Source organism: Nocardia sp. NPDC058519 (genome assembly GCF_042719755.1).
Classification (GTDB): Bacteria; Actinomycetota; Actinomycetes; order Mycobacteriales; family Mycobacteriaceae; genus Nocardia.
In genome coordinates this window covers 1-57,671 of record NZ_JBHXNK010000026.1, presented here as the reverse complement: position 1 = coordinate 57,671, position 57,671 = coordinate 1, and the positions used below count along the sequence as shown (strand labels likewise).

Annotated in this window: 42 protein-coding genes and 1 pseudogene (1 of these 43 running past the window's edge); 14 read left to right on the top strand and 29 right to left on the bottom strand. The window is 67.5% G+C overall.

Annotation, left to right across the window (positions count from 1 at the left end; translation table 11 throughout):
• On the top strand, positions 1-2,230 hold the 3' portion of the coding sequence (locus ACFWPK_RS25675; protein WP_378919872.1) for an amino acid adenylation domain-containing protein. The gene continues 11,156 nt to the left of window position 1, outside the view; the window shows 2,230 of its 13,386 coding nt (coding positions 11,157-13,386); its start codon lies off the left edge, out of view; it ends in the stop codon at positions 2,228-2,230.
• Positions 2,231-2,253: 23 nt separating this feature from the next.
• On the opposite strand, the gene ACFWPK_RS25670 is transcribed toward ACFWPK_RS25675, so the two are convergent.
• Positions 2,254-2,538, bottom strand: coding sequence for a GNAT family N-acetyltransferase (locus ACFWPK_RS25670; RefSeq protein WP_378919870.1), 285 nt, complete (start codon positions 2,536-2,538; stop codon positions 2,254-2,256).
• A gap of 37 nt (positions 2,539-2,575) precedes the next feature.
• Positions 2,576-3,949 carry an FAD-binding oxidoreductase gene (locus tag ACFWPK_RS25665; protein WP_378919868.1) on the bottom strand — a complete coding sequence of 458 codons (1,374 nt, stop codon included), beginning with the start codon at positions 3,947-3,949 and terminating at the stop codon, positions 2,576-2,578.
• A gap of 342 nt (positions 3,950-4,291) precedes the next feature.
• Here ACFWPK_RS25665 and ACFWPK_RS25660 point away from each other — a divergent pair, with 342 nt between their 5' ends.
• On the top strand, positions 4,292-4,603 hold the full coding sequence (locus ACFWPK_RS25660; RefSeq protein WP_378919866.1) for a hypothetical protein: 312 nt from the start codon (positions 4,292-4,294) through the stop codon (positions 4,601-4,603).
• A 65-nt stretch (positions 4,604-4,668) separates the two neighbouring features.
• Positions 4,669-5,169, top strand: coding sequence for a GtrA family protein (locus tag ACFWPK_RS25655; protein WP_378919864.1), 501 nt, complete (start codon positions 4,669-4,671; stop codon positions 5,167-5,169).
• Between the two features lie 33 nt (positions 5,170-5,202).
• On the opposite strand, the gene ACFWPK_RS25650 is transcribed toward ACFWPK_RS25655, so the two are convergent.
• The 3 genes and pseudogenes from ACFWPK_RS25650 to ACFWPK_RS25640 all read right to left on the bottom strand — a co-directional run.
• Positions 5,203-5,844 carry a Type 1 glutamine amidotransferase-like domain-containing protein gene (locus tag ACFWPK_RS25650; protein ID WP_378919862.1) on the bottom strand — a complete coding sequence of 214 codons (642 nt, stop codon included), beginning with the start codon at positions 5,842-5,844 and terminating at the stop codon, positions 5,203-5,205.
• Entirely contained in the window at positions 5,844-6,683 is an 840-nt protein-coding gene (locus tag ACFWPK_RS25645; RefSeq protein WP_378919860.1) for a maleylpyruvate isomerase N-terminal domain-containing protein, read from the bottom strand. The genes ACFWPK_RS25650 and ACFWPK_RS25645 overlap by 1 nt, the downstream gene beginning before the upstream one ends.
• A pseudogene (locus ACFWPK_RS25640) lies at positions 6,680-7,141 on the bottom strand (HIT family protein); the annotation flags it as partial. The pseudogene ACFWPK_RS25640 and the gene ACFWPK_RS25645, both read right to left, overlap by 4 nt.
• 394 nt (positions 7,142-7,535) lie before the next feature.
• On the opposite strand from ACFWPK_RS25640, the gene ACFWPK_RS25635 reads away from it, so the two are divergent.
• From ACFWPK_RS25635 to ACFWPK_RS25615, 5 genes are all read left to right on the top strand, one after another.
• Entirely contained in the window at positions 7,536-8,654 is a 1,119-nt protein-coding gene (locus ACFWPK_RS25635; RefSeq protein ID WP_378919858.1) for a Re/Si-specific NAD(P)(+) transhydrogenase subunit alpha, read from the top strand.
• Entirely contained in the window at positions 8,654-8,956 is a 303-nt protein-coding gene (locus ACFWPK_RS25630) for an NAD(P) transhydrogenase subunit alpha (RefSeq protein WP_056818017.1), read from the top strand. The genes ACFWPK_RS25635 and ACFWPK_RS25630 overlap by 1 nt, the downstream gene beginning before the upstream one ends.
• Before the next feature lie 17 nt (positions 8,957-8,973).
• Entirely contained in the window at positions 8,974-10,392 is a 1,419-nt protein-coding gene (locus ACFWPK_RS25625; protein ID WP_378919960.1) for an NAD(P)(+) transhydrogenase (Re/Si-specific) subunit beta, read from the top strand.
• A gap of 166 nt (positions 10,393-10,558) precedes the next feature.
• Positions 10,559-12,388, top strand: coding sequence for a hypothetical protein (locus ACFWPK_RS25620; protein WP_378919856.1), 1,830 nt, complete (start codon positions 10,559-10,561; stop codon positions 12,386-12,388).
• Between the two features lie 3 nt (positions 12,389-12,391).
• Positions 12,392-13,168, top strand: coding sequence for an ESX secretion-associated protein EspG (locus tag ACFWPK_RS25615; RefSeq protein WP_378919854.1), 777 nt, complete (start codon positions 12,392-12,394; stop codon positions 13,166-13,168).
• Here the strand turns inward: ACFWPK_RS25615 and ACFWPK_RS25610 are convergent.
• The gene (locus ACFWPK_RS25610) at positions 13,148-13,693 is read right to left on the bottom strand and encodes a hypothetical protein (RefSeq protein ID WP_378919852.1); all 546 of its coding nucleotides are present in this window, start codon (positions 13,691-13,693) and stop codon (positions 13,148-13,150) included. The two genes, ACFWPK_RS25615 and ACFWPK_RS25610, sit on opposite strands and share 21 nt — an antisense overlap.
• Before the next feature lie 383 nt (positions 13,694-14,076).
• Here ACFWPK_RS25610 and ACFWPK_RS25605 point away from each other — a divergent pair, with 383 nt between their 5' ends.
• A complete protein-coding gene (locus ACFWPK_RS25605; protein ID WP_378919850.1) occupies positions 14,077-15,939 on the top strand; it encodes a hypothetical protein in 1,863 nt (620 codons plus the stop codon).
• Positions 15,940-15,972: 33 nt separating this feature from the next.
• On the opposite strand, the gene ACFWPK_RS25600 is transcribed toward ACFWPK_RS25605, so the two are convergent.
• The 3 genes from ACFWPK_RS25600 to ACFWPK_RS25590 form a co-directional block, all read right to left on the bottom strand.
• Positions 15,973-16,461: a hypothetical protein gene (locus ACFWPK_RS25600; protein WP_378919848.1), complete on the bottom strand. Its 489-nt coding sequence runs from the start codon at positions 16,459-16,461 to the stop codon at positions 15,973-15,975.
• A gap of 153 nt (positions 16,462-16,614) precedes the next feature.
• On the bottom strand, positions 16,615-17,190 hold the full coding sequence (locus ACFWPK_RS25595; protein ID WP_378919846.1) for a hypothetical protein: 576 nt from the start codon (positions 17,188-17,190) through the stop codon (positions 16,615-16,617).
• Positions 17,180-29,068, bottom strand: coding sequence for a toxin glutamine deamidase domain-containing protein (locus ACFWPK_RS25590; RefSeq protein WP_378919844.1), 11,889 nt, complete (start codon positions 29,066-29,068; stop codon positions 17,180-17,182). The genes ACFWPK_RS25595 and ACFWPK_RS25590 overlap by 11 nt, the downstream gene beginning before the upstream one ends.
• Before the next feature lie 294 nt (positions 29,069-29,362).
• On the opposite strand from ACFWPK_RS25590, the gene ACFWPK_RS25585 reads away from it, so the two are divergent.
• Together ACFWPK_RS25585 and ACFWPK_RS25580 are read left to right on the top strand one after the other, a co-directional pair.
• Entirely contained in the window at positions 29,363-29,746 is a 384-nt protein-coding gene (locus ACFWPK_RS25585) for a hypothetical protein (RefSeq protein WP_378919842.1), read from the top strand.
• Positions 29,747-29,760: 14 nt separating this feature from the next.
• Positions 29,761-30,507: a toxin-antitoxin system YwqK family antitoxin gene (locus ACFWPK_RS25580; protein ID WP_378919840.1), complete on the top strand. Its 747-nt coding sequence runs from the start codon at positions 29,761-29,763 to the stop codon at positions 30,505-30,507.
• 1 nt (position 30,508) lies between these two features.
• Here the strand turns inward: ACFWPK_RS25580 and ACFWPK_RS25575 are convergent, their stop codons facing one another.
• The 11 genes from ACFWPK_RS25575 to ACFWPK_RS25525 form a co-directional block, all read right to left on the bottom strand.
• Positions 30,509-30,784, bottom strand: coding sequence for a hypothetical protein (locus tag ACFWPK_RS25575; protein ID WP_378919838.1), 276 nt, complete (start codon positions 30,782-30,784; stop codon positions 30,509-30,511).
• A 47-nt stretch (positions 30,785-30,831) separates the two neighbouring features.
• A complete protein-coding gene (locus ACFWPK_RS25570; RefSeq protein ID WP_378919836.1) occupies positions 30,832-31,311 on the bottom strand; it encodes a YbaB/EbfC family nucleoid-associated protein in 480 nt (159 codons plus the stop codon).
• The gene (locus tag ACFWPK_RS25565; RefSeq protein ID WP_378919834.1) at positions 31,311-31,628 is read right to left on the bottom strand and encodes a hypothetical protein; all 318 of its coding nucleotides are present in this window, start codon (positions 31,626-31,628) and stop codon (positions 31,311-31,313) included. Before ACFWPK_RS25565 ends, ACFWPK_RS25570 begins: the two co-directional genes overlap by 1 nt.
• 22 nt (positions 31,629-31,650) lie before the next feature.
• The gene (locus ACFWPK_RS25560; protein WP_378919832.1) at positions 31,651-33,117 is read right to left on the bottom strand and encodes a hypothetical protein; all 1,467 of its coding nucleotides are present in this window, start codon (positions 33,115-33,117) and stop codon (positions 31,651-31,653) included.
• 2 nt (positions 33,118-33,119) lie between these two features.
• Positions 33,120-33,428 (bottom strand): type VII secretion target, encoded by a 309-nt coding sequence (locus tag ACFWPK_RS25555; RefSeq protein WP_378919830.1) that lies wholly within the window; start codon positions 33,426-33,428, stop codon positions 33,120-33,122.
• 44 nt (positions 33,429-33,472) lie between these two features.
• A complete protein-coding gene (locus tag ACFWPK_RS25550) occupies positions 33,473-33,772 on the bottom strand; it encodes a YbaB/EbfC family nucleoid-associated protein (RefSeq protein WP_378919828.1) in 300 nt (99 codons plus the stop codon).
• Positions 33,773-33,783: 11 nt separating this feature from the next.
• Positions 33,784-34,107, bottom strand: coding sequence for a hypothetical protein (locus ACFWPK_RS25545; protein ID WP_378919826.1), 324 nt, complete (start codon positions 34,105-34,107; stop codon positions 33,784-33,786).
• Positions 34,108-34,527: 420 nt separating this feature from the next.
• Positions 34,528-35,526 (bottom strand): ABC transporter substrate-binding protein, encoded by a 999-nt coding sequence (locus tag ACFWPK_RS25540; protein WP_378919824.1) that lies wholly within the window; start codon positions 35,524-35,526, stop codon positions 34,528-34,530.
• Between the two features lie 137 nt (positions 35,527-35,663).
• A complete protein-coding gene (locus ACFWPK_RS25535; protein ID WP_378919822.1) occupies positions 35,664-36,332 on the bottom strand; it encodes an isochorismatase family protein in 669 nt (222 codons plus the stop codon).
• Between the two features lie 34 nt (positions 36,333-36,366).
• Positions 36,367-37,500 (bottom strand): isochorismate synthase MenF, encoded by a 1,134-nt coding sequence (locus ACFWPK_RS25530; RefSeq protein ID WP_378919820.1) that lies wholly within the window; start codon positions 37,498-37,500, stop codon positions 36,367-36,369.
• 9 nt (positions 37,501-37,509) lie between these two features.
• Positions 37,510-38,298 (bottom strand): SDR family oxidoreductase, encoded by a 789-nt coding sequence (locus ACFWPK_RS25525; protein ID WP_378919817.1) that lies wholly within the window; start codon positions 38,296-38,298, stop codon positions 37,510-37,512.
• Between the two features lie 87 nt (positions 38,299-38,385).
• Here ACFWPK_RS25525 and ACFWPK_RS25520 point away from each other — a divergent pair, with 87 nt between their 5' ends.
• Positions 38,386-40,041, top strand: a complete 1,656-nt coding sequence (locus tag ACFWPK_RS25520) for a (2,3-dihydroxybenzoyl)adenylate synthase (protein WP_378919958.1) — start codon at positions 38,386-38,388, stop codon at positions 40,039-40,041.
• A 52-nt stretch (positions 40,042-40,093) separates the two neighbouring features.
• On the opposite strand, the gene ACFWPK_RS25515 is transcribed toward ACFWPK_RS25520, so the two are convergent.
• From ACFWPK_RS25515 to ACFWPK_RS25480, 8 genes are all read right to left on the bottom strand, one after another.
• Positions 40,094-40,309 carry a phosphopantetheine-binding protein gene (locus ACFWPK_RS25515; RefSeq protein ID WP_378919816.1) on the bottom strand — a complete coding sequence of 72 codons (216 nt, stop codon included), beginning with the start codon at positions 40,307-40,309 and terminating at the stop codon, positions 40,094-40,096.
• 3 nt (positions 40,310-40,312) lie between these two features.
• On the bottom strand, positions 40,313-41,152 hold the full coding sequence (locus ACFWPK_RS25510; protein ID WP_378919814.1) for a siderophore-interacting protein: 840 nt from the start codon (positions 41,150-41,152) through the stop codon (positions 40,313-40,315).
• Positions 41,149-42,378: an enterobactin transporter EntS gene (entS, locus tag ACFWPK_RS25505; protein ID WP_378919812.1), complete on the bottom strand. Its 1,230-nt coding sequence runs from the start codon at positions 42,376-42,378 to the stop codon at positions 41,149-41,151. Before entS ends, ACFWPK_RS25510 begins: the two co-directional genes overlap by 4 nt.
• Complete coding sequence (locus tag ACFWPK_RS25500; protein WP_378919810.1) at positions 42,375-43,373, bottom strand: ABC transporter substrate-binding protein; 999 nt, start codon at positions 43,371-43,373, stop codon at positions 42,375-42,377. Before ACFWPK_RS25500 ends, entS begins: the two co-directional genes overlap by 4 nt.
• A 56-nt stretch (positions 43,374-43,429) precedes the next feature.
• Positions 43,430-50,734 carry an amino acid adenylation domain-containing protein gene (locus ACFWPK_RS25495; protein WP_378919808.1) on the bottom strand — a complete coding sequence of 2,435 codons (7,305 nt, stop codon included), beginning with the start codon at positions 50,732-50,734 and terminating at the stop codon, positions 43,430-43,432.
• A gap of 96 nt (positions 50,735-50,830) precedes the next feature.
• On the bottom strand, positions 50,831-51,637 hold the full coding sequence (locus ACFWPK_RS25490) for an ABC transporter ATP-binding protein (RefSeq protein WP_378919806.1): 807 nt from the start codon (positions 51,635-51,637) through the stop codon (positions 50,831-50,833).
• Between the two features lie 11 nt (positions 51,638-51,648).
• On the bottom strand, positions 51,649-52,704 hold the full coding sequence (locus ACFWPK_RS25485) for a FecCD family ABC transporter permease (RefSeq protein ID WP_378919804.1): 1,056 nt from the start codon (positions 52,702-52,704) through the stop codon (positions 51,649-51,651).
• Positions 52,701-53,699 (bottom strand): iron chelate uptake ABC transporter family permease subunit, encoded by a 999-nt coding sequence (locus ACFWPK_RS25480; protein ID WP_378919802.1) that lies wholly within the window; start codon positions 53,697-53,699, stop codon positions 52,701-52,703. The genes ACFWPK_RS25485 and ACFWPK_RS25480 overlap by 4 nt, the downstream gene beginning before the upstream one ends.
• A 151-nt stretch (positions 53,700-53,850) precedes the next feature.
• Here ACFWPK_RS25480 and ACFWPK_RS25475 point away from each other — a divergent pair, with 151 nt between their 5' ends.
• Positions 53,851-54,564 carry a hypothetical protein gene (locus ACFWPK_RS25475; protein WP_378919800.1) on the top strand — a complete coding sequence of 238 codons (714 nt, stop codon included), beginning with the start codon at positions 53,851-53,853 and terminating at the stop codon, positions 54,562-54,564.
• A gap of 111 nt (positions 54,565-54,675) precedes the next feature.
• Here ACFWPK_RS25475 and ACFWPK_RS25470 read toward each other — a convergent pair whose 3' ends face one another.
• Positions 54,676-56,235: an MFS transporter gene (locus ACFWPK_RS25470; RefSeq protein WP_378919799.1), complete on the bottom strand. Its 1,560-nt coding sequence runs from the start codon at positions 56,233-56,235 to the stop codon at positions 54,676-54,678.
• Positions 56,236-56,333: 98 nt separating this feature from the next.
• Between ACFWPK_RS25470 and ACFWPK_RS25465 the strand changes: the two genes are divergently transcribed.
• Positions 56,334-57,491: a DUF5925 domain-containing protein gene (locus tag ACFWPK_RS25465; RefSeq protein ID WP_378919956.1), complete on the top strand. Its 1,158-nt coding sequence runs from the start codon at positions 56,334-56,336 to the stop codon at positions 57,489-57,491.
• Positions 57,492-57,671: the final 180 nt, after the last annotated feature.

The following is a 57,671-nucleotide window of genomic DNA, read 5'->3' as shown; positions in this document are numbered from 1 at the left end:
CCTCACCACCGAACTTCCACTGCGCGTGCGGCTGTTCCGGATCACGGACGACCGGTCGGTGCTGGCGGTGACGCTGCACCACATCGCCTCCGACGGCTGGTCACTGGCACCGCTGACCCGCGACGTGCTGGCGGCGTACGCGGCCAGGCGGGCCGACGCCGAGCCCGCCTGGACCCCGCTGCCGCTGCAATACCCCGACTACGCGCTCTGGCAGCGCGAGCTGCTCGGCGCCGAGGACGATCCGGCCGGCGTGTCGCACCAGCAGCTGGAGTACTGGCGCACCACGCTGGACGGGCTGCCCGAGGTCTCGACGCTGCCCAGTGACCATCCGCGGCCCGCGGTGCGCACCCACCGGGCAGGGCTGGTGGAATTCGAGATCGACGCCGCGATCCAGGTGCGGGTCCGTGAGCTGGCCCGCTGGCACGGTGTCAGCGTGTTCATGGTGGCCCACGCTGCGCTGGCGGTACTGCTGGCCAGACTCTCCGGCACCACCGACGTAGCGATCGGTTCGGTCATCGCCGGCCGCGGCGACGGCGAACTCGACGACCTCGTCGGCATGTTCGTCAACACGCTGGTGCTGCGCAGCCACGTCCACCCCGAGGCCACCTTCGACACGCTGCTCACCGCGACGAAGGACGGCGACCTCGACGCGTTCGGCAACGCCGACGTGCCTTTCGAACGGCTCGTCGAGGTGCTGGCGCCGATCCGGTCGGCTGCGCGCCACCCGCTGTTCCAGGTGCTGCTCGTCTTCCAGAACTTCGAGCGGGAGCAGGTGGAGCTGCCCGGCCTGCGGGTCAGCCCGCTCGAGATGCCGCCCGTCGGCGCGAAATTCGATCTCGAATGGATGCTGGCCGAGAAATTCGGCCCCGATTGCGCGCCCGCGGGCATGTCAGGGATGCTCACCTTCGCCCTCGACCTGTTCGAGGCGCCCACCGCGCGGACGCTGGCGCACCGGTTCGTCGATGTGCTCGACGCGCTCACCGCCGACCCGGGCCTTGTGCTCGGCGACATCGATGTCACCGCGCCACCGGGAACCGTCGTCCATCCGGTCGTGCGCGCACCGGCGCACTGCGTCGACCTGCCCTATCGGCCGCCGGTGACACCCGTCGAGGAAGCGGTCGTCGCCGCGTTCGAATCCGTTCTCGACATCGAGCGAGTCGGCTTGGACGACAACTTCTTCGAACTCGGCGGCACCTCCATGATCGCCATCCGGCTGGTCTCCCAGATCCGTGACCGCCTCGACGTCGCGATGCCGGTGCAGTGGATGTTCGGCGATCCGACGCCCGGCGCGCTCGCCCAGCTCCTCGCCGGGAACGGGGACATGGCCGACCCGGCCCTGCGAACCCTGTTGCCCTTGCGCGCGGGCGGCAGCGGTCCCGCCTTGTTCTGCGTGCACCCGGCGATCGGGGTGGCCTGGTGCTACACGGGTCTGGTCGGGCACCTCGACCCCGACTTCCCGATCTACGGTCTGCAATCGCCCGGAATCGCGGCCGACCGACCCGACCAGCCGCTGCGGGAACGGGTCGCCCACTACGCCGACGAGATCCAGGCGACCCAGCCCGACGGACCGTACCGGCTGCTCGGCTACTCCGCCGGCGGGCCGATCGCGCACGCCGTCGCCGTCGAACTCCAGCGCCGCGGTGCCCGGGTCGACGCGCTGACCATCCTCGACGGCCGCGCCGATGTCGACCCGGCCGGTGCCGCCGAGTTGCCGCCGCCGGAGGTCCTGCTCGCCGAGTTCGGCGGCCTGGACCCGGCGATGCTCGACGGCGACCGACCGCAGGCCGAACAGGCCGCTGAACTTCTCCGCGCCGGCGCGGTCGCCGACGCTCCCGATCGAATCGTGCCGCCAGCGTCGCCGGCCGATTCCGCGGCGGTTCGGGATACCGCCGCACCGCTGCCTGGCGCCGACAACGACGTCGGCGCCGGTAGCCGAGCCGACGGGCTCCTCGGCGCGCTCACCGCGACGGATCTGCGGCGGCTCTACGCCGACTACCAGCAGATAGTGCGCGAGGCCGCCGAGTACGAACCCGAGATGTTCGACGGTGATCTGCTGTTCTTCAGCAGCACCACCGCCCGTCCCGGCTACGAACCCAACGCCGATACCTGGCGCCCCTACGTCAGCGGCGAGATCATCGACAACCAGACCGGCCACGAGCACAACCGGCTCACCAGCCCGGACTCCCTCGCCGTGATCGGCCCGATTCTGGCCGGATACCTACGCGCTTAGGCGTACCCGCGTGCCCGCGTGCATCAGCCGACCAGGTCGGCGTACTCGCGGTGTTCGGCGATGTACTTCTCGACATACCAGCAGGTCGGGATGATCTTGAAGCCGTTCGCGCGGGAGTCGTCGAGGCCGTACTTCACGACCTCCGCCGCGACCCCACGGCCCCGGAACTCCGGAAACGTCATGGTGTGGTGGAAGTCGCGGACCTTGGCGTCTTCACGTTCGGCGTAGTCGGCGTATCCCGCGAGGATGTCGTCGTGGTAGATCTCGAAACGGGTGTTGGCGACGTTGTGCTCGAGCCTGGTGGTCATACCGGATGCTAACCCTGCCGTCCCTTGCGATGTTCCGCTAGAGGACCGCGCCGGGATTGAGGATGCCCTCGGGATCGAGCGCGTCCTTGATGCGCCGGGTCAGCGCCATGACGTCGGGGCCGACCTGGTCGGGCAGCCACGCCTTCTTCAAGCGCCCGACGCCGTGTTCGCCGGTGATCGTGCCGCCGAGCGCGATGGCCAGGTCCATGATCTCGCCGAAGGCTCGGTGGGCGCGGGCCGTGTTGTCGGGGTCGGTGGGGTCGTGCACGATCAGCGGGTGGGTGTTGCCGTCGCCCGCGTGCGCGATGATCGACACGAGCACATCGTTGCGTTCGCCGATCGCGGTGACCCCGGCGATCAGGTCGCCGAGGCGGGGGAGCGGCACGCCGACGTCTTCGAGCAGCAGCGACCCGATCTTCTCCACCGCGGGAATCGCGAATCGGCGTGCGGCGGTGAAGGCTTCACCTTCGGTGGCATCTGCGGTGTGGAAAACCTCTGTCGCCCCGGCCTTCTCACACAGCCCAACCATCAGCTGTGCTTCGTGCGCGGCGAATTCGCCTGGAGCGTCGGAGCGGGCGACGAGCAGGGCGGCGGCGGTGCGGTCCATCCCCATCCGCATCTCGTCCTCGACCGCGTTGATCGCGACGGTGTCCATGAATTCGAGCATGGCGGGGCGCAGCGTCGAGGTGATTGCCAGGATCGCGTCGGTCGCCGCGGTGAGCGAGCCGAAACTCGCGACGACGGTCGACTGCGGTGGCTGTGCGGGCAGCAGCCGCAGGGTGAGTTCGGTGATCACGCCGAGCGTGCCCTCGCTCCCGACGAACAGTTTGGTGAGCGACAGCCCGGCCGAATCCTTGAGCCGTGGCCCGCCGAGCCGCACCACGGTCCCGTCGGCAAGCACCACTTCCATGCCGAGCACGTAGTCGGTGGTCACGCCGTACTTCACGCAGCACAGCCCGCCCGCGTTGGTCGCCGCGTTGCCACCGATCGAGCAGATCTCGAACGAGGACGGATCCGGCGGGTACCACAGCCCTTCTTCCGCGACGGCCCGCTTCACCTCCGCATTGAGCAACCCGGGCTGTACCACCGCGATCCGGGTCACCGTGTCGACGCTGATCTCCCGCATCAACTCGGTGGTGAGCACGATCCCGCCGTCCACCGCGGTCGCCCCGCCGGACAACCCCGTCCCGGCCCCACGCGGCACGACCGGCACCTTGTTCGCGTGCGCCCACCGCAGCGTGGCGGCGACATCGGCGGTTCCGCGCGCCCGCACCACCGCCAGCGGCGTGCCCGCATCGGGATCGCGGGCCCAATCCTGCCGGTACCCGGCCAGCAGATCGGGGTCGATGACGACCGCCCCGTCCGACAACGCCGAAATCAACGAATCGAGGTCACCGCTGCGCTCGTCCACCTGTCCACGCTATCGCGCGCACCCCATCCGCCGCGGGCAGTTCGCCCTGGTCCGGTGATCACACACAGGCATCGCCCGAGAGCGGAATCGCACAGGCGCCGGGTGATCAATTGACCAGATGTGATGTGGGTCCGAACAAGGAGGTTTCCGCATCGCTGTGATCTGGCGCGCCCCATTGGTGTATACGCCGTCCAATGCTTCACAATGCCCATACCGGGTGTGTTCGATGGTGAATCGCCTCGCCGCCCAGCGTGTTTCGAGTTCTGCTCCACGGGTGCGCTTCGCGCGCACCGATCATGCGACGCTGTTGCGCCGCACCGTTTTTCGCAGGGAGGACTGGCGATGCCGAAGGAACCGCAGGACCGCAGTGAGCTGGTGGGTGCCCTGTTGGCCGCGGAATTCGCCGACGCGGGCATCGACACCGACGCGATGCGCAGCGTCCACACCGGCGCACACCACGAATGGCTGTCCGCTCTGGAATCGACGGGGATGTTCGACGTCCGCGCGATGGCCGAGATCGCGCAGCGCTGGGCGGCCGACCCCGCGCTGCTGCGTGACGCCCTCCTCGCCGAGGCCGACGAGATCACCCGCCGCCGCTGCCTCGCCGCATGGGCCTCGTTCGATACCCGCCCGATCGCTGCGGTAGGCCGCTAGCTTCTCGGCCCACCCGTTTGCCGGTTGCTCACCCTGGCTTCATCTGCCGCTGGCAGGCTGGCCGCGTGGAGCATCAGGCGAGTGTCACCGAGTCGGTGGCCGACCGATTCACCCGTTGGTGCGAGGCCGTCGTTGCCCGGCTGCCGTGGGGCCTCGATCGGTATATGCCCGCGACCCTGCTCGGGTTCGGGCTGATCAACAGCTTCACGTTCGGCGTCGATCTGCTGCTGCTCACCCTGCTGCACAGTGGATTCGGTCTGCCGGTCTGGCTGTCGATCACCCTCGCCTACATCGCCGCGTTCGGGCTGAGCTTCCTGCTCAACCGCACTTTCAACTTCCATTCCCACGCGCCGATGGGCAAGCAGGCCGCGGTGTATGTGGTTGTCGTGCTGGTGAACTACCTGGCGTTCATCCTCGGTGTCGGCTCGGGTCTCACCGCGCTCGGCCTGGAATACCACCTGGCCAGGCTGCTCGCCGGCGGCTGTGAGGCCGTGTACATGTACAGCGCGATGCGCTGGATCGTCTTCCGCCGCAAACCGGCGGTAGCCGCGTCTACCGCTGCGTGATCGGCGATCCGGCGTGGTGCCGAACTCGCGGTCTCAGCCTCTGAGTACCTCGGTGCGGTCGCCGTCGACCAGGACGACGTCGTTGTCGGTGAGGGCCCAGTGCGGGATCTGTTCGGCGACGCAGCGGGCCAGCATCGCGGCGGAGTCGCCGTCCGGGTCGGTGGGGGAGTCCAGGTGGACGACCAGGCGACGATCTACCAAACCCAGTCCGTCCCACAGTGGTTCGATACCGGTGGTGGGCAGCACCTCGGCGGGATCGTCCATGGTTTCCAACCCGTGCAGGTCGGGTCCGAGCAGGCACGCGCCCGCGCTGTAGCCCGCGTAGACCAGCGCGTCCTCGCGCAACAGAGTCGTGAAGACGGAATCAGCACCGCTGCGGGCGAATTGGGCACGCAGGACGAAGGTGTTCCCGCCACGCACCCAGACCATCGGGAACGTGCGCAGGTGCCGTTCCAGCCGTTCCGGCTGTCCGGCGTACTCGCGCAGATCAAGCACCTCCGGCGAATAGCCTTGCTGTTCCAGCGGTTTCACATCGCTCATCACCGCCGACGACCAGGCGTCGGGCCACGCGTCACACGCGTTCGGAATCACCGCGACCCGTCCCGGCGCACCGACGAGCCCGACGAGCCGATCAGCGAAACCACCGAACCGGTATGACGCCAGGAAAAGTCGCATCAGATGGTGAACGCCAGATTCCGCACGAGCCGCTCACCGAGGGCCGTATCGCCCTCGACGACAACCTCGCCGGGATGCCGGTCGGCCGTCGTGCGCCCACCGCGCAACCGTGCGAAAAGCCCGGAATCCATCCGGAGCACGGTCGTCGGCTCCCCTGCAGCCTCGTCGAGCACCGTCCCACGCCCACCGGCGACCGACAGATGCACCTGCCTGGTCACCGGCCCGGTCAGATCGAGAGTGACCAGCGAACCATCCGGCGCCTTGGCGCCCTTCACCACGGCACGACCGAGACCGATGGTCAGTTCGGCGAACGCGGCCTCGGCGCGCGCACCACCCTCGGGCACGCTGCGGCCGATCCCGTCGGCGAGGTCGAGTTCGTGCATCCAGCAATCGAACAGCCGCACCCGCATGAACCGCCCGTAGGGCACCTGCCCGACCGGTGAGACGGTCGTGGCCTGCCAGGCCTCGTCGTCCATCGCGGCCAGGGCGGCCCGGCGACGCTCGGTGGTCTCGTCGAACAGCGCGAGCAGCCGCTTGCCGGAGAGCGGGCGCAACCGGTCGACCCAGATCTCGTTGAGCACGGCCACTTCGTTGCGCACATGCGGCAGCGTTCGCACATCGGTCTTGGGGCGCAACGGATCATGCGGCGGCGGTGTCTCGCCGAGCAACCACGATTCGGTCCCGATCACATGGGCGACCACGTCGAACAGCGTCCAGCCGGGCAGCGGAGACGTTCGCCGCCAAGCCTTCTCGTCGAGGTCGGCGACCAGCAGCGCGATGGCTTCCCACTGCTCGGCGAGCAGATCGGTGAGTTGTTCGCGCCCCGGCGTCTCGGTCATCCCTGTGCTCCTTCTGCTTCGCTCTGGTCGAGTGCGGACAGGCCCGCGCGGATCGCCGCCGCGGTCGAATTCGGTTCGTGCGGACGACGCAGCAGGAAGCCCTTGGCGAAGCTGAGTTTGTCACCGTGTTTGCGGGGAACCACGTGCAGGTGGACGTGGCCGACGGTCTGGAACGCGGCGGCACCGTCGTTGAGAACGAGGTTGGCTCCATCGCTCGCGAGCCCGCTCACGCGCAGCGCACGGGCCAGGCGGTGGCCGGTGCGGAACATCCGGGCGCCGAGTTCGGGATCGAGATCGTCGAGCTCGGTCGCGTGGACCTTGGGGACGATCAGGGTGTGGCCGCGGGTGATGGGACGGATGTCGAGGAACGCGCACACCGCGTCATCGGAGTAGACAATGGTCGCCGGCGCGGCACCCGCCACGATCAGACAGAAGGCGCAGTCGTTCACGGCCTCGACCCTACGGTGTGATCTGGGTCGCGCAACAGCCCGAACGAGTCATCGGCATGACCCGCGTCACGTCCCGTGCGACGCCGCGGTGCTCGGTCGGCGGTCGGCTGTCGAGGTGCGTGCTCGATCCGGACCGGTGTTCTCGGGTCTCACCTGCGGCGACGAATCCGGGTGGGCGCGTCGACCGGTGTCTACCGGGTCGGGAGGCCGTTGTCACGATCTATCACGTCCACGGTGTCCGATTTGTGGTCGTCAGTCCAGTTCTCCGTTGTGACGGGCATCTCCGCTAGGCTCACCGCGAGCCGAGTACAGTTGCGAGGATTTGAGTCGAACTTACCCGCAGGTAACTTCGGCAACCCGTTGTTCCCAGGCTCGAAGCCAGCACGAAAAGGAAGTCTGACTAGTGGAGACAACGCAAAACGTGGGCGAGGGTTCGCCGCGCGGAGCGCGTGTCGGAGTCGTTCGCGAGTCCGGCCCGGGTGAGCGGCGAGTCGCATTGGTACCCAAGATCATCCCCACCCTGTCCAAGCAGGGTGTCGAGGTGATCGTGGAAGCCGGTGCCGGCCTCGGCGCTCTCATTCCCGACGCTGCCTACGTCGAGGCAGGCGCGACCATCGGTGATCCGTGGTCGGCCGAGGTCGTCGTCAAGGTCGCCCCGCCCAGCGATGCCGAGGTGGCCAAGCTGTCCTCCGGGCAGACGTTGATCGGGTTCCTCGCCCCGCGCAATGCCGAGAATCAGATCGGTGCGCTGAAGTCCGCCGGTGTGCAGGCCTTCGCCGTCGAGGCGATTCCGCGTATCTCGCGCGCCCAGGTGATGGATGCCCTGTCCTCGCAGGCGAACGTGGCCGGCTACAAGGCCGTGCTGCTCGCCGCGTCGGAGTCGACCCGGTTCTTCCCGATGCTGACCACCGCCGCGGGCACCGTGAAGCCGGCCACCGTGCTGGTGCTCGGTGTCGGCGTCGCCGGTCTGCAGGCTTTGGCCACCGCCAAGCGTCTCGGCGGGCGGACCACCGGTTACGACGTGCGTCCCGAGGTCGCCGATCAGGTGCGTTCGGTCGGTGCGCAGTGGCTGGACCTGGGGATCGACGCCGCCGGTGAAGGCGGGTACGCCCGCGAACTCACCGACGAGGAGAAGGCCCAGCAGCAGCAGGCCCTCGAAGACGCCATCAAGGGTTTCGACGTCGTGATCACCACCGCGCTGGTGCCGGGTCGCCCCGCCCCGCGTCTGGTCACCGCCGCCGCTGTCGAGGGCATGAAGCCCGGCAGCGTGATCGTGGACCTGGCCGGTGAGACCGGTGGCAACTGCGAGCTCACCGAGCCCGGCGAGGTCGTGGTCAAGCACGAGGTGACCATCGCCTCGCCGCTGAACCTGCCCGCCACGATGCCCGAGCACGCTTCCGAGCTGTACTCGAAGAACATTTCGGCGCTGCTGGAACTGATGCTGGTCGACGGCAAGCTCGCCCCCGACTTCGAGGATCAGGTCCTGGCCGACTCCTGCGTCACACGTGAGGTGCAAGCCTGATGTACACCGAACTGCTCGCCAATATCGCGATCCTCGTTTTGTCCGGCTTCGTCGGCTTCGCGGTGATCTCCAAGGTCCCCAACACCCTGCACACCCCGCTGATGTCGGGCACCAACGCCATCCACGGCATCGTCGTGCTCGGTGCGCTGGTGACCCTTGGCAACGTGAAGGACCCCTCGCTGCTGGTGCAGGTGATCCTGTTCGTCGCGGTGGTGTTCGGAACACTGAACGTCATCGGTGGTTTCGTGGTCACCGACCGCATGCTCGGCATGTTCAAGGGTAAGAAGAAGGCGGCCGAGTGATGCACGCAGTCGACAATATGACCTACCTGGTCAACGGCCTCTACATCGTGGCCTTCTCCATGTTCATCTACGGCCTGATGGGCCTGACCGGCCCGAAGACCGCCGTACGTGGCAACCAGATCGCCGCTGTCGGTATGGGTCTGGCCGTGGTCGCCACCCTGATCTCGGTCCGCCACGCCGCCCTGCTCAACTGGATTCTCATCGCCGGCGGTCTGATCGTCGGTGTGGCACTGGGTGTTCCGCCCGCCATCCGCACCAAGATGACCGAGATGCCGCAGCTGGTCGCGGCGTTCAACGGTGTCGGTGGTGGCACCGTCGCGTTGATCGCGTGGGCCGAATTCGTCGACAGCGCCGGCTTTTCGCAGCTGCACGAGGAACCGACCGTCCACATCATCATCGGTTCGCTGTTCGCCGCGGTGATCGGCTCGATCTCCTTCTGGGGCTCGATCATCGCCTTCGCGAAGCTGCAGGAGATCCTGTCCGGCAAGCCGATCGGTATCGGCCGTTTGCAGCAGCCGCTGAACCTGCTGCTGCTCCTCGGTGCGATCGTGTGCGCGGTCGTGATCGGCCTCGGTGCCGACAACGGTGGTGTTTCGCAGCTGTGGATGATCGGGCTGCTGTTGCTCGCCGGTGTGCTCGGCCTGATGGTCGTGCTGCCCATCGGCGGCGCGGACATGCCGGTCGTGATCTCGCTGCTCAACGCCCTGACCGGTCTGTCGGCCGCGGCCGCGGGTCTGGCGCTGAACAACACCGCGATGATCGTCGCGGGCATGATCGTCGGCGCGTCCGGCACCATCCTCACCAACCTGATGGCCAAGGCCATGAACCGCTCCATCCCCGCGATCGTGGCCGGTGGCTTCGGTGGCGGCGGCGCGGTCGCCGGTTCGGGTGACGGTGAGGCCAAGACCGCGAAAGCGACCTCGGCCGCTGATGCCGCGATCCAGATGGCCTACGCCAACCAGGTGATCGTGGTCCCCGGCTACGGCATGGCCGTGGCCCAGGCCCAGCACGTGGTCAAGGAGATGGCGTCGCTGCTCGAGGCCAAGGGCGTCGAGGTCAAGTACGCGATCCACCCGGTCGCCGGTCGCATGCCCGGTCACATGAACGTGCTGCTGGCCGAGGCCGAGGTCTCCTACGACGCGATGAAGGAAATGGACGACATCAACGGCGAATTCGGCCGCACCGATGTGGTCCTGGTCATCGGCGCCAACGACGTCACCAACCCGGCCGCCCGCGACGACAAGTCCAGCCCGATCTACGGCATGCCGGTCCTCAACGTCGACCAGGCCCAGAGCGTCATCGTGCTCAAGCGCTCGATGAACTCCGGCTTCGCCGGGATCGACAACCCGCTGTTCTACGCCGACCACACCTCGATGTTGTTCGGTGATGCGAAGAAGTCCGTCGGTGCGGTCACCGAGGAACTGAAAGCACTGTAAGACAAGCGAATACCCGGACCAGGGGTCCTGTCGTTCCTCGGAGCGGCAGGGCCCCTTGTCATTTGGCCGACCGAGCGCGTCGGCGCGAGGTCTCGTAGGATCGCAGCGGATGGAGCGAAGGCGCGTTGGCCGGATCGGCGCGCTCGGAGGCTAGGGGGGCCGCGCGGTGACGACGGATGGGGCGGTGCCGAGCCTGATGGCCGAGGCATCCAGCGGCGGACTGTATTACGAGATGGGAACCGCGGCAGCGTGCGCGCAGGCTTGTGCGCGATTCCTCGAGACGCTCGATGTCATCGCAGTCCACGCATCGCTGGTCCAGCACGTCGAGGCCGTCAGTGCCCAGGCGTGCGGGGAAGCGCTCGCGGCCCGGTTCAATATGGCGGGCAGTGACCTCGAGAGCCGAATGAAGGAACACCAGAAGGCCGTCGCCGATCTCGGTGAGATGTTCGTCCAGGCCGAACGACGCTACGTACAGTCCGACGAAAGCGCGGCCGATGGGTTCACGCGATTGCGGAACGAGGTCGGCCGGGAGGTCGTCACGATCGTCGAACGTGCGGAACCACAGGCGCTGAAACCCACGTCCCGCACCGTCAATTCAGGTAGGGCAGTGGAGGTTACACCCCCGGACAAACCACAACTCGGCAAAGAGCTGGTGGACTTGAGCGGACAGTCCGAAAAGCGCTACAGCAATATCATTTCCGCTGTCAGTGGATCCTCGTTGAGTTGGGACACGCTGTACAAGAATCGTTTGGTGATGATTTCGAATGCCGGGACTCTCCGCATTGCCGCGTCACGGTGGGGAACGATGTCGGACACCATGAAAGAAGATGTCGCGGTCTTCGGCAACACGATGGACAAGGCGGTCTCGGAAGGTATCAAGAGCCCAGCGGGTACGCGTGCCAGGACGGCGGTCTCGGCCTACGTGAACTCGATGGCGCAACTGGTAGCTGCCACGGATCTGATGAGCGACAATTTGGCGTTCGTGTACAGCACCATCTCCGGGTTGTATCCCAGTCTCCCCGCGCAGACGGAAAGCGCGTTCCGGGCCAAATCGAAGGTCAGCGAAGCGGCGTTCCTGGAGAGGCTGAACGGACACCGCGACACGTGGACGAACTGGTATCCGAACAATATCGACGGTGCCGCCAAGTCGGTGCCAACGGTGCCGGGATTCCTGAATCCGGTCGCGTCGGCGCCCGCCCCCCTTCCTGAACTGGAGCAACCGGGCGCGGGTCTCGGCAACGGCGGTGGTTCACCGTCGTCGCCGGGCGGCGGAGACGATGGCGGCGCTCCGGTGAAGCAACCGTCCGATACCCCGGAGGAGACGCCGGCCACTCCGGATACGCCGAAGACCGAAACCCCGACCACGGAATCCCCGACCACGCAGACCCCGTCGACAACCACCGACGACTCCACCTCCGACGACCAGACCTCCGATACCACGCCGTCCACCTCACCCACCGAGACGACCAGTCCGACGACCTCCGGCACGGACACCTCCGATTCGTCCTCACCGTCGACCACGCCGACGACGTCGACTCCATCGACCTCGCCCACCGCGACCTCGCCCACGACGACTTCGCCGGTGTCGGCCCTCACCGGTTCGCCGAACTCGTCGAAGCCCGGCTCGGTTGCCGCCGGCGGTGGCGGTGGAGTCCGAGGCGGTGGCGGTGCGCCCGGTGCGGCGGCACCGTCGTTGCGTGCGGGCACCCAGTCGAACCTGTTCCCTCGTGCGGGTCTGGCAGCCTCGGTCACCCCCACCGCCGGTGTTGTCGCCGCGAGTAGTGGAGCCGCCATGCCGGGTGCCATGGGCCCCGCCGGTGCCGGCGCCGCAGGCCAAGGGAATCGGCAGGACTCCCATCAACGTGCCAGATACCTGGATTCGGCGGCGCATATGGACGAGGGCTTGGGCGAGGCGCAGGTGGTCGTGAACCCGGTGATCGGCGAAGACCCCGACGCCGTCCAAGACCAGGACGTCCCCGAGCCCGGTAGGCGCTGACCGATGAACCGATCCTGGCGATTCACCGAGACCGAGTTCTTCGCCCTGTGGGAGCACGTGACCACCGATTACCACCCCGCCCCCTTCCTCTACACGTCACGAACCCAGAGCCATCAGGAGTTCGAGAGGGAGAAGCGGCAGAAGCTGGCCGATCTGGACCGCCGCCTCGGCTACGACTTCCGGGCCAGAATCGCGGAGATGGCGCGTCCCGACATCCGTATCACCGCCTTCGGCGTGGACGAAACCGTGCGTGGCGAATCGCCCGCGGTCCGTGTCCGCGTCCTGGCGACCCGCAAAGGATCCCGCGGGTACACCGTCGTCCAGCATCCGGGCGAATCCTATTGGTACGGAGGTGGATACACCATGACCGAATGCGAAGCGGTGAGCCTGGGCAATGCTGTGGTCGACCTGTTGCCCACCTGCGACCCCGGACGCCACAACGAGATCCCGCTGCCGCCCGCGCCCACCCCCGCCGATCACGATGCCCCCTCGCGAATCTTCGCCACCGCGGGTGCCGCATCCTCCAGGCACCACCGGGACTTCATGATCCCCTCGGTCTGCGCGGGGACGATCGAAGTGGCACAGGGAGATTCGATCTACGGCCCCGATGGTCTGATCAGCCGAACCCTGACCTGGCGCGACGTCCCGGGGGACGGTCGGTACGCAGTCAACGACACCACTCCTCTGGTGGCGACCTCCGTGACCGCTGATCGTCTCGTCTCCATGGTCAACGCCCGAGTCTCGACGATCGTGAAAGCCTTACGCGCCGAGCGGTCCTAGCACTGTCCCGCTGGTCGGCCACATCCGATCGGTCTCGAATGACGTTGTCGCCCAGTCGAAGATCGTTCTCGATGCCGCATCGGTAGGTTCGAAGTGCCTGGTCTGCTTGTTGATTGTCAGAATGAAGGCGGGTTGGGGTTCGCCGCTTCCGATATCCCGGACCTGGGTGAAGTATTCGATCACGGTCGGAGTTTCCTCGAGCCGGTGAACGTGGATTTCGGTGCGGTGGGGGTAGATCTGGATCCCGGACATCGGCGTGCCGTCTTCGACGAAGGCGCTGTACTGCCGGACGGCCTCTGTGGGCGAGGCGCTGCTGCCGAACTCGGTGATCACCCCGGTGCGCGCGTCGACGATCCGCTGGGTGTAGCCCAGCATCCAGACGCCCGCGGCTTCTTCCTCCGGGCTGGGGCAGGGTACGACCAGCCAGCCGTGCTCGAAGTGGTCGATGTCGAAATGAGGATAGATTCCCACGGTTCTCGTGAGGTAGTCGATGGCTTCCTCGGTGGAGTGAAGCGGTGCGCTCATCGCCTGTCGCCCTGTCGTCGATACTCGGTGCCCCACCGAGGATGGCATGCCCGGCGACGAAATGCGCGACGGCGCTGGATCGCTACGACCGCCGCGCGGCCGTAGGATGGGATCGTCGGGCGGGAGAACTCCGCGCCGGATCCGGGCAACGATGGACGGAACACAGTTCTCGAATGGCAGACGACGATCTATTGTCCGTGGCGCCGAGCAGCGTGCTCCGTGACGCGGCAGCTGAGTTCGTGCGGCGGTGTGGCGAGAAGACCCCGCCGGTTCGGCCCGTCGACATTGTCGACCCAGTGTATTCAGCGTTTCAGGGCGCCGTAGTCGGGCGCTTACCTGAGCGCGCTCCGATCGACCCCGGTCGCCAGATGATGTGGGGGACGGTGAATGGTTCGGCGATCGAGCTGTCCGACGTCCACTTCCTCACTGTCGAGAGTGCTGCGGACGTGCGGGATGTACAGCTGACAGCTCTTCAGGTATCCGCCGTCGCCGATCTGCTGCGCGAGCTCGCCGCACGACTGCGTCCAGGCGCCGCGTTCGGGTTGTCCGCCGGCGGTATGGCCTTGGCCGAATTCGCCGACCGAATCGCCGACGATCTTTCCGCGCGAGCACCACAGCCGCGGCCGAGGCCAGCTTCCGATCTCGACGATTGGCAGTCCTGGCTGGAAGATGTCGAACAGGTGCGGGATTCGGACCTGCGTAATGCGGTGGTCCGCCTGCTGGATTCGCTCGCCGAACAAGGCACGAGCACCGAGCCGGTCGACGAGGAATCCGTGGTCGAGGCATTCGAGGCATTGGCCGGTGTCGTCGAGTCGGCTCGGCCTTCCGGTGTGCCGCATGGCGGCGACCCCGGACTTTTCCTCCGTAGCGTCGTGGGCAGAACCCTGCTGGATGAGGCCATCGATATCCGTGCGAGGCTGGCCGCCGAGGCCGACAGCGCCGAATCGACCGCCGGTGAACCAGATCTCGTCGCGCTGACAGAACGTGTCGCCTTCGCGGCCGGGATTCTGCTGAAAGAGCTCGCGGCGAGGCTCCGTCCCGGTATCACCTACGGTTTGCTGCCGATGAAATCAGAACTCGGCATCCTCGCCGAGGATTTGGCAGCCGAACTACTGGCGCAAACCGAATACGGTCGCCCGGCCTTCTACCCGGGCCCGACCAGGCTGTACGTAACCGCTCCGGACCGCGTGCACCCGACCGCCGGTCATCCTGGCGTGATGGCCCCCGTCGATCATCTCGCATCGGCCGATTCGGCCTATATCGTTCCAGTGCGACCACTTTCGCCGGAGTCGGTGCGGGAGTACCGAGAACTGCGTGAGTCGGTGCTGTCGCTGTGCGGGGTATTGGATGGTCCGAATGGCTCCGGAGCCGACTTCCTGACCGCCGCGGAAGATATCCAGCATCGGATTCGCGGCGGGATACCCGCCGCTTCCCCGGTGGATCCGACTCGACACTTCCTGCATTTCGGGACGCTCACCCACCATCGAACCGAGCCCTACGGCCTGACAGAATTCGCCCGCTACGTCGAGGAATCCCTCGCCGACCCGGCCCGAACCCCGTACCGACCACTGCTGCTGTCCCCGGTCGAAGCGGCTGTCGTCGCCGACCTGCTGGACGAGCTGTCGGCAAGGCTCATCCCCGGTGCCGCGTTCGGAATCGACAGCAGCGGGGCATCGCTCGCCGCGGTCGTCACCGATGCGGCGGGTGCGTTCCGCGCTCGCACGGAGTTCCGGCGCGAAATTCCCGCGACTCCGTTCTCGGCTGTCCCTGACACGAAGTACCAACGGCTCCGCGACGCCAGTATCAGATGGCTCGACACTTTCGATGAGAACGGTAGCGGGCAGCTCACCGACCCGGTATCCACCACCGCACTGATCGACCTCTACCTCGTGGCGCGTGATCGGCCACCGCGAACAGATCCGAGCCGAACTCACCTGGTCCGGGACCCGGCGTTGCACTTGCGAAGTCGGCTCGCCCACGTGGGTGGCCGCGTGCTTCCAGTGACGTTGGAGGGGGAGGCCTCAGCGATCGAAAGCCTCCTCGCGGCAGACTCATTCGATGAACGGCACACGGATATCCGGTGGCCCGGCCTGAGCGGCGTTCACGTCAGCAGCATGCTCGGCGAACTCGCACTACGCCTGCGCCCCGGCCCAGCGTTCGGCCCGTCGAACAACGGCCGAGCCTTGGCGGACATCGCGAACCGCCTCAGCGAAAAGATCTGGAACCAGGTGTCTCCCGGTACGTGATCGACTAGTCGGGCCGCCGGTTTGCGGTGCTGATCATTGTCCGGTGACGACCGCGAGCGCGCGTTGTCTGGTTCCCTCATCGACTTCGGCGAGATGGAATTCGTTGTCGATGATGTGACGTTTGAGGTAGCGGGCAGGCGGGAAACCGTGCTTTCGGAAGTAGTGCGGGACGGCACCGGCCCAGATCCAGGCTCCGTCGGTGCGGTAGTTCAGCGGGACATCGAATTCACCCGGGGCGAATTCATCCTCGCCGAATCCTGGTTCCGACCAGATGACCGGTGCGGATTCCAGGTAGCTCAGCATGGGGTGGTGGAGTTTGTTCATCAGCGGGCGGCGGTCGAGCGGGCGGCCATCTTCATCGTAGCCGTCGACGACGGGGGCGACACGGGGAGCTTCGGTAAATGCTTTGCGGCGTTCATCGCGTATATCGGCCTTCCGGTGCAAGTCGGAGTCCAATTCCACCCACTCGCAGTAGTACTCGTCTTCGAAATCCTCTGGCCATTGCGTGCGGTCCAGGCTCAAACTGTTCCTCTTGACGAAGGCTGTGAAGTGATCCGACATCGCCTTCTCGCGTTCTGCGATGAATTCTCGGTCCTCAGGTAGCATTTTCCAACTCGATTCTGCCCCACCATTCGAAGCCGCGCAGTATGCGTTTCCAGGCGGTCTATCATCGCATTATTGTTCGGTGATGACCTCGAGCGCGCGTTGTTTGGTCTCTTCGTCCACCTCTTCGAGTTGGAATTCGTTGTCGAGGATGTGCTGGGTCAAGTTGGGCTCGGGTGAGAGGCCATGCTTACGGAGGTAATGGGGGACAGCTCCGGCCCAGATCCAGGTGCCATCGGTGCGGAAGTTCAGTGGCACATCGTGATCACCGGGCGCGAATTCGTCTTCGCCGAAGCCGCGTGCGGAGAGGATGATCGGGGCTGATTCGAGGTAGGTCAACAACAGTGGGTGGATTTTTCGCATCACGGTGGGTCGGTCGATGATGGGGTGGCCGGATGCGTCCCGGCCGTCGTAGACACTGACCAATCGTGGCACGCCGCGCAGCGGTTTCAATCGCTGCGCGAGCTCTTCGCCCTTGCGTCGCCACTCTGCTGACAGTTCCCGGCTTTCAGTATCGAATACTTGTTGAACATCTTCTGGCCAGAGTCGCATGTCGAAATCTAGATCTCGTGCCTTGACGAAGTTCCAGAAGTGGTGCACCGAGGCCCGGCCTCGCTCATTAAGAAAATCTCGTTCCTCAGGAAGCATTTCCGATATCCAATCTCGCCCACCATTCGGAGCCACGCATCAGTCTTTTGCCGAGTTTACCATCGTCCCCGGCCAGGTTTGCCAGTTCTATCGGCCGAGGATACTCGGAGATATCTCCGCTGAATCTCTCCAATATTTCGTCCAATTGTGAACGCTCCGCTTGTGAGCACTCATCATATATCGCGCCAATCCTTGATTTTATGTTGGACACGGAGAGTTTCAACTTCTTTGGGTCCGGATCGAAATCAAAACCCCTCCGCGCCCAGGCATATCCACCCCCGTCGAGTGCTGCTTGAATCTCGACCCGGTGTATGTGAGATCGAAGATAGTACTCATTCATTGCATTCGTGTAATGCTCGGAAAATCTGCGCCCTTGCGCTATGGGGTCCAACTTGATGAGTTGATGAAAGAGGGCCAGTTTGCCGTTGTGGTCTGCATAGATGAAATACTTGATGATGCCGACTTTGCCGAGTTCCGTATCGTGAACTGACGCGATGACCTTGAATTGTGCCTGCATGTCGTACCTGTTGTCGACATCCTGGTATTCGGCCTCGTCGATTCTCACATCGAACGGTCCATATCTGCCGTTCATTGCGGAGAGAGTGTGGAGTAGCTCACTGTCGCTGGATCCGTAGATGAAATCGCCGAGCGGAGGTATTGCCGAGAGATCGGGCGCGATTATCGACGATTCTCGAACGGTGGTGTTGTTGTCGACGACGTCATCGACACTCTGCTCGGTCGACTCGGCAGGAAGCACAGTCTGACTCGGTTGCGGATTCGCGGGAGTCGCGGGTACGAACTCGGTGCTTGTGGGTGTTGCCCTGGTCTCCGCCCGGTGCGGTGGACTCTCGTGCGCGAGTTCTTCGACGCGTGTCGATGACGTCTCGATCTGATCGGCATGTTCGACCGAATCGGCTGGTTCAGTGGCGTTGCGGTTCTTCTTTCCTCGATCGCGGGCGCTGCTGGGATCCGGGGATCGTCGATCAGCGTCCGGGGTGCCGGGGACGAAGCCGTCGAGCCCGGTTCGGGTAACAGTGCCGTCCGGGTGGCAGGTCATCCAGTGGCCGTCGGGTGGGATGCGCGGCCGTGGGTTGCCATCGGGGCCGATCTCGACACTGCTGGTGTAGACGCGACCGTGACCGTCGGTCCACGCGTGTTCGGTGGGCGCGAGGACATCGGTGCCGAGATGGGTTGCCAGTCGAGCGGCGAAGTCGTTGACGGCGCCGTCGCAGCCGACGAGGCGAACGGGCGTCGTACCGTCCCAGCTCGTGTGCTGACGGAGCAGATCGCCGTATTCCTCAGCGGTGTAACGATGCCCGCCGATTATCGCTTCGCCGTCGTCGCTCAGATGGACGTCGGCGGTGAAGTAGTTGTCGTCGCGGCGAACTCGCTGGGCGAGATCGTTCAGGTCCGAGTCGTCCGCGTGATGGGCGACGCCGGCGACGGTTTCGGTGCCGTACCGGGCGTGGGCCTCGGCGATACCCGGGCGGTCCGGCGCGAGGTTCAGCGTGAACGGTTTGTCGGGAGATGCGGTGTCGTTGTCGGTCAGTAGTCGAGAGTCAGGTGCTGTGGCCAGCTCCCCTCGGTCTCGAACAGGTACCGGATCTTGGCTGCCGCCCGCGCGTCGGGGAAGGTCGTCGGGTGATACCGATGGTTGTTCTTGAACACGGTCAGCCGGTACTCGGGCTCGGTCTGTCCCGGTTCGGTCAGCGATTCCTGGTGCATCCGGTACCACACCCGGTCCGGTTTGTCCTCGTTCAGGTGCAGGTGTATTCGGGTGCGGAAGGGAAAGATCTGGCTGCCCAGCGGTTGCGCGCCCTCCCGTAGTGTTTGCTGATAGCTCGCGATCACGAGATCCGTTGCCCAGCTCGGGTATTTGAAGATGAAGCCGGTCTCGGAATTCAGAACGAATACCGGGAGTCCCAGTCGCCGGGTGGGGTCCGGTTCGATCAGGGTTGCTACCCAGCCCTGTTGGAATGCTCGCATCGCGAGGGCTTGGCCCAGTGGGAGGCTCCGGGTGATGTATTCCCTGGCTTGGGCTTCGGTGCGTATCGGTAGCGACACGGTAAGGGCTCCCGTCTGGCAGTAGCGGAATCGCGGTGAGAACAGCTGTCTTTCGCACCACCTGGGCGGGTGCGCGATCCCAGGTCTTACGTGATTGTGGGTCCCACCATATGGGGCCGGATCCGTCGGTGGGGTGGACGATGACCATCATGTGGCGTCCGCCGGGTTCCTGGCCGTCGCCTTGCCAGGTGATTCCGACGAAGGCCGCTGATCCGGGCCCGATTTCGGCGATGAGGTCATGTAGTCGGTCGAAGTGTTCGGTGATGTCGGATCCGGTGTGGGAGAAGTCGATCGAGTCGGCACCGAGCCACTGCCGGATAGCGGAGTCGTCACCGATAGCTCGGTATTCCGGTACACCGTTCCTGCCGGGGACTGCCAGCGCGGCGCGAGCGACATGGGGGTCGCCGAAGAAGGTCGTGATCGCCGCGACCGAGGTTTCCCAGCAATTCGATTCGCGGCCGCCGCGTGTCGTTCCACCGTCGTTGACGAGATCGGCGACGGGGTGTCTGCGGGGGTCGAAGCCCGAGACGTAGTGGTCGCCCTCCAGGGCCGCTGCCCGCAGGTCTTCCTGATAGTGCTGTTGTTCGAGCGCGACGGGTGGGTGGAATCCGAGGACGCGGGCGTCGGCGATGGCGGGGAGCGGACAACGGGTGTTCGCGGCGGTGATGCGGTGGCTGATCTCGTCGCGTAGCTCGTACAGCTCCATGCCGTCGAGCGACAGGCCCTGGTCGTGGGTGTTGTTGTGGGGCTGGAGTCCGAAGTGGTCGCGGATCTGTTCGGCCAGCTCGGTGGGTGTGGCGTCCGGTGCCCAGCCATGCGGGATGAGGCCCGCGATCCGCGAGACCGGGGTGCGCAGGTGCGCGGCACCGGGTTGGTCGACGAACTCGACCCGTACCTGCAGGCGAGCACCGGTCGGGAGCTGGAGTGGAGTGTGCGGAGCCGCAGGTTCGAGCGCATGGGAAGGCTCGGTGATCGCCGATGCGCCGAAGATCTCGGTCAGTGCGAGTTGGGTCGAGGCGCGGACCCGGCCCATTTCACCGGGGGTGATGTCGCCGGTCTGCTGCAGGTGGATGCGCAGGGTGAGGCTGGTGACCGGGTTGCCGTCAGTATCGACGGTGTTGGTGATGTCGAAGCCGGGAGTGGCGATCGCGGGTGACTCGGTGCCGAGATCTGGTGCGGTGGTGAGATCTGGTGGTTGTTCCGATGGGGTCGGCGACGCACCCCGGAGTTGCTCGTCCGAGAGCGTGGCGTGCATCGTTCGCAGAACCGGGTCGGTCGACGGCAGCGCGGTCCACGACTGTGTCGCGGCGATGCGGTGGTCGGCGGCATCCGTGGGATCGAAGATCGACCCGTCCGCACGGACGATGCCGACCTGCAGCGTGCCGGCTTCGCGCAGCATCTTCGCCGGTGGACGGTCGGTCGCCGTCAGTTCCTGCGTGTCCCACCACACGGGAGTGTCGGCGTCTCGCGGATACACGACGAGTGTGGCGTGACCGCCGGTCAGGCGGGCCGAACCGTCGGGCCGGAAGACGCGGTTGCCGTCCTGATCGAGTCGTTGCCAGCGAGTGGCGACGTAGACGGCGGTACCGGGCCCGAGCTCGGCGACCAGATCGTGCAGTGCGCGGTACTGGTCCTCGATACTCATCGCCGGGTCGAACTGCAGCCAGCCGGTACCGAGCCAGCGGCTGATGTATTCGCGATCGAGGCCGCCTTGATACACCGCTGTCCCGTTGGGGCCCAGGACCGGCAGCATCCTCGGTGCCACCCTCGGATCACCGAAGAACGTGGACATCCCCGCCATGGCCGCCCAGCCGCAGTTGTTGAGCCGTCCCGGACCGTCGGGTCCTTCGCCGTTGACGTGCCGCGCGGCCGGGTGGGTGCGCGGATCGAAGTGTGTCTCGAAGCCTCCACTCGGTGTGGTCAGCAGCGCTTCCATCTGCTGCAGTAGTTCCGGATCCTCGTGCGCCTGAACGGGATTCACCGAGAACTCGTAGTCGACCCGGTTGAAGTCGGGGAGCAGTCCCCGCGTGATGTTCTCGGGTGTCGACGGATTCGCCTGGCGTTCGGTCGAATCCGGCCGGGTTGTCGGATCCGGGTGCCCCTGCTCCGTCGCAGGCCCGGCCAGGTTGACCGGGCCCGGCGGCGGCACGCGGGGATCCCCGATCGGACCGGCGGTCGGATCGTTGCCGCCACGGAGCCGCAGCTCTACGACATGGACCTCGCCGCGTTCACCGACCAGCACGCGCTGGAAGGTCACCGCGACATTCGCCGCGAGCAGGCGGCGATGGTCGTTCGCCGACAACGTGCGGCGGTGTGGATCCGAATCGCCGGTTACCGCCAGCACCTGCGCGGTGGGGGCCGGTACCGTACCGACGCCCGCGTGGTGATCGAGCGCGCCCGCCGCCTCGAGTACATCCGCGGCGGCGCGGGCCAACAGTTGGGTGCGAAGGTCCTCGACGTGATCCCGGGCCCGCAGGTAGTCGAACATGAGCTGGTCGGCGGCTTGTTGGTGGCGCTGTGCCGCATCGATCACGGCGCGCGCGTCCAGATGCTCGCTGACCGTGCCCGCTCCTCGGTCGAGAACCTGTCGGGCGGCGGCGCGTCGGGGACCGAGGTGGTCGGTGATCGCCTGCCATGCTTGCCGGGGCCCACGGATATCGGGATCGAGGCCGAGGTCTCGCGCTCGCGCCCGGAGCGCGTCGGCCGCGGAATCACGCTGTGTCGCAGCGTGTTCGACCCGGTTCGCGAGGTCGGCGAGGTCCGCCGCCACCTCGGGAGTGGTCGCGACGTGGCTGCGTGCCGGGCCCGTCGATTCCCAGGCGGCATCGTTGGACAGTGTCGTCTCGGCCTGTGCGTCGAGGGTGTGGGCGAGCTGTTCGAAATGCTCGACGATCGTCGTGGCGGTCGCGCTGAACCGGTCGACGAGCCGGCGGGCGGTCTCGGCCAGCGGGTGCCCGGTGGGCGCGGCGTTGGGACCGACGGCCGGGTCGGCGCGGTGCGGGGACGGACCGGCGCGGGTCGTCAGGTCCGCGAGCGCTTCGATCTCGGCGGCGCGCCGGACGATCTCCGCGCGAATCTCCTGGTGGGTCCGGGTGATTCGGTCGGCATCCGGCTTGCTCGTCGTCGCGCGGAGGGTGTCGAGCCAGTCGTGTCGGCGTGCGATCTCGGCTCGCAGTCGATCGGCCGTTCGCGCGGAGTCCGGCGTCGTGGCACCGGTCTCCAGCTGCGCCAGCCGATCGGTCAGGACGGCGATATCGGCTTGCACGACAGCAGCGACGACATCGACCTCGTGTGATTTCAGGTCGGTGTCGTAGACGAGGGCGAATCGCAGCCAGTCCGCGTTCGGATCGATCGTGGTCCGCGCGGAGTTCAGGGCGGTCGCGATATCGTGGCCGCCTGCGATGGCGCGCAGGAACGCGTCGGAGTCGATCCGATTCGGGACCGGGAAGAGCCGCCCCGGCTCGACGACCGGCATCGGCTGGTTGTGCTCGGATTCGGACTTGTTCGCCGCGACCGCCGCCGCCCACGCCACCTGGTGATGGGCCAGCGCGGCCAAGGCCTCGACGCGTCCGGCTCGAATGATGTTGTCGCGACGCAGTGCTTCGAGCGTCTCTCGAATTCGGGCGGGGTCGAGGGCGGCGCGATCGATGCCCAATCGCCCCGCCAGCTCGACCACGGCGAGGTCGATATCGTTCGGCAGTGCCAGCTCGGCCGGGTCGAGGCGCGCGGGCGGATCGATGGGCGCCACGGGCGCGCGATCGACGTCGGTCAGGGCATCCAGCCTGGCTTGGACGCGCAGATACTGTTCGGATCGCCGGACGAAATCGGCAGACTGCCGGATGTCGGCGGCGAGCCGGTCACGCAGAACCTGCTCCTGGGTCCGGACGTCATCCAGGGCGGCGACATCGTCGACGTCGAGGTAGGCCGCCCACGCCGCGGCCTCGTTGCGCAGCGACGTGCGTCTGGCCGCTTCCGCCTGCCAGACGGCTTCGTCCTGTGGGGTAGAGAACTCGGGGCCGCTGCCCATGTTGGCTGGATTGGCCACCGAACGATCGACGAAAGACGCTTGCTCACCGGCGATTTCACGGAGCAGCCGCGAACCCGAGTTGTTGCGGGTGATGTCGACGTCACGGGTGAAGGGGAGTCGCGCGTCCTCGCCGCGGAACCGTTGCCACGTGTCCACGGCCGCGTCGATGGCACCGGCGAGACGCACATTTCGCGCGTGTAGTTCGGCGGCGGCCTGCCGCAGCCCGGCCGGACCGAGGTCGGTCAGGGTGAGGTCGAGTGCCTCGGCTTGTCGTCGCAGGAGTGTCGCGTGGCGCAGCGCGTCGGCGTACGCGGCGCGCGCCTCGGGTGTGAGCTGGGTGGGATCGACCGGATTGGTCTCGGCGAACAGGGCGTCGGTGGCGGGTGCGGCGGCGCGCTGTAGGCGGCGAGCCAACTCGGGGTTCTGCTCGACGGCCACCTGATCGAGTTCGGCCCGGGAATCGGGATCGGTCCCGGCCGGTCGGGTGACCTGCCGCCAGATGGCCGCCGTCCGTTCGGCTTCGAGTCGCACGAACTCCTGGTCATCGGCATTCTCGACGGCACCCTCGTTCCAGTACCGATACGGAGTACCGTCCGAACGGCGCGTGGGCGGCGTGTCCGAGCTGGCCTCCGTCCACCCGACATAGTTGCGCCAGAGCAGCTCTCGGTTCTTGTACAGGACCGCTGCCTCGTGCAGAATTCGTGCGATATTGGGGGCCTGAACGTCGGCGAACGCCTCCTTCTCGCCGGGGTTGCGGTGCTCGGTCTGGGCGCTGACGCGAAACGGCGTATGGAAGAGCTCGTTCTGGCCCTTGCCGTCCAGGCCCGAACCAGAGGGATGTTTGGCGGTGGCGACCGCCTGGTTCCACTCCGCGATCCGTTCTCGAACCCCGGTCACGATCCGGCGTAGTCGTGCGCGCGTCCCGGTTCGCGCGGCGGGCACCGGGGCCTGACTTGGGGCGGGATCGGGCGCGGGTGTGGAGGTGGGTTCGCCGAGCCGTCCGAGCGCCTCTCGCGTGGCTGTGTCCAGCTCGGTCGCCATGGCCTGATGGGTCTGCCGGAGCCGCTCGAGCGCTTCCGCCCTGGCCTGGTCGATCCGCTGTGACACCGCTGGGTCGCGGCGGAGCGGCGACTCGGGTCGGGTCTCGCCGACGACTCGTCGGTAGGCATCCTCGAGTTGCTCGACCGCCCGCTGCCGCGCCGTCTCGAGCGCGCGATCACCGGCCCGATAGTGGTCGCCGAGTGTGGTCTCGGGTCCGGGGATTCGCGGTGGCGTGGTGTGGTTCTGCGAGCTGCCGAGGTCGAATACGTGCACGTTGCCCGCGTCGTCGATGACCACCCGGTGGTACTCGACACCGATCCCGGCGTCCTGGAGTTCGCGCCGACGGCTGTCGTCCAGCAGCGAGTGCGGGTCGGTGGTCGACACGGCGAGGGCGTGCGGCGGCCGTCCGGGAACGACACCGACCCCCTCGGATCGGACGTCCGCTCCCGCCGCGGTGAGAATATCGGCGACCGCGCGCCGTCCTGCCTCGGCGCGTAGCTCGCTCTCGGTCGTGCGCGCCTGGAGGTACCGGTCCAGCTGTCGCTCCGCCCGGTTGTTCAGCGCTGCCAGTGCGTCGATCGTGCGCTCGGCCGCGTGACGCCGGTAGATATGGCGGACCATGTCGTCCGGAGTGCTCGGTCGCTGCTCGTAAACCTGTGCGGCGGTATCAATTCGGGCCTGCGATGCGGACCGGATCTCGTCGGCCAGTGTTCGCGGGCCGCTCCTGCCCGGATCGATGCCGAGCTCTTGCGCGAGCGTCGAGAGTTGCCGTCGGGCCGAATGCTGCTCCGTCGCGGCGGCGGTGATCTGCCTGCTCAACGTTCGAAGCCGTTCGCGCACCACCGAATTCGTCGGCACGTGCGGTGTCGCGTGATCAGGGGTGGACGGGCCGGTCAGATCCCCACTGTCGTCCGGCGGTTGCCGATCCGGTTGCGCGCTGTCGTCGGACATCCAGTCGGTGTCGTCATCAGCGGTGCGATGCGAATGCCCTTCGGGGTACACGGTGGAGACCAGACGCGGGCTGCGCGGCCGCCCGTCCTCGGAGTCGCGGGCCAGGTCGGCGTGGTGGACCGGGTCGACCCTGGGCGCGCCCTCGTCGATGATGTGGCCCGCGGTGCTCTCGGTCCCGATCAGAACGCGGGTGCAGTTCGCGCAGCACGGCGCCTCCTCGGCGATTCTCGGCACGAACGGGGAGTTGAGGATCGACGCGAGGCCGTCGTGGTCGGTGGGGTATCGCCCGGCGTGCTCGGGTGTGCTGTTGAGGAGTTCGCGGTCGTGCACGGCGGCGTTGGTGGTACGGATCTCGGCATGGCCGAGGGGGTGATCGGCGTGGGGGAACGCGGTGTGGTCGGGGTTGGTATGGACCTCGCCGGGGTCTTGGCGCAGCGCGACATTGTCGTAGAGGGCGCGATGCAACATGTCGGGGTGGATCGTGTAGGTCGATGGACCGTTGGCGGCCTCGTAGACTCGCCCGGTGAGGCGGTCGATGGTGATCGCGGTGACATTTCCGCGTCTCGCGGCAGGCAGCGTCGCTTTCTTGGCCTGCTCGTATTCGGTCTTGGCCGTGGCCGATTGATCGGTCGACTCGAACGCGTGGAGTGCTTGTTTGGCCTGTTTGGCGGACTCGATCGCCGAACGCATCGACGATTGCGCCGCGCGTACGTTCTCCTCGGCTGCTGGACGCTGCTGCTCCGTCGCGTCGCGCAAGGTGGTCTCGGCCGCTCTGAGTGCGTCTTTCGCGGTGCGAACTCCGACACCCGCGGCAGCCTGCTCGGCGGCCAGCCGAGCAGCGGTGGCCTTGGCCGCCTCGTACGCCGCGGTGACGGCGGGATCGACCTCGGCGGCGCGCACGTAAGCCGCACCGCGCTCGGCACTGAGTCGGCGGGAGAAGTCGTCGACATGTTCACCGTCGATATGGGTGATCGCGGGCGGGTCGCCGTCGTCGGTGGTGACGCTCGGGTCGGACAGATCAAGTGACCCCAGCAACCGGGCATCCACCCCGGGCTCGGGTAGTTCCGTCATTCCTGGTGGCGGTCGCAGCTGCGTGGCGGCTGGTGCGCGGGGTGGGCCGTCGGACATCCAGTCCGTTCGGCCTGATTCCGGTTGTGTCGTCGCAGCATCGGCGTGATCGCGAGTCGGCTGTTGTGTGAATTCCTCACTGTTCGAAGGTGTTTCGTCGGCACGCTGGGGACGGAAGGTGCGCCATCGACCGCCGTTGTCGATCACCGGGGCGGAGTTGGGCTCGCGCGGGACACCGACCCGGTCGGTGGGTGCGGTGACGACCACGCCGAGCTGATCGGCGACGTACTGTGCCCAACCATTGGCCGCGTGGCAGGACACCAGTCGCACCGGAGTGCCGGGACGGTAGTGCGGGTTGGCGCGGATCGCGTCGACGATCTCCTGCGGATGGACGGGGACTCGCTTACCCGGCATGGGCAGGCCGTCGGCTCGACCGTGCACGACCACGTCGTGGGCACCGTCGTTGCTCAGGTTCTGGGTGGCCCGATGGGTATGGGGGTCCTCGCCGACGGCGGTGCCGGTCGGTCGGTGGCGGACACCTTCGCCGCTGGGCAGCCTGGCGTCGTAGGTAGGGCTATCGGTGCGCGCGGTGTTCTCGGTGGTCGGACCGGCGGCGACGTCGGGGGCTTCGGTGGTGCGAGGTCTGGACGACGGTTCGTTCGCTGCGGTGGCTCGCGCGGCGGGATCGGTCCTCGCAGTGTCGGGCACGGTGTTGGTGGGGTCGGCGCCGCGCTGTTCGGTTTCCACCGGCACCCGGGTCGCGGGCGCCTCGGTCGATGCCGTTGCTCGGGCCTGGACTACCGCGGTATCGAGCCCACGGCCGCCGACCGGCTCCGGGTTGTCGATATCGGCGGCACGGTGGGTGGCCGCTTCGGAAACGTCAGTGGTTGTGTCGTTCTCGCTGACCGACGCGTGTTCGATGGCGACCGCTTCGGTGTCCGGCGTACTGGTGGCGCCGGGTTCCGGCCGTGGTGTCGTCGGTGGCCTGGTTTCGGATGCTCGGGTGGGCCCCGGAGTCGATATGGCCGCCGGGATCGCGGTCGAGAGTGGAGTGGTGGAGCTCAGATTGGTCAGTGGGCTGTTGGTGTCCGGTGCGTGCGGGGTAGCGGGCTCGGTGACCGGTGTGACCGGGGCCGGTGAGGTCGAGTCGGCGGGCTGGATATCGACCGGTGGCACTGAATCAGGCTGAGCGACAGCAGCGTCGGCCTCCACGACCGCTGGGGACACGTCGGCCGGATCGGTCGTATCCGGTACGGGGACGGTGCTCGCTGGTTCGGCGGGCTGGCTGGTTGTCGCCTCGACGTCGGCATTCGTCGCCGAGGTCGTCGCGGTGTCGATCGCCGCAGCGGTCGTCCCCGTCGAGGCGGCCGACAATGGCGTCGTATCAGGGGAATTCGTCGCCGAGGTCGCCGATTGGGCGGCGGTCGTCGTCGGTGCCGAGGTAGTCGAGTTCGTCGAGGACGATTGTGCCGCTGTGGATGTCGAGTTCGAGGTGGTGCTAGTGGTGCCGACGGTCGGTGCGCGGGTCGGTGCCGGTGCGTTGTTGTTGGTAGCCGATGGCGTGTTGGTCGTGGTGTTGGTGGTGGCCGACGATACGGCCGGGGAGTTGTTCGTGATGGTTGGACTCGGCGGGGTCGAGGTCTGGGGCGCGTCGGATTCGCGCGTGGCCGGCTCGGTCGTCGAGGCGGGTGCTGCCTTCGAGCCTCCCGGCGCGTCGCTGGTGCGGGTGTCGGGACCAGGGGCGGGGGAGGTCGTCGTCGGTGCGGGGGCTGTGCGGGAGCTGCTGCCGTCGCCCGCGTTCTGATAGCCGTTGATGGCGCCGGGGCCGGTACCCGAGATGGCACCACTGGTGATCGAGCGTGGGTCGAATTCCCAGTTGTTGGTATCCAGGCCGGTGGCGACGTAGGCAGCCGCACCGCCCGCGGTACCCGCGGTGGCACCGATCGCGGCACCCTGCCCGGCGGCCGCCCATTTTCCGACCGGTTTCGTCGCCGCGCTGTTGAGGATGCCGCCGGTGAGGCCACCCGCGGCGCCCGCGACGGCCGAGATCTTGGCGTTCTGCCACACCTTGGCGCCGTCGACCTGGTCGAGGTGTCCTTGGCTGACCTGGAACCGTTGGATGCCGTACTCCTGGGCGGTTCCTTGGAACACCTCCTCGAGTGACTCCTGCACGGTTTCGTACAGCAGCGCGCCCGCGATGATGCCCACGCGCTCGGCGGCCGCCTTGCTCAGCTGCTTACCGGCCAGCGCCGCCATCCGTTGCAGCGCGGCGCGCGCGACCCGCTGAAAGAAGGTGCGGGCCATGGCGATAACGGTGGACTGGTAGGCCAAGCCACCGGGGCCCATCAGCGCGGCGACGGCCATTTCGGCCACGAACCACATCAGTCCGGCGTGGTAGTTGAGTTTCGTGGCTTGGAGTTCGGTGCCGAACTTGTCGGCGGAGTCGGCGAGTTCCTCGTAGGACAGGGCGAGCTTTTCGAGTGAGCCGTCCTCACCCTGGAACTGTTCGAGCCAGGTCCGCATCGCGTCGCCGCCGCGTCCGGAGGGGTAGACGACCTCGGTGGCGTTACTGAGCGCGATGACGTCCTGGATGGCCTCGCGAGCCTGGGTGGCGGCGGCTTCCAGATCCTGGGCCATCGCCCACATGGCGTCTTCGTTGCCTTCGGGCCATTGCACGCCCGCGACCCAGCTCAGGGCGCCGGCAAAGGGCGGTCGCCAGATAGCCATGCGCTACCCGAATCAGGCTGTGCCGTGGTGCTCGGTGCTCATCGGGTCGCGGGTGTCGGCGAACCCGACGAGATCGCCGTCGCGACCGACCGACCCGGCGCTGAACACCGGGCCCCCACATCGGAGTTCCGCATGACTTCCTCCCCAAAGATCCTGATATATATAACATCTCGGCTCTAGAGTCGCACTGCGAGCGAGTCGACGCGGTGGGGTCCGGTTGACGCCGTCGAGGTTAGCCCGAAGGATCACGGACGGGGGCGTCCGAGGGCGGCGGCTCGGTGAGGGGAGAACGTGATGGTGTTGCGGCCGGTAGCGATGTACCGGGAGATGTATCAGGATCGGTTTCAGGATCTGCCGTCGCTGTCCACCGCCGAAACCGGTGCGGTGGAACCGGATCGAGGCCGCATTCTCGAATACATGTCCAACGTGCGGGCGATATTCGACGTGATGGAAGCGACGCTCGATCTCGTCGCGGGTGACGGCTGGATCGAGGGCGGTTCGTCGTTGTACTCCGACGGAGTCTGGATCTGGCGTGAGGATTCCCTGCGATACCTGGCCGCCAGCCCGCTCGTGCTGCCCTCGGAGTTCGTTGCCAGGGTGCGTGGGCTCGACTACACGCCGGGTACCTTCGATACTCGTGAGCCCGAGTTCAACGCGGCGTTCATGTCGTACTTCTGATTGCGGAGAGGGGCGTGGCTGTGTCGGAATTCGCCGACGATTTCATCGACCGCGACGATCCGGGTGTGGCGATCGACAGGGCAACTGGTCGGTTGTCGTATCGCGGTGTGCCGTTTTCGGGGTATGTGGAAGTCGGAGTGGACGGTGGGCCGCGTGAGTTCTGGAGTTACTCCGACGGTGATCGTGACGGGCTGTGGTCGGGGACGTATTTCGATGGCGCCAAGCGCTATGAGGGGTTGTTTCACAACAATTTGCCTCTCGGCAAGTGGGAAGAGTGGTATCGGTCCGGTCGGCTCAGACGGGTCGATGTCTATGATCGCGATGACGGGTTGGAGTCGTCGGTGGTCTATGACGAGCAGGGGCGGGTCATCGAGATCTGGGACGAGCTGACCAGGAAAGGGATCCCTCGCGACGCGATCGATAGCGGTGATCCATTGTTGTCGATCGACTGGGCGGGGGTCGCCGAATACGAGGGCGCTCCCTTGACCGGGGCGGTGATCGAGCGGATCGGGTCGACTGGTCCGGTCGTTTCTGTCGAGACCTTTGTCGGTGGGCGCCGCGACGGTCCGTCCCGCGCGTGGCATGGGGATGGTTCTGTCAGATCCATCGGCCAATTCTCGAAGGGGCGGGCAGTTGGCACCTGGTTGGCGTACGACGGAAACGGAACTCTGGTCGGTGAGACGGTCTTCTCGCCTGGCGGGGGCATCGCATCGAAGCGGGCCTGGGACGAGTCGGGTCGGTTGATCGATGGGGACCGGTGACCTAGCCTGCCCACTCGCCGCGCTCGAGCATTCCTCGGAAATCTTCCCATGACGGGAATTCGTAATCTGGTTCGCCGATCCCTACCGCTCGGGTCTCGAATTCCGCGATCAGTCTCCACCGCCGATTGATCTGGATGAACGCATCTCGTACTACCCGGTCGAAATCCGCGGCGGACGGATACTTGCGTCCGTCGATGACGAAGGCGACTATCCACTCGTCGTCACCGCGGAGCGTGGTGACGACGCAGACCTCCCGGCCCGAATCCTGAAACGGCATCGCGACTCTCCTCGTTTCGTTCGAACAGACACTACTCGGAACTCGGGTCAGGCTTTGCCGAAGATGTTGACGCCGGAGCTGGTGTTCATCGGGTGGGCGTCGGCGTCGGTGGGGTCGCGGCGTGGCGGGGTGGGGGCGGCGAACGAGGCGGGGGCGAGGTCGGGGAGGAGTTCGCTGAGTTCGGGCATGTCGGCGACGATGTCGGAGAGCTTGGGAATGGGGGCGCCGTTCGCGGTGACGGTGGCGAGCAGGCGGGCGCTTTCCCGTTGCACCTGACCGGCGGCGTCCTGGGTTGCCGCGGTGAAGGATTCGGCGAGCTCGGTGAGGCTCATGCTTGCCGCGGTCGGGGCCAGTTGGGTGCGAATGACGACGCCGTCGGCGTTGACCGTGACCGTCACCCGGTCCTGTGCGGCCGACGCGGTGGCGGTGAGCGCGGCTCGTTCGGCGGCCGCCGCGGCGATGGTCGCGGCGTGGCGGTGTAGGTCTTCCAGCATCGACTCGGCGCGGTCGGCGTACTCGTTCGACATCAGCGGAACAGATCCGTGTTGCCGTTTTCGGTGCCGTTGATCTTCGACTTCGATTGATCCTCGCCGCTGGCGAAGGTATCGAACGCCTCGCCCAGTTCGGTGGTGGTGGTGCGGAGTTGGTCGGCGCGGACGACGAAATTGGCGCCGTCGGCGCTGGTGAACCGGTTGCCGTAGCGGTCGCCGCCCCAGGCGGCGGAGCCGGGTGCGACGGCGGCGACCCCCTTGGCCGCGATGGCGGCAAGGCGGTCGCGCAGGGCGTCGGCATCGGCGGCGAGCCGTTGCAACTGCGCCGGATCTACTTCGACTTTGTCGGTCATGGGAACTCCTGGATCTGGTGGGTCAGACGGACAGGTCGTCCGGTGCCTCGTCGAAGACCTCCTCCTCGACGCCGATGACGGGCAGCGCGCCCGCGTTCAGATCGCCGACGAGTTCGTCGCCGTGCAGGCCGGTGACGAGCGGCGAGTGGTTGGGGTCCTGTGAACTGCCCTCGCCGGCCCGGCGAGCCGCCGAGGCCGCGGGGGTCGCGGCACCGGGGACGCCGGGTGCGCCCGCGCTGCCGGCGCGCGCGTTCGGGTTCGCCGAGCCGTCGACACCCGAGGTCGTCGGCAGTGCCGGGCTGCCGATAGTGCTCATTCGACCGCTGAACGGGGAGTTGGACAGCGGGCTGCCCGCAACGCCACCGATCCCGCCCACGAAGCCGCCCGATCCGCCACCCGACCCGGCCGAGGCGGGCTGCAACAGCGGGTCTTTGGGTGAGTTCTCGGTCGTCCCGGCCGTCGACAGGCTGCTGTCGGGAGTCGTCGGTGCCGACAGCGATTCCGCCGCGGACGAGGCGGCGTCGGCGAGCTTGCTCGCGGACTCGGAGGCCTGACTCGCGACATCGCTCGCGGTCGAGACACCGGACTCGACCGCGTCGGCGGCCGTGCTGCCGAGCCCGCTCAGCGCGGACATGCCGGTGGAGGCCAGGCTCATCAGCGGCGAGACCAGCCCGATCAGCTCGGTCGCCACGCTCATCGCGTCGACGCCGGTCGGTGCGTCGGTGACCTCCACCGGCTCACCCGCGGTGGTCATCTCGCCCGCTTTGGCGGTGAGGTCCGCCTGCGTCTTCGCCACCACGCCCTGGGCTTCGGCGGTGCTCTCGGTAGCGAGGCCGATCGCCCACGCCTGGCCGGGCGGCGTCCACAGGAACGGGCCCGCGGCGGTCATGGCCGAGAAGAACCGGGTGACGATGCCGCCGATCTCCGAGACCCCCTGGCCGACGGTCTGGGCGCCCTGCGCGACGAGGGTTTTGATCTTGTCGCTCTGGGCCGCCGCCTCCGTGCTGCTCTTCTGCAGATCAGTGCTCTTCAGTGCCGCGGCGACCGAGCCGATGCCCTCCCAGAGTTCGGTGGCCGCCTGCAGTGCCGACGAGGCGAGATCGCTGGTCGAGGACAGGGCGTCGGAGGTGTCGCTGAGCGAGCTCTTCGCATCGGAACCGGTACCGCTGCTGGTGTTTCCGGTGCCGAAGGCGGAGGCCATCTGCAGGACGGGCTCGATCAGGCCCGCGATGTCCAGCGGTGTCGACGTCGCGCTGCCGTCGGTCGGCCGCGCGGACAGCTGGGGGAGTTGGGGCAGGCCGAGGGAACTGAGCATGTCAGGGACCGAAAGGCCGAGCAGCGGTGCCAGCGCGTCGCTGTCGAGGAGGTCGCGGATGATGTCCTCGACCGTCTGTACCTGTTCCTCGGTCTCGTCGAGCGGTGCCTCGGCGGCCGGATCCTCCTGTACCGCAGGATCTTCGGTCTCCACAGGCGCATCGCCGTCGGCCATGCTCAGATCACCTGGCTCAGCGCGCCCGACGAGGACTGGTCGGTCGAGGTGTACAGACCGGCGGCTTGAAAAGCGGTCAGCGAGGTGCCCGCGTGGACTGCCGCGATCTCACCCAGGGTGGTCAGGTGATTGCCCGACGCGCTGGAGAACGCGGCGAGGAAGTCCTGGCCGATGAGACCGAAAACCGGTGCGACAGCGGCGACCAGCGCGCCCTGTTCGAAGGCGGATGCGGCGACCTTGGATGCCATGCCCGCGTGGGCGCTGCCGAATTCGGCGATGGTGGAGTGGTCGGCTTGCAGGCGATCGGCCATGAGATTCCCCGGATCTTGAAGAGATGGTTGTGTCGGTGTCGGCCTCAGCCGGCGATTTCCTCGTTGAAATCTCGGACCAACGCCGCTTGTTGCTCGAGCGCGCGGTCGGTGGCGGCCGCAGCGGCGGCGACGACAGCCGTCTCGAAATCCGTCGCGGTCATCAGTGAGATCTGTTCGGTCAGTGTGAGATTCACGAGCGAGCCGTTGCCGTCCATCTCGACCACCACGGCGCCGTCGGCGCGGGATTCGCGGATGCGGATCGCGGCGAGGCGCTCGGAGAGTTCTTGCATACGGTAGAACCTGCCGCGCACGCGATGCATGAGTTCGTCCATCGAGTCGACCATGGTCGCCCTCCTCAGTTGGGTCGGACCCAGATCTGCGGCTCAGCGCCGAACTGCTGGTCGTAGTCGAGTTCGGCGCGCGCGACGTCGTCGCGGGTGGGCAGGCCGGTCGCGGCGATGGCCGCGGCACTCATGCCCGCGGCTTCGAGCGCTTCCCTGCGGAGGAGGGCGCCGCGGGCGGCGGCCTGGCGACACAGCAGCACGATCTCCGCGGCCAAGTGCGCGGGATGCCGATTCAGCTCTTCCTGCCGGACGCGCAACCGCACCGGTTGGCCCTGCTCTGTGGTGCGGACGGCGATGTTGCCAGAGCCCGCGACCGCGACGAAAGTATCCCCCACTGCTTCCTCCCCAAAGATCTTGTTATGTATAGCATTTGGATCGTTGGGAAGGTAGTGTGAAACGGGGGCGGATCCGAATTGTTCCGAGATGCGTTACCTGCTATTCGGTTTAGGCGTCGGGGTGCGCTGACCATTGCCTGGGTCGGCCAGGAACCGCCGATCGCGCCGGAGCGGTCCCTGGCGGCGAACGTTCCATCACTGCTCTTCGCGACGAAGTACCGCGCGATCAGTTCGGTATCGAGATCGTCGCGCACTTCATCGATGCCACCGAATCCATTGTGCGAGCTCTTGATACCGAACGTGATCGGACGGTAGTCGTCGCCCTGCTGTCGCAGCACGACCGCGGTGACATCGATACCTCGCAGGATTGGGAAGCAACCCTATAGCTGTGATCACGCGGCCGCGGCGCGCCGACGGCAACTACTTGAAGCGCTCCGCCAACAGGTCGAGGACCGACATGGCGACCCGGTAGTCCGGACGCTTGCTTTCCGCGGGCAGCTCGTAGACCTGACCCTTCTGGAAGGCCGGGAGCATGGCGAGCGCTGGATCTGCCTTCAGCTGGGCGATATCGCGGCCGTTGTCGACCGTGATCACGAAGAGCACCGGAGCGTCGACGACGGTGCTCAGCAGTTCGGGGCTGAAGGTCACCCAGTCGCCCGCCGCGGGCCGGGGCGGGTTGCCTGCCTTCGCTTCGATCTTGTCGTCCACGGTGAAGCCGACGTCGGTGAGCAGCGCGCCGAGCGGGGTGTTGGGGACGAGCAGGATGGGTTTACCGTCCGATTGGGACTGCATCACGGCGGCCGCGCCCTGCGGCAGTTTCAGACCGGATTTCACCTTCGCGACCTTGTCGTTGTAGGTGGTGATCATGCTGTCCACCTTCTCGGGGCGGTTCACGATGTTCGCCACCGACTTCAACTGGTCCTGCCAGTTGGTGGCGTCGGATGCCACCAGTGCGGTGGGCGCGACGGCCGTGAGCTTGTCGTAGTTCTTGATCGTCTGCTGGCCCGGATAGCCCGGTCCGCCGCCGATGATCAGGTCCGGCCGCTGGGCGGCGATGAACTCCAGGTTCAGGTCGTCACCGGAGGGCACCGTCACCGTGCCCTGTTCCTTGGCGTCCGCGGCCCAGGCCGGGGGAAACTCGCCGGGCTTCAGCGTGATGCCGAGGATGCGCGGATCCGCCGCTTTCACGTTGGCGTCGAGGTCGAAGAGGTATCCGGCGAGAGCGCCGTTGAGGACCACGATGCGCTGCGGGTCGGCGGGCACCGTGACGGGGCCCTTGGCGGTTTCCACCTGGCGGGTGCCGGTGTCGGCCGCCTGGTCGGCGGTGGAGCTGCCGCAGCCTGCCGCCGTCGCGGCCGTCGCGACGATCAAGAGGGCGACGGCCGCACGCATGCGTGCCGTCATTCGGTGAACTGACATGAAAGGTGTTCCTGTTTCTCTCTGGGATTGCCGCCCAGCGGAATGCGGCGGCAGAAGGGCCCTGCCGTTCAGCGGAACGGCAGGGCCCTTCGTCGTGCACGGAAGAGGCGGTGCCACAGCCGTACTCGAAGTGGGGATCAGGCGGATCGGCGCTCGGTGGATTCCACCTTCGCGCTTTCGAGCTGACCGATCAGATTGTCGGTGCTGGTGACGGCGCCGCAGCGGCGGGCGACGTAGTTCAGCGCCATGATGTGTTCGTCGCGGCTGAAGTCCGCGGTGGCGTCGTGGACGAGGAACGGGCGGACATCGCCCATGAAAGCCTCTGCGGCACTGAGCATGCAGCCCATGTGGGTGTAGACGCCGGTGATGAGAAGCTGGTCGCGACCGTAGTAGCCGAGGAGTTCACGCAGATCGGTGCGCTGGAAGGCGGAGTAGCGCCACTTGGTGACCTGGATGTCCTGCGGGTCGGGAGCGATCGCGTTGATCACCTCGGTATCGGCGCCCTCGGCCATGCCGGTGCCCCAGAAATCGGCGAGGATGCCACGCCGCGACGGATGCTGGTCGCCGGGTTGCATGGTGTAGATGACCGGGATGTCGAGCTGGTGGCAGTGGTCGCGCAGCTTGGCGATATTGGCGATGAGGGTGCGGGCGGGATCGCGGTACAGGTCGTAGGCGTCGAGGAAGTACTGCTGCATATCGTGGATCAGCAGTGCGCTGCGGCCGGGTTCGGCGGTCCAGTCGACCTGATCGGCGGTGAACTCGTCCGCGGTCGGCATCGGATAGGGCGCGATCGGGGGGATGGGCATGGTGAGTCTCTCGTTGGCGTAGTGGTCGGCAGGGTCAGCCGACGGTGACGGGCAGGTCGGCGATACCGAGCGGCCCGAGGATGCGCTGGAATTTGCCGGTGGTCTCGGCCAATTCGGCGGCGGGGTCGGAGGCGGCGACGATCCCGCCGCCCGCGTGGGCGAGCAGGGTGGTGCCGTCGGCGGAGAGCTCGGCGCAGCGGATGCTCACCATCCATTCACCGTTGCCGTCGGCATCACACCAGCCCACCGCGCCCGCGTAGAAGCCGCGTTCGCCCTCTAGGTCGGCGATCACCCGGGCCGCCGCGGCGGCGGGTGTGCCGCAGATGGCGGGGGTGGGGTGCAGGGCTACCGCCAGCTCCAGTGCCGATGGCCCGGCGAGCGGGACGGTCGCGGTGATCGGCGTGCCCAAATGCCACATCGCCGGGGTGGCGGTGAGTTCCGGTGCGGGAGTGAGTACTTCGGCGCACCGGTCGCGCAACACGGCGGAGACCTGATCGGTCACGAAGCGGTGCTCGGCATGGTCCTTCGTGGAGGCGAGTAACGCGTCGGCCGCGGTTCGGTCGGCGCCGCTGTCGTCGAGAATGCGCCGGGCCGAGCCTGCCAGTGGGTGGCTGAGCACCTGACTTCCGGTGCGGCGGACCAGGATCTCGGGGCTGGAGCCGACGAGGTGACGGCCGGGATAGCGCCCGCCCGCGGCGGAGAGGTCGACCAGGAAGCCGTTGGACATCGGGTCCGATGCGACCATCAGGTCCAGGATGTCGAGTGCGCGAACCGGTTTCGGCGCGCGAGCGCGAACAGCGCGGGCCAGCACCACCTTCCGCAGGGGGTGCGCGGGATCGGCGAGCATTTCGACCGCGGTGGCGACGCGCTGGCGGTGTTCCTCCGGTGCGGGCAGCGCGGCGTCGAGTTCGAAGCGGGGGAGCGCCCGGGAACCGGGCTGGTGCGGCGCTTCGGTGATCGTCACCGAGTCCGGTGCCCACAGCGCGGTCGGTGCGCCGGGGGTGAAGGGTAGCGCCCCGACGATGTGGCTGATCCGGCCGCTGCGTAGCGCGGTGATCGCGTCGTGTGCCGAGCGGAAGACCGTCCCGCCCGCGGTGGCGGACACGGTCCGCTGCGGACGGGACAGCAGGAAGGCGGGGTCTGAACTGTCGGTACTGATGGTGATCATTCCTCTCGGTCACATGTCGAGCGTTGCGCCACCGTCGACCCGCAGGTCGTGCATGGTGATGTGGCGGGCGTCCTCGGACGCCAGGAAGTGGACTGCGCCCGCGATATCGGCGGGAGTGGCGATGCGCCGCAACGGGATTCCGAGGCGGTAGGCACTCGGATCGCCGTCGAGCAGGGCATTCTCGGCGGCGTCGTCGAGGACGGTGCCGCCGAACATGTCGCGCAGCATCGGGGTATCGGTGGAGCCCGGCGAGACCAGGTTGACCCGCACGCCCAGCGGCGCCACCTGCAGGGCCAGCGAGCGGGTGAACGAGGTGGCAGCGGCCTTGGCGGCGCCGTAGGCGGCCATCCCGACGCGCGGCGTCGCGGCCGCGTTCGAGGAGACGACCACGATCGCGCCGCGACCGGCGGACACCATGTCAGCGGCCGCGCGCTGGGCGACCAGCATCGTGCCGGTGGCATTGACGGTCAGACAGCGCGTCCAGTCCTGCGGATCGAGCTCGAGTGCGGAGCCGCCGACCATGAGCCCGGCCGCGTGCACGACGACATCGGGCGTTCCGTATTCGGTGGCGAGACGGTCGAACGCTGTCTGCACCGCGGCGCCATCACTGACGTCCAGCTCGACACCATGGGCGGAGCGCGCCGGGAGTTCGGCGGCGGTCTTGTGCACGGCGGGGTCGCGGTCCCACAGGGACAGCACCCTGGCCTCGCCGGCGAAACGGGCGGCGATCGCGGCCCCGATACCCCCGGCCGCGCCGGTGACGACGACGATCCGCCCACTGGAATCACCATTCAACATGAGGTTAGCCTAACCTGATTTCATCGTCGGATGGTTACCTTCGCGTACAAGACTCGGCGAGACCGACCGAAGACCCGCTGGAAAGAGGTGCTCGACTTGACCGAACCCGTACTCCCCGGCAACACCGCGTGGCCCGCTGACCTGGCACAACGATATCGAGAGCAGAACTGTTGGGCGGGTGAGACTTTCGGTGATGTGCTCGCCGCGCGCGTGCTCGCGGCGCCGGACCGGATCGCGGTTCTCGACGACGCGAACAGCTGGACCTACGCCGAACTCGACCACCGTTCGAGCTCGCTCGCCACCGGTTTGGACCGCCTCGGCATCGCGCCCGGCGACCGGGTCCTGGTGCAGCTGCCCAACCGCGCCGAATTCGTCGAGGTGATCTTCGCGCTGTTCAAGCTCGGCGCGCTGCCGGTGTTCTGCCTGCCCGCCCATCGCAAGGCCGAGCTGGTGCCGATCGCCACCGCCGCCGCGGCGACGGCGATGATCACCTGTGGCACGCACCAGCGCTTCGACTACGCGGCGCTGGCCGCGCAGGTGCGCGATGAGGTCGAGAGTCTGCGGCACCTGTTGCTGGTACTCGACGATGGGCAGTCGCTGCCCGACGATGCGCACGACATCGCCGAATACCGGGACACCCCAGCCGAACTGGCGGGTCCGTCGGCCGGTGATGTGGCGTTCCTGCAGTTGTCCGGCGGGAGTACGGGCATCCCGAAGCTCATCGCCCGCACCCACGACGACTACCTCTACAGCGTGCGCCGCAGTGCCGAGATCTGCGAACTCGACAGCGCCACGGTCTATCTCGCGACGCTGCCGGTCGCGCACAATTTCCCGATGAGTTCGCCGGGCATCCTCGGCGCGCTGTGGGCGGGTGGTGCGGTCGCGATGACACCGGATCCCACTCCGGCGACGGCCTTCCCGCTGATCGAGCGGTTCGGCGTCACCATCACGGGTCTGGTGCCCCCGCTGGCGCGGCTGTGGACCGAGCGCGCCGAGGCGGGCGCGACACCCGATCTGTCCAGTCTGCGCGTGCTCCAGGTAGGTGGGGCGCGGTGCCAGGACGAGCTGGCCCGCCGGATCGGTCCCGCGCTCGGCGTGACCTTGCAGCAGGTGTTCGGCATGGCCGAGGGTCTGGTGTGCTACACCCGGCTCGACGACCCGATCGACGTGGTGGTCAGCACCCAGGGCAGGCCGATGTCGGAGCACGACCAGCTCGCCGTCGTCGACGACAACGGTGTCGAGGTGGCGCCGGGTGCCACGGGCAACCTGATCACGCAGGGCCCGTACACGATTCGCGGCTACTACGACAACCCCGACGCCGACGCCCGCAGCTTCACCGCCGAGGGCTGGTACCGCACCGGCGACGTCGTGTCGGTGCGCCCCGACGGCAACCTCGTGGTCGCGGGCCGCGCGGGCGACTGGGTGAACCGGGGCGGTGAGAAGGTCTCGGCCGAAGAGCTCGAGGCACATCTGCTCGAACATCCCGCGGTCCGCGACGCCGTCATCGTCGGCACGCCGGATCCTGTGCTGGGTCAACGTATCTGCGCCTTCGTTCAGCCGGTCGACCCGGAACAGCGGCCCACCCTGATCTCGGTGCGCTCGTTCGTCCGGTCGCGTGGCGTGGCAGCGTGGAAGATGCCCGACGCGGTGGTGGTCGTCGACGAATTCCCGGCCACCGGCGTCGGCAAGACCAGCCGCAAGGATCTGCGACAGGCACTCGCCGACGGGTCGTACGGCAACTGACCGGACCGGGGGTGGCACGGATGCCGAGCCACCCCCGATCTCGATCATGCGATCAGGCCAGCAGTTCGATCCACGAGCCGAGCACGGGATCACCTGCGAGCGTGGGGAAGTCGATATCTGCATGACCGGCCGACCGCCATTTCTCCACGAGCGACATGATGCGGACCGAGTCGAGGCCCGCGTCCAGCAGGTCGGTATCGGCGGCCAGTTCGGATCGGTCGACGCCGAGTGCCGTGGCCACGTCGGTGATGACTTGTTCGTCGGTCATCGCTCATTCCTCTCGATCGAAGTCGGCGACGCCGCGCTTCCAGTAGCCGGCGATCAGCGAGTCCTTGGGGCCGATGCCGAGTTCGCCGCGCACCACCTTGCGGATGCCACGCAGGCAGCCTGCCTCGCCGGCGACCCAGGCGTAAACACGCTGTCCGGCAGGCACTTCGATCCCGCGCACCGCCTTCTCCAGTGCGTCGCCGGTGCCCGGTTCGAGGTCGCCGCGATGCAGCCAGCGCACCTCGACGCCCTCGGGCGCGTCGATCGCGATCTCTTCCTCGGGTCCGGTCACCTCGATGAACGCCCAGCCCTGCGCGGTCCGCGCCAGCCGTTCCAGCCAGCGCGCGATGGCGGGCAGTGCGGTGATGTCACCGACGAAGAGGAACCGGTCGTAGGACTCGGGGACAACGACGCCACCGGGAGGACCCGCGATGTGGATCTTGGTGCCCGGGATCGCCGCGCTCGCCCACTCCGAGGCCAAGCCGCCCGGGTGGATCGCGAAATCGATATCGAGTTCGTTGTCGGCGATGCTGTGGCGGCGCACCGTGTACTCGCGCGACACCGGGCGAGGATTGCCCCACTCGAGTGATTGACCGTCGCGCTCGGGCAGCCGCAGCACTCCGTCCTCGCACGGAAAGACCAGGCGCACATGCTCATCCGGCACGTAGCTGTGGAAGGACGCGATATCGGGCCCGCCGAAGGTGATGCGGAGCAGCCCGGCCCCGACCGCGACCGCGCGGATCACCTCCACTTCCTGTAAACCGATCGGATACGGGACCTTGGCACCGTGCTCGCCGGCGAGCACTTCGGCGATGCGCGCGGCATAGCCACTGCGATCTGTCACTTCTGTTCCTTTCCGTGCAGCGGCCCGGCGGCGAGCGCCACCACACCGGTGAGTGCCAGGACCCCGACGCCGTAGATCACGAGCGCGGAGCCCGGTGCGAAGAATTGGCCGACGAAACCGGCGACCATCGAGCCGATCGCGGTGCCGGTCACCGACTGCACCATGAGCAGTCCGGCCATCCGGCCGCGCAGTTCCTCCGGCGCCTGCTGCTGGAGCAGGGTGTAGCGCAAGACGATGTTCACCGCCCTGGCCAGGCCGAATCCGGCCAGCCCGAGGAAGACCAGCGCCGCGTGCGACCACAGTCCGGCCGCGATCACGCCCAGCGGCATGAGGGCCAGCGAGATCAGCAGCGCGAGTCCGTTGTAGCGGGTGCGACTCATCCAGCCGCTGGTGAGCGAGCCGACGACCGCGCCGGCGCCCGGCGCGGCATAGAGCAGGCCGAGTACGCCGGGGCCCGCGCCGAGTTCGACTTCGGCGAAGGCGGGCAGCAGCACCAGTGGGCCGCTGACCAGCATGGCGATCAAGCCGGTCAGCAGGATGATCCGAATAGTTTTGTGCTGCACCGCGAATCGAATGCCGATCGCCAGTTCGCGCACGGGGTTCTGCAGGTCGCGCGCCGGTGGCGGCGCGGGCCCGATCGCGGTGATCAGCCCGACCGTGGCGACGGTGGCGCCCGCGCACAGGAAGAACGCGACCGACACTCCCGCCTGCGCGACGAGCAGACCGGCGATCGCGGGCGTGATCATGGTGCCCAGGTCGGTGGTGAGGGCGGTCAGAGCACCTGCCGCCGCGATCTTCTCGCGCCCGACCAGCATCGGGACCAGCGCCATCAAGGCGGAGCCGCTGACTCCGCCCGCGAGTCCGTCGATGACCGCGGCCAGATAGATCACCGACAGCATCGGATCCGGCAGCACCGCGTTGATGCCGAGGATCAGGAACCCGAGACCCGCCGCGCTACGCGACCATTGGATCACGTTGCGCCGGTCGTAGCGGTCGGCGATCACCCCGCCGGCGAGGCTGCCGACGAAGAGTGCGGCCGCGGTGGTTGTCGCGATGCCGGCGACCTGCAGGGTCGAGCCGGTCAGTTGATAGACCTGCAACGGCAGGGCCACCATGAGCAACCCGAGTCCGAGCACCGACACCAGCCGCGCCGCGAACGCGCACCGGAACGGACGCGAGGTCCGTAGCGGGCTGATGTCGATGAGCAGGCCGCCGACCGCTGTCACTTGAAGCGTTCCACGAGCAGATCGAGCGTGGTCATGACCGTGCGGTAATCGGGACGCGAGCTGGTCGCGGGCAGCTCGAAGACGGTGTTGGCCTTGAACGAGGGCAGCGAAGCGTACATCGGGTCGGCCCGCAGCTCATCCAGGCTCCGGCCGCCGTTGAGCGGGATCATGAACAGCACCGGCGCGTCGACAGCGGTGTTCAGCAGCTCCGGGCTGAAGCTGATGAAGTCGGCGCTACCTTCGCGAGCGGGGTTGCCCGCCTTGCTCTCCAGCTGAAGGTCAAGGGTGAACCCGACCTCCGACAGCAGCGTGGGCAGTGCCGCGGTGGGCACGAACGCCGTCGGCTTCTGGCTCTTGAGCGACTGCATGATGACGGTGTTGCCCGCGGGCGCCTTGATGCTCGCCTTGGCCTTGGCCAGCTTGTCCTTGTAGTTGGTGACCAGCTGGTCGACCTTCGCCTGCTTGCCGACCACATCGGCGATCACCCGCAGCTGGTCCTGCCAGTAGGTGGTCTCGGTGGGCACCAGCACGGTCGGGGCGATCGCGCTGAGCTGGTCGTAGGCGTTCACCGACTGCTGTGCCGGGTAGCCCTGGCCGCCGCCGATGATCAGGTCGGGGCGCTGGGCCGCGATGAACTCCAGGTTGATGTTCTCACCGGTCGGCAGGGCCTTGGTGCCCTGCTTGGTGGCGTCGGCCGCCCAGCCGGTCGGGAACTCGCCCGGCTTGCTCGCGACGCCGAGCAGACGCGGGTCGGCGGCGACGACCGGAACCTCGAGGTCGTAGAGGTAGCCGGCCAGGGTGCCGTTGAGCACGACGATGCGCTGCGGGTCGGCGGGCACGGAGACGGTGCCCTTCGGGGTCTGGACCTCGCGGGGGCCGGACGGTGCGGCGGTGTCGCCCGAGGAGCTACTGCAGCCGGTGAGCGCCGCGATCAGCGCGAGAACCAGCAGAGCGAGGGTGGCGCGGAGCCTGCCCGATGATCGAGTGGTGAACATGGAAGGGGTTGTCCTCATCTTTCTTCTGGAACGGTGAAAAGCGGTGTGCTGCATGCTCAGCCGCTGATCACCGGGTCTGTGTCGAGAAGTGCCGCGACCTCGGCCCAGCCGGTGGGCGACACGATCTCGAAGTGGGAGTAGGGCAGTCGGCGCACCACGAGCCGGGCCTGTGCGGACTGCCAGCCCGCCAGTTGCGCCTCGGTGCGGCCGGGTGTGGTTGCGTTGTCGGCGGCGTAGAGCGCCATCGGGCCGTGGTATTCGGCCATGGTGGACGCGGTGACCATGCCGAGCAGGGTGGTCGCGGCGTCGCGTAGCTTCGTCGCCAGTTCTGGTGCGTCGTCCGGGATTTCGGGGAGCAGCTGGTCCAGATCGGCGGGGTCGGTGAGCGCGCGGGTGGCCTGTTCGGTGAGATCGGACAGGGCGAACGCGTCGACCAGGCCGGTGAAGGCGACCTGCTCGCCCGCTGCTGTCAGCGCGGCGGCCATGGTGTGGGCGATGGTGCCGCCGAGGGAGTAGCCGAGCAGGTGGTAGGGGCCGTGCGGCTGGATTCGGCGGATGGTTGACACATAGTGCGCGGCCAGGTCGCCGAGGGTCCCGGCGCGGAAGGTGTTGTCGCTCAGTGTCGGTAGCTGTAGGCCGATGATCGGGCGGTCGGCGCGCAGGAGCCCGGCGAGGGGGCCGAACTGCCAGGCGGTGCCGCCGACGGGGTGAATGCAGAACAGTGGTTCGCGCGAACCGGTGGTGCGGAGTTCGAGCACCGGGTCGAGCCGGGAACCCCAGGCATTGCCAGCCTTCGCGTCGTCCGTTCCAGCGCTGCGAGAGGCGTTGCCACTCTGGGTGATCCGATCGGCGAGCGCCCGTGGTGTCGGTGCCTCGAAGACATCGTCGAGGACGACCGGCAGACCGGCCCGCCGGAGCCTGCCCATCACGCGGACGGCGGTGAGGGAGTGGCCGCCCGCTTCGAAGAAGTCGGCGTCGGCATCGACGTCGGTGGTGGACAGCACGGCTGCCATCGCCGAACGAATGGTGCTGATCAGATCGTCGCCCGCCGGTTGGTGGGTGGACCGGGGTTCGGCCGAAGCCGGTTGCTCGTCGGCGTTCGTCGTGGCCACCGGCTGCACGTTCGCCTGGTTGTCGTACGTGGGGGTCGGGAGGGCTTTGCGGTCGATCTTCTCGCTGGTCGTGCGGGGGATGTGGTCGAGGACGACGAACGCGGCCGGGACCATGTACGCGGGCACCCGCGCTTGCAAGCCGGAACGAACTGCGGCGATGTCGATGTCGGTGTCCGCCTTGGCGACCAGGTAGGCCGCGAGACGCTGATCGCCGGGGGTGTCCTCGCGCAGGATCACCGCGGAGTGGGCGACGCCGGGGCAGGTGAGCAGGGCCGCTTCGATTTCGCCGAGTTCGATGCGCTGGCCGCGCAGCTTCACCTGGCTGTCGGCGCGGCCCACGTAGTCGAGCTCACCGTGCGGGCCCCAGCTCACGAGATCGCCGGTGCGGTACATCCGTTCGCCGTTGCCCAGCGGGTCGGCGACGAACGAACCAGCGGTCCGGGCCGGGCGCGCGAGATATCCGCGCGCCAATTGTGTTCCCGTGAGGTACAACTCGCCGACCACGCCGATCGGAACCGCGCGTAGGTCGGTGTCGAGTACGCGCACATCGGCACCCGAGGCAGGAATGCCGATCGGGACATTGCCATTGTCGGCGTCGGAGGTCTCGTGGTGGGTGATGCACACCGCGGCCTCGGTGGGCCCGTACAGATTGTGGACGCGGGCACCGGTGAGCGACCTGATCCGCGCCGCGGTCGACGGCGGAAGTGGTTCGCCTCCGGTGATCACGCAGCGCAGGGCGGTGCAGCTACCAAGGTCGGCTTCCTCGGCGAGCACGGTGAGCATCGACGACGTCAGCTGGATCATGCCGACCCGCTCCTCGGCGATCAGTTCACCGAGGTAGTGCGGGTCGCGGTCGAGTCGGCCCGAAACCGGCGCGGCGACAACGCGCGCGCCGACCAGCAGCGGCCAGAACAGCTCGAGCATGGAAGCGTCGAAAGTGGCCGCGGTGCGGTACAAGACGGTGTCACCGGCGCCGAGCCGGTGCCGTCGCTGCATCCACTCGAAGGTGTTGACGATGGCCTCGTGGGGGACGCTCACGCCCTTGGGTTCGCCGGTGGATCCCGAGGTGAACAGCAGGTACGCGGCATTGCGGGGGAGCAGTGGTGCGAGCCGGTCGAGGTCGGTGACCGCGGTATCGGCGAAACCGGACAGATCCAGTGCTTCGACCTGCGCCACGGGTGCGCGCTCGGTCTCGAAGTTGTCGGCCGCGGTGGTGAGAACCAGCGCCGCGGCTGATGTTGCGAGAATCCGGTCCGCTCGCTGCGCGGGACTGTGCGGGTCCAACGGCAGATAGACCCCGCCTGCCCGGCACACCGCGTGCGCCGCGACAATCGACTCGATCCCGCGCGTCATCGCAATCGCGACAACAGTTTCGGACTGCACGCCCTGACTGATGAGCCACCGCGCGAGCCGATGGACCCGGCGGTCGAATTCACCGAACGAGATCGTCATGCCCTGCGCGGTGACAGCAGGCGCGTCGGCGGAGATCGTCGCAGTCGCCGACCAGTCGGCGAGGGTGCTGCCGTGGGTTTCCGATGGCATCGCCGCAGCGATGGTTTCGCCTACGGAGCCGTCGAGATCGGTAGCCAGCGTGGACAATACGGCCGCGAGACGATCGCTCAGTCGAGTGGCGGTCGGCCCCGGCACCGCGGTTGCGTCATGGTGCAGCATCAGCGCGAATTCGGCCCCTGGCAGTGCGGTCAGGGTGACCGGGAAGTCCGTCAGCCCGTCCACGTCGACGTCGACCACCTGAACCCCACCCGGATCCGGCTGTAACAGCCCGGCTTTCGGGAAGTTCTGGAACACGACCAGCGAATCGAACAACCGGCCGATCCCTACCGCGCGCTCGATCGTGGCCAGGCCGAGGTACCCCCGAGCCTGCCCGTCGAACGACGACTGCTGTAGCTCGCCGAACTGCTCGGCCACCGCCCTGTCCGTCGCCAGCGCGACCCGGACCGGCACGGTATTGCTGAACAACCCGACCATCCCGCCGACACCGGCGAGATCGGCGGGCCGTCCCGAGACAACGGTCCCGAACACCACATCGGTCCGCCCGAAGTGATCCGCCAGCACCATCGCCCAGGCACCTTGCAGAACGGTGTTCATGGTCAGACCGTGTCGCCTGGCGTTGTCCGCCAGCGTTGTCGCCACCTCGGCGGTGAGCGGAACCCGCAGTCCGACCGGACGCTGTCGCGTGAGGGCCGGGTCTGTCGTTTCGGTGCCGATCGATGCGAGCGCGGCCGGAGCGCTCGCGGATGAAGGTCCGGCGGCGAGCAGGGTCGGCACGCGTAGCCCGGTGAGGTTCTCGGTCCACCAGTGCAAGGTGGCGGTGGTGTCGCGGGTGGCGAGCCAGGCCAGGTAGTCGCCGAAGTACGCGGGAGCCGACAGGGTTTCGCCGGTGTAGATGGCGAGGGTTTCACGGACCATGGTCGGGACCGACCAGCCGTCGGCGAGGAGATGGTGGGCGATCAGGACCAGCCAGTGGGAGGTGTCGGTGAGGCGGATCAGGAGGCCACGGATCAGTGGGGGCTGATCGATATCGAACGGTTCGGCACCGGCCCGCAGCACCGAAAGCCGTGCTTGCGCTTCAGGATCGGAGTCCGCGCGGAGATCTTCGACCTGCCACGAGACCCCCGGTGTCCGGGGCACGATCTGTACCGGCTGGTCGAACCGTTCGAAGCTGAACGCGGCGCCGAGGTTCGGATGCCGTCGCAACATGCTCGCGAACGCCGCACCCATCCGCTCCGGATCGATGACGCCGTCGAGGGTGAACCTGGCCGACATCGTGTACACGTCTTCGGCACCGTCGCGCAGGGCGTGGAACAGCAGTCCCTCCTGCAACGGCGACAGCGGCAGCACATCGGCGACCGGGCCGTAGGTAGCGGCGAACTCGTCGAGGTCACTCTGCGAGAGTTCGGCGACCAAGTGACCTGCCGCAGGCATCGGCGATCCGGGTTCGGCTACTCGGGACAGCTCCGGCGAGCCTGCGCGGTGTGCGGTGTCGCTGGAGATCGCGCCGGTTGCCGCAGCGGATGTCGATCCGAGATCAGCGGTGGGGGAAGTCTGCTGGGGGTCCGCGTCCTCGGCCAGCGCGGCGAGGCTGCGACGGGTCAGCAATTGCTGCGGGGCCAGGTCGAAGCCCTGCGTGCGCAGTGTGCTGCTGACGGTGATGGCGGTGATGCTGTCACCGCCGACGGCGAAGAAGTCGTCGTCCATGCTGACGGTGTCGAGGCCGAGGGTGGCCGAGATCGCCTTGTGGACAGCATGTTCGGCAGCGGTGGCCGGTGCGCGTCCGGTCTCGTCGGTCGCGGGGTCCGGTAGCGCGGTGCGGTCGAGTTTGCCGTTGACCGTGGTCGGCAGGGCGTCGAGGACGACCAGGCGTGCGGGCACCATGTGCTCGGGCACCAGGTCGGCCAGGCGGGTGCGCGCGGCGGAGGTATCGAGGTTGTCGGTCGCGGCGACGGCGTAGCCGATCAGCGTGGGACGTCCGGCGATCTCGCGGATATCGGCTGCCGCCGTGCGGATCTCGGGTAGACCCTCGAGCGCCGCCGCCACATCGCCCAGTTCGACGCGATGCCCGCGGATCTTCACCTGATTGTCGACCCGGCCCAGGTATTCGTAGCCGAGTCCGGGAACCCAGCGCGCCCGGTCGCCGGTGCGATACATCCGCGCCCCCGGCGGGCCGTACGGATCGGCGACGAAAGACTGTGCGGTGGTGGCGAACCGGCCGAGATACCCCCGCGCGATCTGCGGACCGGCGAGATACAGCTCGCCCACCTGTCCGTCGGCGACGATCTGCAACCCGTTGTCCAGCAGATGAACCCGCGAGCCGGGCAGCGGCATCCCGATCCGGGGGCCTGCTTCGTCGATCGGCGCGCCGATGACATCCACCGTCGCCTCGGTCGGCCCGTACAGATTCACCGCCGCGAACCCGCCACGAACGATCGCACCCCACAGCTCCGCTGAGCAGGCATCACCGCCGATGGCCAGCATCAGCGGCGGGTGCGCTGCGGCACCGGAGTTATCGGATGCGGTCAAGCCGTGTTCGAGCAGGGCTGCGATCAGTGACGGGGTGCCGTCGACGACGTCGACACCGTCGCGCGCGAACGCTACGACCAGGGCGGCGGGGTCACGCCGGGTATCGCTGTCGTACACGTGGATTCGATGTCCGGCAGTCATCCACAGCAGTGGATCGAGCGAGGCGTCGAAAGCGAAGGAGGTGGTGTGCGCGATGGTCAGCTGACGGTCGCCCGCACGGCTCGCCGCGTCGCCGTAGATCCCGCGACGGTGCGCGGCGACGAGCGCGGCCAGGGAGCCGTGCTGTACGACAACGCCTTTCGGCTGCCCGGTCGAACCGGAGGTGTAGATGACGTACGCCGCGTGCTCGGGTCGCAACGCGAAATCGAAATCGGCGTCGGTGTAGTCGTCGAGCCGAGCGCGGAAGTCCGCGTCATCTATGGCGACGGCATCGTCTCCGAGTTGGGCTGCCAACTCGCCCGCGCTGAGCACCACTACAGGTGCCGCGTCCGCGATCGTCGCCCGCAGCCGTGCGACCGGATGTTCGGGATCGAGGGGCAGGTAGGCGCCACCGGCCCGCCAGACGGCAAGCAGTGCTACGACGAACTCCACATCGCGGGGGAGTGCGAGACCGACGATCGCATCCGGCCCGACCCCGGCATCACGTAGGAATCCAGCGAGGTTGTCGACCCGAAGTCGTAGGTCGGCGCCGGTGTACGCGGCCTGAGCCGAACTCAGAACCACCGCGTCGGGGCGTTGGGCGAATACCTGCGCGAAGAGATCGGGCACCAGCACGACTGGCTGCTGCTGGGCGACATCCGGCCGAGCCGCTTGCGGCAGACCAGTACCCAGCGGGAATTCGCCGGTCGCCGGTGTCGACCGCTCGTGCAGAAGTCGCGTGCGCTCGTCCGGATCGAGCAGTTCGAGCGCACCCACCGCGGTCTTGTCCGAACCCGTGAACGCCTCGATCACCCGGATCAACCCCGCGACTCGCCCGCGCACCGTGTCGGCGTCGTTGTTCCGCGCGTCGGATTCGAAGCCGAGCAGCACAGTGCCGTCGGGCAGCGGGGTGACGGTCAGCCCGAGGTCCTCCGGGGGCCCGCCTGCCACATTGCGCAGGACACCACGCGCACCGTCGAAGTCGAGGGTGAAGTCGAAAACCTTGAGGTTGATGCCGATTCCGTGCAGGAGTTCGCCCGCGCCGTGGCCGTGGAAGTCGCGGGCGAGGTCGTCGCCGCTGTAGCGCTGGTGCTTGCGGACCTCGCGCAGAGTGTCGGCGATGCGGGGCCCCAGCTCGCCGAGCCGGTCGCCGGAGCGCACCGCGACCCGCAGGGGAAGCACGTTCACCGCCATGGCGGGGGTGCGCAGAGCGGCGCGGCCGACCCGGCCCATCAGCAGCATCGAGACCACCACGTCGCCGGTGCCGAGCAGGCGATGCAGGAACGCGGCATAGCAGGCGACGAGCGCGTCGGCCCAGGTGATGCCGTGTCGGTCGGCGCTGTCACGCAGTGCCGCGAGTAGTTCGGTGGAGACGACCGCTTCGGCGCGGATCGTCCGTTCCACCGCGCCGCCCAGGTGGCGGCCGCGACCGTCGAGGTCCGGCCACGGGGTGAGCTGGTCACGCCAGTAACCGCGATCGGCCTCGAACTCGGGTCCCGCTCGATAGGCCTGCTCCTCGGCGACCAGTTCGGCGATGGTGCCGAAAGTCTGTTTCGGCGAAGGTGTTCCGCGCCGGAGTGAGGTGTAGTGCGCGGCCACCCGGCGCGAGAGCAGCGCCGCGCTGTAACCGTCGACGATGAGGTGGTGGTAGAGCTGCACGCACCAGACCACGCAGTCGGAGATCCGGATCAGCGTGTAGTTGTACAGCTGCCGCTCGACCATGCCGCGACACCGTTGCGCGGCCTGCGCGCGCTCCAGCGCGACAGCCTCGTAGGCCAGCGCCATCGGCTCCGCCGCCGCACGCAGATCGACGGTCGGCCGCAGCACCGCCTCGGTATCGCTGACGAATTGCCTCGGCCCGTCGGCGGTTTCGACGAAGCGCAGCCGCATGTTCTCGGCCTCGGCGACGGTGCGACCGATCGCCTCGCTCAGCAGATCGACATCGATCGGCGCGTCACCGGTGATCTCCAGGACCTCGCCGACGAGATAGCGCCCGGACTCGGGGTCGAAGCGCTGGGCGTTCCAGATGCCGAGCTGTGGTCCGGTCAGTGGCAACTCGAGACCATCAGCCACGGCGATTCCCCTCCTCGTCACGTTCACAAATAGTTAGGTTAGCCTAACTTAACAAATTCGGAAACACCTACGTCTGCCGATGACATCGCCGCAGGTCTAGCCCACCTTGGCGGCGTCCTCGGCCAGCGGAATCACCAGTGGCGTACCGGTTTCCGGGTCATCGACGATCCGGCACCGCAGCGAGAAGACCTCGTCGACGAGCTCGGCGGTCACGATGTCGGCGGGAGCTCCTGTCGCGACGACCCGTCCGTCGCGCATGGCGATGAGGTGATCGGCGTAGCGGAAGGCGTGATTGAGGTCGTGCAGCACGGCAACGACGGTCCGCCCCGATTCCCGGTTCAGCGACCGGCACAGGTCGAGAAGCTGGATCTGGTAGGCGATGTCGAGGTAGGTCGTCGGCTCGTCGAGCAGGATCAGCGGAGTGTCCTGGGCGAGCACCATCGCGATCCACACCCGCTGGCGCTGACCGCCCGACAGCTCGTCGACCATCCGCGCCGACAACTCGGAGACACCGGTCGCCGTCATCGCCGACGCGACGGCCTCCTCGTCGGCCTTCGACCACTGCCGCAGGAGCGTCTGATGCGGATAGCGGCCGCGCGCCACGAGATCGGCGACCCGGATGCCGTCCGGGGCGGTCGAGGTCTGCGGCAGCAGGCCGATCTGCCTGGCCACCTGCTTGGCCGGATAGGAATTGATCGGCTTGCCGTCGAGCAGCACGGTCCCCGACTCGGGGGCGAGCAGCCGGGCCAGCGCGCGCAGCAACGTGGACTTGCCGCACGCGTTGGGGCCGATGATCACCGTGAACTTGCCGTCGGGGATGTCCACCGACAGCTGGTCGCTGATCGTGGTGCTCTTGTAGCCGAGGCGGACCCGGTCGGCGCGCAGTCGTGAAGTGTCGTTCATCTTTTCGCTTTCTAGTTCCGTCGCGCCTCGGCGACCAGCAGATACGCCAGGTACAGACCACCGATCGAGACGGTGACGAGGCCGACCGGCACGGTGGTCGGCGCGAACGCGTGCTGGGCGATCCAATCGCAGGTGATCATCAACATCGCGCCCATCGCCGCCGAGGGCGCGAGCGCGATCGACGGCGTCCGGGCCAGCCTGCGCGCCAGGTGCGGTGCGGCCAGCGCGACGAACGCGATCGGGCCAGCCACCGCCGTCGCCACCGCGGTGAACGCGACACTGAGCACGATCAGCCACAGCGTCGCCCGGCTGACATCGAGACCGAACGCGCGGGCGGTGTCGTCACCGAGTTCGAGGATCTGCAAGCGAGGGGCCGCGGGGATGAGCGCGATCGCCAGCACGGCCAGGATCACCATCGCGGGACCGACCTGCGGCCACGAGAGTCCGTTGAGCGTGCCCGCGCCCCAGGCCGCCGCCGACATCGCCGCGTCCAGATCGGCGCGCAGGATCAGCCAGGTGTTGACCGAGACCAGCATGGAGCTGACGCCGATACCGACGATGATCAGCCGGAACCCGGTCACGTTGTGCCGGAAGGCGAGTAGATGGATGACCAGCGCGGCGCCGAGGCCGCCGATCACCGCACCCGTCGCGGTCTGGAGGTGCCCACCGCCGAGGGTCAGGATGGCGATCAGCGCGCCGGTGTAGGCGCCGGTGTTGAACCCGACGATGTCCGGGCTGCCCAGCGGATTCCTGGTCACCGACTGGAGGATGGCGCCGCTCACGCCCAAGGCCGCGCCGAGGATCAGGGCGAGCAGGATGCGTGGCAGCCGCCAGTCCCACACCACCAGCCGGTCGAACCGTTCGTCACCGATCACCAGCGCGCGCAGCACCCGCAGCGGCGGGATCAGGTAGTCGCCGCTGCCGAGCGCGAGAACGGCTGTCACCACCGAGATCGTGAGCAGGACAGCGCATACCACGAGGGTGCGCGCGCCGATGCGGGCCGAGATTCGTGATCCGCGCGGCCGGATCACCAGCATCGCGCGGCCGAAATCGATCGTCGAACTCATGCGGCGGCACCTACCCTTGCGCGACGGGCCAGCCAGATCAGCACCGGCGCACCGAGGAACGCGGTGACCAGGCCGGCGGGGACTTCATCGGGACGAATAGCGATGCGGCCCACGATGTCTGCCGACAGCACCAGGATCGGTGCCAACACCAGCGAATAGGCGAAGATCCAGCGCTGATCGGGCCCGACCATCCACCGGGCCACATGCGGGACCGCCAGGCCGACGAAGGCGATCGGGCCGACCGCGGCGGTCGCGGTGCCGCACAGCAGCACCACCGCGAGCGCGGTGAACAGGCGCGTGCGCCCCACGTGCACACCCAGCGAGTGCGCCAGATCGTCGCCGAGCGCGACCGCGTTGAGCGAGCGCGCGCACAGCGCCGCGATGATCAAGCCCGCCGCGATGAACGGGGTCGCGCCGATGAGGATCTCGAACCCGCGTCCGGTGAGACCGCCGGAATCCCACTGGCGCATCTCGTCGAAAGCCTTGGGGTGCATCAGGATCAAGCCCCTGGTCAGGCCGCCGAGCACCGCAGTGGCGGCGACGCCTGCCAGCGTCAGCCGCACCGGATCGGTGCCGGATCGTCCGGCGGTCCCCACCCGGTAGACGACAACCGACACCAGGGCGGCGCCGAGAAACCCGAACCAGACGTAAGAAGTGATCTCACTCACACCGAACAGCGCGACGGCGATGGTGATCGCGAAGGCCGCGCCCGCGTTGACGCCGAGCAGACCGGGGTCGGCCAGTGGATTACGGGTCAGGCCCTGCATCAGGCAGCCCGCTACACCGAGCGCGAGCCCGACCAGCAGTCCGAGCAGGGTGCGCGGCACCCGGTACTCGGTGATCGTGACGTGATCAGGGGTGGTACTCACGCCGAAGAGCGCCTGCCAGACATCGCCGATCGCAATAGCTTTCGTGCCGATCAACAGGCTGAGCGCACAGGCTGCGACCAGCACGAAAACGGCAAGAAGCCACCCGCACCAACGCGGATTTCTCATCAGGGGTTCTCTCTCACGGCGAACTCGGTCATCTTGGAGGTTAGCCTAAGCAAGGTCTTGATAGGTGAGGCTTACCTCGCTATGGTCCATCTCGTTCGGATCGCAGTTTGTGCGCCGCGCATCATGATGAGGAACACGAAAGGTTCACCCCGTGAAAATCACCAAGTTCGCTCTGCTGGCATCGACCGTCAGCGTTGCCCTCGGCATCGCTGCCGGAACCAGCCACGCAGCACCCGCCGCGGATGAGCCGATCAACTACACCTCGACCACGACCGAGACCTCGACGATCATCGGCACCGACGCGGGCTCGATGGTGGTCGAGGACGGCGTGTTCAAGATCAAGGCCGCCAATGGCACCACCGTCGCGGGTACCGAATTGGCCTTCCGGGTAGACGAATTCGTGTTCCCGATCGCCGCCGAAATCTCGGGTCGCACGGCGACGCTGACCCCGCAGTTCGACCTGGCGCACGCCAGCTACAAGCCGGTCGCGCTGCCCTACGAGAACGTGGCGCCGTGGAAGAGCGAGTACGACCGTGAGCAGGCCGCCTGGAGCCGCATGACCGGCACCATCTCCCTCGGCGCCAGCATCGCCACCCTGGTCGGCGGCCTCGGCGGCGGCGCGATCGGTTGTGTGCTCGGCGGCATCGCGGGCGCCACCATCGCCTCGGCCACCATCGTCGGCATGTTCGGCCCGTTCATCCCGGCCGCGGCCGTCGGCTGCATCGCCGGCATCATGGCCATCGGCGCGCTCGGCACCCTCGCGGGCCAGATCTTCATCACCGCTCCCGTCGCCATCATGGCCGCGGTGCAGTACTTCACCACCATCAACTCCCCGATGCCGAACAACCCGGCCCCGGCCAAGTAAGCGAACGCACCTCGGCCGAATCGGCCGAATCAGAACCTCGCGGAGGGGACAACTCAGCGAGAAGCGATCCCGCCCGAATCAGCATCGGGCGGGATTCGCTGTATCCGAACGTCAGTCGGTTGCCTTCTCGTTCGGTGCGGGGATATGGCGCAACAGGGTCATGACCAGCACGGCGGCGACAGCGGTCAGCCCGATGCCGACCACCGAATTCACCTGCAGCGCATGGGTGTAGGCCTCGCGGGCGATCGTGGTCAGCTCGGCGCCGAAGGGCTCGGGCAGTGCTGACGCGACGTACAGGGCGCCCGCGAGCGTGTCCTGCGCGGTGTGCGTGATCTCCGGTGGGAGTCCGGCGGGCAGTTGCTCTGCCATCTGCCCGCGGTAGACGGCTGTGCCGATGCTGCCGATCACCGCGACGCCGAGTGCGGCCGAGAGTTCCTGACCCGTTTCGGAGATGGCGGAGGCGGCACCGGCGCGTTCCGGGTCCACCGCGCCGACGATCAGGTCGAGGCCGAGCACGAACATCGGGCTCAGGCCGAGCGAGAACACCACCATGCCGGTGACGATCAACGCGAGGTCATCGCTGCCCGAGAGCTGGGTGAAGATCGCGTAACCGGCCATCGCGATCACCAGGCCGCCCGCCATCAGGTACGCGGGCCGGATCCTGGGTGCGAGCGCGCTCACCACGCCCGCCGCCACGACCATCGCCGCAGCCTGCGGCACGGTCCACAACCCGGCCTCGAACGCCGAGAGGCCGAGCACCAGTTGCAGATACTGCGAGAGCAACAGGAACAGCCCGCCCATCGCCAGCATGGCGACCATCAACGCGACGAGCGATCCGCTGAAGCGGACATTGCCGAACAGGTGCAGGTCGATCAGCGGATTGGTCAGGCGCTGCTGGCGCAGCACGAACACCGCGCCGAGGACGAGACCGGCCACCAGGACGCCGACGGCCTCGATCGACCAGCCGTCCTTGGCCAGCTCCTTGATGCCGTAGATGACAGCCATCACCGACAGCAGCGACAGGACCGCGCTGAGAATGTCGAGCTTGCCCGGGTTCGGGTCCTTGTATTCGGGCAGCAAGAACGGGCCGCTGCCCAGCAGCAGCACCATCGCGGGCACCGCGACCAGGAACACCGAACCCCACCAGAAGTTCTCCAGCATCGCGCCACCGACCAGCGGTCCGATCACCATGCCGACCATGAAACTGGTCATCCACACGCTGATCGCGGCGGTGCGCTGGCGGTCGTCGTGGAACATGTTGCGGATCAGCGCCAGTGTGGACGGCATCAGGGTCGCGCCCGCGATACCGAGCAGCGCGCGGGTGCCGATCAGCATGTTGGCGCTGGTCGAGTACGCCGCGATCACCGAGGCGACGCCGAAGGCCAGCGCGCCGATCATCAGGAGTTTGCGGCGGCCGATGCGGTCGCCGAGCGTGCCCATGGTGATGAGGAAACCGGCGACCAGGAAGCCGTAGATGTCGAGGATCCACAGCAGTTGTGAGCTGCTCGGCTCTAGTGCTTCGCTGATGCTGGGGATCGCCAGGTAGAGCACGCTCAGGTCCATCGAGATGAGCAGCGTCGGCAGGGCGAGGACGGCCAGCCCGATCCACTCCTTGATCCCTGCCCTCGTGGTGGCTTCCGGCGGGGGCTGATCGTGCTGAGTGGAGGTCACCCTACGACCGTACCGACGGATTCACCTCCGGTGCCAGTGAGTTTTTGCGGCGGTTGGCGCCGTAAGTCATTGGACATTTCCGGCAGACGGCCACGATGATGGGCTCGGTGTCCACACGTAATGAACAGCTCAGGCTCGTCGATTCGCCGCGTCAGCCGCAGGATCCGGGCGAGCCGTTTCCGTGGTCGGCGACCATCGACTCCACCTATTCGACCCGCGACGCGATCGACGCACTGGCCCTCGCCCCCTTCCTTCGCGGCGATCAGCCGTTCGCCCGCCAGGCCCACCTCGACCGGGTGCGCCCCGATGCGGCGCTACGGCCTGCCGACTCGCGGATCGTGCGCGCGGTCGCCGACGACGACAGCAGTGCGTTGCTCGCGGCCGGTGACGGCTGGGCGCTGCGGGCCGTGCGATGGGCGAGTGGTTCGGCCACGATCGAAGTGACCGCGGTGAGCGACGAACTCGCCGTCGAGGTATTGGCGCAGGCCACCGAGGGTGCGTTGCTGTCACGTGACAGTGAGGCCACGGTCGAGATGGGCTTCTGGCACATGGACGTTCGCCGCCCCGCGCGCAGACGGCGCCAGATCGCGGCGCCCGCGTGGGCGGAGATTCGTGGCAACTACACCGGCTCGGTGGCCGCGGGCATGGAGCGATTGATGGGGCTCGGTGTCACCGATATCAAGGGGCGGCTGGTGCTGCTGCACGGCGAGCCCGGCACCGGCAAGACCACCGCGCTGCGTGCGCTCGCGCGGTCGTGGGCGCCATGGTGTGAGGTCGACTGTGTCGTCGATCCGGAAGAACTGTTCAGCAATCCCGGTTATCTGATGGAAGTCGCGGCGGGTGCCGACGGCGACGACGAAGACGGCCGGTGGCGGCTGCTCGTGCTGGAGGATTGCGATGAACTGATCCGCGGTGAGGCGAAAGAAGCGGCGGGACAGAAGCTTTCGCGCCTGCTCAATCTCACCGACGGCATGCTCGGCCAGGGGCGCAATGTGTTGATCGCGATCACCACCAATGAGGACCTCTCCCGGCTGCACCCTGCTGTCGTCCGGCCGGGTCGGTGCCTGGCTCAACTCGAGGTCGGTCGGTTGTCGGGGGCGGAGGCCCGCGAGTGGCTGGCACGGCAGGACTGCGTCGCCGACGAGTCGGGCTTTCCTGACGGGGCGACCCTTGCCGAACTCGTCGCCCATCGTGACGGCGGGATCCAGATCCAGTCGACTATCGACCACTCGGCGGATGTCGGCATGTACCTGTGATGGTCGGTGGTGTCGTGCTTGAGCCGGGGTGTTCGGTAGTTCTGGGAGGGGAAGGGATGACCTGGGTTCGGTAGTCCCAGGCAGGTTTGACGCTGTGTTTATTGGCGCGCTGGCGCGCGCGTGTCCGCGGCCCCAAGGGGCCGCCGGTTAGGCGCCGCGGAATCGCTCCTTCGTCGCATC

Coding starts and splice junctions, on each gene's coding strand:
- ACFWPK_RS25610 (WP_378919852.1), bottom strand. CDS start 13,693: ATGAGCGCACCGCTTCACTCCACCGAGGAAGCCATCGACTACCTCACG.
- ACFWPK_RS25585 (WP_378919842.1), top strand. CDS start 29,363: ATGGTGTTGCGGCCGGTAGCGATGTACCGGGAGATGTATCAGGATCGG.
- ACFWPK_RS25570 (WP_378919836.1), bottom strand. CDS start 31,311: ATGTCGAACGAGTACGCCGACCGCGCCGAGTCGATGCTGGAAGACCTA.
- ACFWPK_RS25590 (WP_378919844.1), bottom strand. CDS start 29,068: ATGGCTATCTGGCGACCGCCCTTTGCCGGCGCCCTGAGCTGGGTCGCG.
- ACFWPK_RS25565 (WP_378919834.1), bottom strand. CDS start 31,628: ATGACCGACAAAGTCGAAGTAGATCCGGCGCAGTTGCAACGGCTCGCC.
- ACFWPK_RS25575 (WP_378919838.1), bottom strand. CDS start 30,784: ATGCCGTTTCAGGATTCGGGCCGGGAGGTCTGCGTCGTCACCACGCTC.
- ACFWPK_RS25560 (WP_378919832.1), bottom strand. CDS start 33,117: ATGGCCGACGGCGATGCGCCTGTGGAGACCGAAGATCCTGCGGTACAG.
- ACFWPK_RS25540 (WP_378919824.1), bottom strand. CDS start 35,526: ATGTCAGTTCACCGAATGACGGCACGCATGCGTGCGGCCGTCGCCCTC.
- ACFWPK_RS25670 (WP_378919870.1), bottom strand. CDS start 2,538: ATGACCACCAGGCTCGAGCACAACGTCGCCAACACCCGTTTCGAGATC.
- ACFWPK_RS25625 (WP_378919960.1), top strand. CDS start 8,974: ATGACCTACCTGGTCAACGGCCTCTACATCGTGGCCTTCTCCATGTTC.
- ACFWPK_RS25480 (WP_378919802.1), bottom strand. CDS start 53,699: ATGAGAAATCCGCGTTGGTGCGGGTGGCTTCTTGCCGTTTTCGTGCTG.
- ACFWPK_RS25525 (WP_378919817.1), bottom strand. CDS start 38,298: ATGTTGAATGGTGATTCCAGTGGGCGGATCGTCGTCGTCACCGGCGCG.
- ACFWPK_RS25500 (WP_378919810.1), bottom strand. CDS start 43,373: ATGTTCACCACTCGATCATCGGGCAGGCTCCGCGCCACCCTCGCTCTG.
- ACFWPK_RS25595 (WP_378919846.1), bottom strand. CDS start 17,190: ATGCTTCCTGAGGAACGAGATTTTCTTAATGAGCGAGGCCGGGCCTCG.
- ACFWPK_RS25660 (WP_378919866.1), top strand. CDS start 4,292: ATGCCGAAGGAACCGCAGGACCGCAGTGAGCTGGTGGGTGCCCTGTTG.
- ACFWPK_RS25645 (WP_378919860.1), bottom strand. CDS start 6,683: ATGACCGAGACGCCGGGGCGCGAACAACTCACCGATCTGCTCGCCGAG.
- ACFWPK_RS25485 (WP_378919804.1), bottom strand. CDS start 52,704: ATGAGTTCGACGATCGATTTCGGCCGCGCGATGCTGGTGATCCGGCCG.
- ACFWPK_RS25615 (WP_378919854.1), top strand. CDS start 12,392: ATGAACCGATCCTGGCGATTCACCGAGACCGAGTTCTTCGCCCTGTGG.
- ACFWPK_RS25465 (WP_378919956.1), top strand. CDS start 56,334: ATGGGCTCGGTGTCCACACGTAATGAACAGCTCAGGCTCGTCGATTCG.
- ACFWPK_RS25490 (WP_378919806.1), bottom strand. CDS start 51,637: ATGAACGACACTTCACGACTGCGCGCCGACCGGGTCCGCCTCGGCTAC.
- ACFWPK_RS25535 (WP_378919822.1), bottom strand. CDS start 36,332: ATGCCCATCCCCCCGATCGCGCCCTATCCGATGCCGACCGCGGACGAG.
- ACFWPK_RS25530 (WP_378919820.1), bottom strand. CDS start 37,500: ATGATCACCATCAGTACCGACAGTTCAGACCCCGCCTTCCTGCTGTCC.
- ACFWPK_RS25515 (WP_378919816.1), bottom strand. CDS start 40,309: ATGACCGACGAACAAGTCATCACCGACGTGGCCACGGCACTCGGCGTC.
- ACFWPK_RS25555 (WP_378919830.1), bottom strand. CDS start 33,428: ATGGCCGATCGCCTGCAAGCCGACCACTCCACCATCGCCGAATTCGGC.
- ACFWPK_RS25650 (WP_378919862.1), bottom strand. CDS start 5,844: ATGCGACTTTTCCTGGCGTCATACCGGTTCGGTGGTTTCGCTGATCGG.
- ACFWPK_RS25550 (WP_378919828.1), bottom strand. CDS start 33,772: ATGGTCGACTCGATGGACGAACTCATGCATCGCGTGCGCGGCAGGTTC.
- ACFWPK_RS25630 (WP_056818017.1), top strand. CDS start 8,654: ATGTACACCGAACTGCTCGCCAATATCGCGATCCTCGTTTTGTCCGGC.